We start from the raw sequence: 57671 nt of genomic DNA, 5'->3' as shown, positions 1-57671 counted from the left end.
TGTCGGGCGCGCCCGCCTCCGAGGCATGGTGGGATGTGCCCGTGGCCGAGACGGCGACCCGCACGTCGGCGGTCGAGGCCCGCGAGGAGTACGACCGGCACGTCGCAGCCCGGCGCCGCCATCTGTGAAGGAGTTTTTCGTCATGACGAAGACCGTCAACCACTGGATCGGTGGCAAAACCGTCGAAGGCGCGTCGGGCAACTGGGGCCCGGTCACCGATCCGGCGACCGGCGCCGTCACCACGCGGGTCGCCCTGGCCTCCGCCGAGGAGGTCGACGCCGCCGTCGCCGCCGCCAAGGCCGCGTACGCCACCTGGGGCACGTCCTCGCTGGCCCAGCGCACCGGCGTGCTGTTCGCCTATCGCGCGCTGCTCGACGCCCACCGCGACGAGATCGCCGCCCTGATCACCGCCGAGCACGGCAAGGTCCACTCCGACGCGCTCGGCGAGGTCGCGCGCGGCCTGGAGATCGTGGAGCTGGCGTGCGGGATCACCGTCCAGCTCAAGGGCGAGCTGTCCACCCAGGTCTCCAACCGGGTCGACGTCGCCGCCATCCGCCAGCCGCTCGGCGTGGTCGCCGGCATCACGCCGTTCAACTTCCCAGCGATGGTGCCGATGTGGATGTTCCCGCTGGCCATCGCCTGCGGCAACACCTTCGTCCTCAAGCCCAGCGAAAAGGACCCGTCCGCCGCCAACCTGCTCGCCGAGCTGGCCTCCCAGGCCGGCCTGCCCGACGGCGTCCTCAACGTCGTCCACGGCGACAAGGTCGCGGTCGACGCCCTGCTGGAGCACCCGGACGTCGCGGCCGTCTCCTTCGTCGGCTCGACGCCCATCGCCCGGTACATCCACACCACCGCCTCGGCGAACGGCAAGCGCGTCCAGGCCCTGGGCGGCGCCAAGAACCACATGCTGGTCCTCCCCGACGCCGACCTCGACGCGGCCGCCGACGCGGCGGTCTCGGCGGCGTACGGCTCGGCGGGCGAGCGCTGCATGGCCATCTCGGCGGTCGTCGCGGTCGGCGCCATCGGCGACGAACTGGTGGAGAAGATCCGCGAGCGCGCCGAGAAGATCACGATCGGTCCCGGCGACGACCCGGCCTCCGAGATGGGCCCGCTGATCACCGCCGCCCACCGCGACAAGGTCGCGTCCTACGTCACCGGCGCCGCCGCCCAGGGCGCGGAGGTCGTCCTCGACGGCACCGGCCACACCGTCGACGGGTACGAGAACGGCCACTGGATCGGCCTGTCGCTGCTCGACAAGGTGTCCACGGACTCCGACGCCTACCGCGACGAGATCTTCGGCCCGGTCCTGTGCGTCCTGCGGGCCGACACCTACGAGGAGGGCGTCCGCCTCATCAACGAGTCGCCGTACGGCAACGGCACCGCGATCTTCACCCGTGACGGCGGCGCCGCCCGCCGCTTCCAGCTGGAGGTCCAGGCGGGCATGGTCGGCGTGAACGTCCCGATCCCGGTGCCCGTCGGCTACCACTCCTTCGGCGGCTGGAAGGACTCGCTCTTCGGCGACCACCACATCTACGGCAACGACGGCGTGCACTTCTACACCCGCGGAAAGGTCGTCACCACCCGCTGGCCCGACCCCTCCGAGGCCCCCGCCGGCGTGGACCTCGGCTTCCCCCGCAACCACTGACATCCGCCCGCCACCCGCGCCGGGAAAACGGCTGGCCCCGACCGGGGCCGGCCGTCGATGCTTCGGGGCATGCACGCCGATGAACCGAAGTACCGCATCCGGGCCCTGCACACCGACGACACGGTGACCGTCTACCAGGCGTACGCACCCGGGATCGGCGGTCCCGCCGCCCGCACGGGCCGCTTCCCGGCCGCCTGGAAGCGGGACCGCATGACGTGGATCAAGCCGAGCTTCCTGTGGATGATGTACCGCTGCGGCTGGGCCGCCAAGCAGGACCAGGAGACCGTCCTGGCCGTCGAGATCACCCGCGAGGGCTTCGAATGGGCGCTGCGCCACGCGTGCCTGTCGCACTACGTGCGCGGCTTCCACCCCGACGAGGCCGCCTGGAAGCAGCGGTTGCGCCGGTCCCCGGCCCGCGTCCAGTGGGACCCCGAGCGCGACCTGCGCCTGGCGCCGCTGCCGCACCGCTCGCTCCAACTGGGCCTCGCGGGCGAGGCGTCCGCGCGGTACGCCGACGAGTGGACGGTCTCCATACGGGACGTGACACCGCTCGCGCGCGAGATCCACGCCCTGGTGCGGGCGGGCGACCTCGACGCGGCGGCCCGGCTGCTGCCCGAGGAGCGCCCGTACCCGGCCGGTACGGAGCTCCTCGGGCACCTCGTCCCGCCGGGTGCCGCTTAGAACCGGGCGTGCAGCAGCCGGTCCGGGGAGCCCGTGAGCGCGTTCCTGACCTTGCCGGCGGTGGCGTTGCCCACCAGCGCGTCCCGGACCTGCGCCGGGGACGCGGCCGGGTGCTCCGACAGGTACAGGGCGGCGACACCGGCCGCGTGGGGCGCCGCCATCGACGTACCGGAGAGGGTGCTGGTCGCCGTGTCACCGGTGCGCCACGCCGAGGTGACCTTCACGCCCGGCGCGAAGAGGTCCACGCAGGTGCCGTAGTTGGAGAACGAGGCGCGCCGGTCGGCGTCGTCCGTCGCCCCGACCGTGATGGCCTCCGGGACGCGGGCGGGTGAGGTGTTGCAGGCGTTCTCCGGCAGGCCCAGGATGTTGCCGTTGCCGGCCGCGACGGTGTACGAGACGCCCGAGGCGACCGAGCGCCTGACGGCGTCGTCGAGGGACGTGTCGACGCCGCCGCCCAGGCTCATGTTGGCGACCGCCGGCTTCACCGCGTTCGCCGTCACCCAGTCCACGCCCGCGATGACCCCGGCGGTGGTGCCCGAGCCGCCGCAGTCCAGGACCCGGACGGCGACGAGCCTCGCGGCCTTGGCCACGCCGTACGTCCGCCCGCCGACCGTACCGGCGACGTGCGTGCCGTGGCCCTGGCAGTCCTGCCCGTTCTGCCCGCCGCCGACGGTGTCGGTCCCGACGACCGCCCGCCCGCCGAACTCGGCGTGCGAGGTGCGGATACCGGTGTCGATGACGTACGCGTGCACGTTCGGCGCCGTGGTGTCGTAGGTGTACGTCGTCGACAGCGGCAGGTCGCGCTGGTCGATCCGGTCCAGGCCCCAGGTGGCGTTCGGCTGGGTGGTGGTGAGGCGGACGGTCCGGTTCTGCTCGACGTAGGCGACCCTGGGGTCGGCGGCGAGGGCGGTGGCCCTCGCCCTCGACAGGGTGGTGGAGAACCCGTCGAGCGCGCTGCGGTACTCGTGCCGGGGGGTGACGCCGAGGTCGGCGGCTCGGGTGGAGCCGTCCTTGAGGACGACGATCCAGCTGTTCGGCACCGCGGTCTCCGCCGGGGCGAGGCGGAGGTCGCCGACGGGCCCGGCGTGCGCGGTGGGGGAGACGGCGACGACGTGCAGAGCGGCCGCGAGGGCGACGGCGGGTATCAGCGCGCCGGCGCGGCGCAGGGACTGGGGGCACCGGGGCCTGCGGGAGGGGGCTCTCATCTCGGGGGCACCTGACCTTTCTTGATCCGGACGGCCCCACAGCGTCCCGACTGGTCATGTACAGCACAAGGGTGGTGGGAGAGCCTCCCCCGCTTCGCCGCCGAACCCCCACGTCAGCGTGGCGAATTCTCCATCCACCCGGCCCGCGAGCGGGCGCACACCGGCGGCGCCTACGTCAGCGCCCGCCCGATGCGGCGCCGCCCGATGCCGCGCCGGCCGGCCGGGGAGCAGGCGCTCGGCCACCAGGCCCGCTCCGCGGATACCGGGGGTGGTGGCCCACACCGGGGACCACGGTCCGGTCGACCGGCGGGTGGTGGAGGGCGTGCAGGGCGCCGCCGTAGACCACGAGGCGCCGGTCGACACCCGCGGCCCGCGCCGACCATCGCCGGTCCGTCCGCCGGGTACTCGACCGTGCGCGTGGTGACCGTCGTGGGACCGGACCGCGGTGCCCGGCGGGCCCGGCCGGGGCGGTGTTCACCACCGGCACACGGTGCCCGTCCCGTCTCCCCGCCCGGCCCTGCCGTATACCGCGGATGCTGTACGGCGCCGATGGGGCGTACACCTCAGGAAGGCCCCCGAGTTCCGCCGTGCGGCAGCCGGGTGGAAGCGGGCCGGCGCTTAGGGTCGGGACATGCAGATCCGAATCCCCCGCCGCCGGGCGGCCGCCACGGCCGCGGCCGTGGCGCTGCTCGCGGGCGCCGGTACGTGGACGGCCGTGGCCTCCGACGACGGGCCCGCCACGCACCGCGAGGACAGAGTGCTGGAGATGCCGGGAGCGAGGATCGACACCTCCTTCTTCACCGCCGGCGCGGACGACGTCCGCCGCCCCGCCGTGCTCCTCGGGCACGGCTTCGGCGGCAGCAAGGAGGATGTGCGCGCCCAGGCCGAGAAGCTGGCCCGTGACGGGTACGCGGTGCTGACCTGGTCCGCCCGCGGCTTCGGGGCCTCGACGGGACGCATCGGGCTCAACGACCCGGACTACGAGGTCAAGGACGTCTCCCGGCTCATCGACTGGCTCGCCGGGCGCCCCGAGGTCCGGCTGGACGGAAACGGCGACCCCAGGGTGGGCGTGTCGGGAGCCTCGTACGGCGGGGCGGTCGCCCTGTCGGCGGCCGGGTACGACCGGCGGGTGGACGCCGTCGCCCCGCAGATCACGTACTGGAACCTGGCGGACGCACTCTTCCCGGACGGCGTCTACAAGAAGCTGTGGGCCGGCATCTTCTTCACCACCGGTACGGTGGCGTCGTCTGACCAGCCCCCCGGCCGCGCGCCCGTCGAGAGCGAGCAGACCCCGGGCCGCGCCCCCGGCCGGGACGGGGCCCCGGGACCGGGCGCCGGGGCGCGGAGCCCGGGTGCCGGACCCCAGGGACCGGCCGGCCGGGCGCGGGGCGGCGCCCCGGCGGCGTCGTCCGCCGGTCCCACCGGTGCCTGCGGGCGGTTCCAGGACGTGCTGTGCGCCCTGTACCAGCGGGTGGGCGTCACCGGGAAGCCGGACGCCGCCGCCCGGGCGCTGCTGGCGGAGCGCAGCCCGTCCGCCGTGGGCGACCGCATCAAGGTGCCCACGCTCATCGTCCAGGGGCAGACCGACTCGCTCTTCCCGCTGCCGCACGCCGATGCCATCGCCAAGGCCGTCCGCGCCAACGGCGCTCCGGTCGCCGTCGACTGGATCGCCGGCGGGCACGACGGCGGTGACCGCGAGACCGAACGCGTCCAGGCACGCATCGGCGCCTGGTTCGACCGGTACCTCAAGGACGACACCGGCGCCGACACCGGCCCCGCCTTCCGCGTCAGCCGCACCGGCGGGGTCGACACCACGGACGGGCAGGCCCGGCTGCGCGGCGCCACCGGCGACGACTACCCCGGCCTCCGGGCCGGTGGCCGCGCCGTCCCCCTCGCGGGCGCCCCGCAGACCTTCCGCAATCCCCCCGGTGCCACCCCGCCCGCCATCTCCGCCGTCCCGGGCGCCGGCGGGGGCCTGTCCCAGCTGTCGGCCCTCGGCGTCGGACTGTCGCTCGACTTCCCCGGGCAGCACGCCCGCTTCGAGTCCCGGCCCCTCAGCGAGCCACTGCGCATCACCGGCACGCCCACCGTCCGGGTCACCGTCGCCTCCGACACCGGCGAGGCGGTCCTCTTCGCCAAGGTGTACGACGTCGGCCCCGACGGCCGCCGCCAGGTGCTGCCCGCCCAACTGGTCACCCCGGTCCGGGTCGAGGGCGCCGAGAACGGCAAGGCGGTCGAGCTGACGCTGCCGGCCATCGACCACGAGGTGGAGGCCGGGCACCGGCTGCGTCTCGTCCTCGCCGCGACCGACCTCGGCTACGCCTCCCCGGCCACCCCGGCGGCCTACACCGTCGGCGTGGCCGGCGCCCTGTCCGTACCGACGGCGCCCGCCGTGCGCACCGAGGCGGCCGGCCTGCCCTGGTGGGTCTGGGGCATGCCGGCCGCCGGCGTCCTGATCGCCGCCGCCCTGCTGCTCACCGCCCGGCGCCGCACCACCGCGCCCCCGCCCGACCCGGCACTCGCCGACGTGCCGCTCACCATCACCGGCCTGACCAAGCGGTACGCCAGGTCCGCCGACCGGTACGCGGTGCGCGACCTGTCCTTCCGGGTCGAGAAGGGCCAGGTCCTCGGGCTCCTCGGACCGAACGGCGCGGGCAAGACCACCACGCTGCGCATGCTCATGGGCCTGATCACCCCCGACGACGGTGAGATCCGCGTCTTCGGCCACGCGATCCGGCCGGGCGCGCCGGTGCTGTCCCGGGTCGGGGCCTTCGTCGAGGGCGCCGGCTTCCTGCCGCACCTGTCCGGCCGGGAGAACCTGGAGCTGTACTGGCGCGCCACCGGCCGCCCCGCCGACGACGCCCACCTCGACGAGTCCCTGGAGATCGCCGGTCTCGGCGACGCCCTGGCCCGCGCCGTCCGCACCTACTCGCAGGGCATGCGGCAACGGCTGGCCATCGCGCAGGCCATGCTCGGCCTTCCCGACCTCCTCATCCTCGACGAGCCGACCAACGGCCTCGACCCGCCGCAGATCCGCGAGATGCGGGACGTGATGATCCGGTACGCGGCCGGGGGCCGTACCGTCATCGTCTCCAGCCACCTCCTGTCGGAGGTGGAGCAGTCCTGTACGCACCTGGTCGTCATGGACCGCGGCCGGCTCGTGCAGGCCGGACCGGTCGCCGAGATCACCGGCGCGGGCGACACCCTGCTCGTCACGACGGCCGGTGACGTACCCGGACCGCTGATCGACAAGCTCGGCGCCCTGCCCGGCCTCGGCTCGGTGGTGCCCGTGGACGGCGGACTGCTGGTCCGACTGGACGGAGCGACCGCCTCCGGCCTGATCGCGGAACTCGTCCGGCTGGACGTCCCGTTGACCGGTGTGGGCCCGCACCGCCGCCTGGAGGACGCGTTCCTCACCCTGATCGGAGGAGGATCCGCATGAGCGCCCCGGTGGAAGCAGCGGTCCAGTCCGCGCCCGGCTACCGCGCCGGGCGCACCCTGCCGCTGCGTGTCGAAGCCGTTCGCCAGCTGAAGCGGCGCCGCACCCTCGTCATGGGGGCCATCCTGGCCGCCCTGCCCTTCGTGCTGATCGCGGCCTTCGCGATCGGCGGCACCCCGGACGGGCGCGGCAACGACCGGATCACCCTGATGGACACGGCGACCGCGTCCGGCGCCAACTTCGCCGCGACGTGCCTGTTCGTGTCGGCCGGCTTCCTGCTGGTGGTGCCGGTGGCGCTGTTCTGCGGCGACACCGTGGCGTCCGAGGCCAGTTGGTCGTCCCTCCGCTATCTGCTGGCCGCCCCCGTGCCGCGCGCCCGGCTGCTGTGGTCCAAGCTGGCCGTGGCGCTCGGATTCAGCGCGGCGGCGATGCTGCTGCTGCCGCTGGTGGCTCTCGCCGCGGGAACGGTGGCCTACGGCTGGGGGCCGCTACGGCTGCCCACGGGCGGTTCCCTCGGCCCGGCGGACAGCCTGCCGCGCCTCGCGCTGGTCGTCGTGTTCATCTTCGTCTCCCAGCTGGTCACGGCGGGACTCGCCTTCTGGCTCTCGACCAAGACCGACGCCCCGCTCGGCGCGGTCGGCGGCGCGGTCGGACTGACGATCATCGGAAACGTCCTGGACGCGGTGACGGCGCTCGGCTCCTGGCGGGAAGTCCTGCCCGCGCACTGGCAGTTCGCGTGGGCCGACGCGCTCCAGCCGCAACTGGAGTGGAGCGGGATGCTCAAGGGCTCGGCGGTGTCGGTGACGTACGCCCTGGTCCTGTTCGCGCTCGCCTTCCGCGGCTTCGCCCGCAAGGACATCGTGTCCTAGCCCGTGCCGTGAGGTTTCGCCCCGCCCGGCCTCACAGCCAGCCGCGACGAGCCGCTTCCGCTCCCGCCCGGAAGCGGCTCGTCGTGCCCAGGGCCCCGAGCAGCTCGCCCACCCGACGGCTGTACGTGCGCCCCGATATGCCCAGCCGCGCGGCGGCCGTCTCGTCGGTGAGTCCCGCCAGCAGGGCCTCCAGCACCGGGCGCAGGTGCGTGGGCAGCACCCCGGGCGGCGCCGGGCACGCCGGGATCTCGTCACCCGTCTCCCACCAGGCGTGGTGGGCCCGGACCAGGGCCTGCACCACGACCGGATCGCGGATCAGCAGCAGCCCGTTGTAGAGCAGTTCGAGGTCGAGGGGGATGACCGCGACCGTACGGTCCACCACGATCATCTTGAAGGGGATGGACTGTGTCAGCCTGGCCCGCCCCGGGGAGCGCGCCGCCCCCGAGGCGTCGGCGGCGGCGACCCTGGACAGCGCGTGGCGGGGCACGATCCGACGCACCGTCGCCACCCGCTCCGTCGCCGTGCGGACACACGTGCCGGCGAGCTCCAGGAAGGGCTCCGGGATCGGCAGGCCGAGGCAGGCGGCCGGGTCGTCGAAGGTCAGCAGCTCATGGCGGGCCGACTCGGTGAGCGCGGCGAGTGTCGCGCAGATCTGTCTCACCCCTCGCACCGGCTGCCCGGCCGGGCGCGGTGCCTGCTGTGGCGCGGCACGCACCGGTGTCGCCTCTCTTAAGGCCGCTCGGCCGAGCACGGAGCCCGGAACGTTGGTCACGGCTGACCACCCCCGCCATCCCCTTGGAACAGACGCCACTCCATGTACGCATGTGACTGCGTACGGTGACAAGGGCGTGTTCGGCGGTTGGCGAGTCCAAGCCAAGCCCTGCGCCGGGCCTCACCGGCCGCTCCCCGTTGCCGCATCGAGACACATCCGCAACACCCCTGTCGGTTCCCGGGCGGCCTCCGCGACGTCACATCCACAAGTGCCGACGTCGCGCGCGGACCCGGGCCGGGCGGACCTGAGACATGGGGGATCGAGTGGACACGTACCGATGGAGGACCGGCCGGGCGCGGCGGGCCGCGCTGGCGGCGGCGCTCGCCGGCGGGCTGCTGCTCGCGGGCTGCTCGGGAGAAGCCGGCACCGACCGCACCGCCGCCCGCGACAGCGGCAACCGGGCGCCCGCTCCCGGCGCGCCCGCTCCCGGCGGCGGGCGGGACGGCGCACCGCGCCCCGGCGCCGACGGCCGGGGCGACGAGGCGCGCGAGGCCCCGCCCGCCGGCCACCTGTCCACCTTCGCGCTGGACGTCGACACCGCCAGTTACGGCTACGCCCGCCGCACGCTCGCCGAGGGGAGGCTGCCCGCGGCGGACACCGTGCGCCCCGAGGAGTTCGTCAACAGCTTCCGCCAGCACTACCCGAAGCCCGACGGCGACGGCTTCACCGTGACCGTCGACGGCGCCCGTACGCGGGCCGACGACTGGTCGCTCGTACGCGTCGGTCTGGCCACCCGGCCCGCCGACCGGCGCGCCCCGCGCCCGCCGGCCGCTCTCACCTTCGTCGTCGACGTCTCCGGCTCCATGGCCGAGCCGGGCCGCCTCGACCTGGTGAAGGAATCCCTCGGCGTCCTCACCGACCAGCTCCGCGACGACGACTCGATCGCCCTGGTCACCTTCAGCGACGAGGCCGAGACCCGGCTGCCCATGACCCGCGTCGAGGGCAACCGCGACCGCGTCCACGACGTCGTCGACGCACTGGAGACCACCTCGTCCACCAACGTCGAGGCGGGCGTGACGGCCGGCTACGACGTCGCCGTCGAAGGACACCGCGAGGGTGCCACCAACCGGGTCGTCCTGCTGTCCGACGCCCTCGCCAACACCGGCGAGACCGAGGCACGGGCCATCCTGGACCGGATCGAGGACGAGCGCCGCGAGTACGGCATCACGCTCTTCGGAGTGGGCGTCGGCAGCGAGTACGGTGACGCGCTGATGGAACAGCTCGCCGACAAGGGCGACGGCCACACCACGTACGTCTCCACCTCCGAGCAGGCCCGCAAGGTCTTCGTCGACCAGCTGCCCGCCCACCTCGAACTGCGCGCCCGGGACGCCAAGGCGCAGGTGGCGTTCGACCCGCGGAAGGTCGCGGAGTTCCGGCTCGTCGGGTACGAGAACCGTGAGGTCGCCGACGACGACTTCCGTGACGACCGGGTGGACGGCGGCGAGGTCGGCCCCGGCCACCAGGTGACCGCGCTGTACGCCGTGAAGACCCGCCCCGGGGCCCTGAGCGGGAACGGCCACCTGGCCACCGCCACCGTCCGGTGGCTCGACCCCGCCTCCCGCGCCCCGCACGAGCGGTCCGGCTCGCTGGCCTCCGGCGCCCTCGCCGGCCGGCTGTGGGACGAGGCCACCGAGCCGGGGCTGCGGGTCGCCGCCGCGGCCGCCTACTTCGCCGACTCGCTGCGCGGCGGGGAGCTGCCGGGCGCGCCCACCCGCGACCAACTCGCCGAGCTGGCGGGCGGACTGGCCCGTACGACCGAATCCGAGGTGGTGGCGGAGCTCGCCGCGTCGATCCGCCGGGCCAACGACCTGAGGGACTGACCGCCCCTCCTGCCGCGCCAGCCGTCCACCGGGCCGTCCGCACGCCGTGCATGGGCCGTCCGCACGCCCTCCGCGAGCCGGGGGCACCGGCCGTCCACCGGCCGTCCACAGGCCCTGACGCCGGGGCCGCGCGGCTGCCATCATGACCGCATGCCGACGCTCCTGCTCGCCCTCGCGGTCCTTTCCACCGGCCTGTACGCGGGATTCATGCTGATCTTCCTGACCGGCATCATGCCCGCGCTGGCCCGGCTGACGGACGAGGAGTTCGTGACGGTCATGCGGCGCGTCAACGAGTACGTGCCCCGCGCGGTGTTCCTCACCGTCTTCGCCGGCACGGTGCTGTTCCCGGCCCTGGCCCTCGCCCTGCCGGCCGGGGACGGGTCCGGCGGCCGGCGGTGGCTGATACTCGCCGGCCTGGTGTGCGCGGCGCTGAACCACCTGGTCACCGTCGCCGGGAACGTCCCGCTCAACAACGCGCTCGCCGCCTCGCGGGGCGGGGGGCCCGGCCCCGCGCGGAAGGCGTTCGAGTCCCGCTGGAACGCCTTCCACCTGGTCCGCACGACACTGATCACGGCGTCCTTCGCCCTGCTGGTCACCGCCTCGCTCGCCTGACCGGGCGTGTGCCGGGCGTGCGCCGTTTGCAGTACGGGAAGTGGCGCGCGGCACCGCGGCGTGTCCGGATGGTCACGTGACCCTCTCTGCGTGGGGGTCGCCCACCGACCGACGAGAAACGGACGAACAAACGTGACCCGCACCCACCGCTGGGCCGCCACGGCCTTCACCTGCCTGGCCCTGACCGGCATAGCCGCCGGTCCCGCCCTCGCCTCGGCCCCCGCCGACGGCGCCACCACCACCCTCCCCACCGACGCGGCGTTCCTGCGCGCCTCCCACCAGGGCAACCTGACGGAGATCGCGGCGGGCAAGGACGCCCAGAAGAACGCCACCACCTCCTGCGTGAAGCACGTGGGCAAGGTGCTCGTCCGCGACCACACCAAGCTCGACGCGGACACCCGGGCCCTCGCCGACAAGCAGGGTGTCGACCTGCCCGCCGCACCCACCAAGGAACAGCAGGACACGCTCGCGGACATCATGTCCAAGGCGGGTACGAAGGCCTACGACAAGGCATGGCTCCACGCCCAGGCCGCCGCACACGAGACGACCCTGGCCCGGATCGACAACCAGATCGCCCACGGCAAGAACACCGAGGTGACCGCCGCCGCCAAGGCCGCCCGCCCGGTCGTCGCGATGCACCTGGACATGGTGCGTGGCGGGGAGTGCCACGCCGCCGCCGCGCCGAAGGCCATCCACGCCGGCAACGGCGGCCAGGTCGCCGCGACGTCCATGGCCGCCGGCGTTCCGGTGGCCCTCGCCGTGCCCGCCGTGGCGCTCGGCGGTGTCCTGGTGGCCGGGGGTGCCTTCTGGGCCGCCTCCCGCATGCGCCGCAACGACAGCCGCTGACCCCGATGGACGCGTCACCGCGTCATGGGCCCGGCCCGGACCGCGTACTGGTCCGGACCGGGCTCGCCGCGGTCGCCACGGCCGTCGTGGCGTACCTCTTCCCGTTCTTCCCGGCTCCGGGGCGGGCGCCCGACGAGGGCATCCTTCCGGGGCCGGCCGCCGCGACCCCGGCCGCCGTCGGCGGCGCGGCCAGGGCGCCGGCGCACTCCCCGCCCGTGGCCCTGGCCATCCCCGGGCACCTGCGCACCGCGCCGGTCGACCCGGTCACCGCCGGCGCGGACGGCGCCATGGCCGTACCGAAGTCGCCCGACCGCCTGGGCTGGTGGGCCCTCGGCGCACCGCCCGGCGCCGCGCACGGCACCGTCCTGCTGGCCGGCCACCTCGACTCGGCCGACGAGGGCGCGGGCCCCCTCGAAGCCCTCCACGACGTACCCATGGGCACGCGCGCGCGGGTCACCGCGGCCGACGGCACGCACCACTCCTACCGCATCGTGGCCCGCCGCACGTACCCCAAGAGCGCCCTGCCCACCGGCCTGTTCACCTCCGGCGGCACCCCGCGCCTGGCCCTCGTCACCTGTGCCGGTCACTTCGACCCCGACGCGCACGCCTACGCGGACAACCTGGTCCTGTACGGGGTGCCGGTCACCTGACGGCCGCCCGCCCGTACCGGCCGGACGCCCGGCCACGGCCCCGACCGCCGGCGCCCGCACCGCCCCGGTCTCCCCGGCCGGACCTCGGGCTGCGCGAACCGACGACGCTCGCCCGCCCGGGCGGTGTGATCGATCTCATCGCCCCCTCGCCGGCGACCCCCGCCTGACGGCGGCCCTCCGCGAGTGGCCGCCACCGCCCGGCGGGACGGCTCCCGACACGGCCTCGGTACAGGCTTCAGCTGGTGAGCGTCAGGAGAAGACCGATCACTCCGAGCACGATGCCGAGACAGATGAGATGTGTCAGGACCCGTTTGTCGTTCAATGTACCCATCCGTTCCCCAGCGCGGTGGGATCGTCCCGGATGAGCTCCCCGGCAAACCGTCGACGGTCGCATACGAGAGCCCACCGGGCACCGGTCCAGCCATTCCCCTGACTGTCCCTCGCCATGCGGCCAGACTGTCCTCATGGCGGATCGGGTCACCGAGCATCTCATCGACCGTTTTGTCAGCGCCCTGCGACCGGTGGTGCCGCTGGTGTCGGTATGGGCACACGGGTCACTGGCCGGAGGGGACTACCGGCCGGGCCGCAGCGATCTCGACCTGATCGCTCTCCTCGGCCGACCGTGCACGGCAGCCGAGGAACAGCAACTCGGCGAGGTGCACGAGGCCCTGGGCCGGGACACCCCCCTCGCGTCGAGGCTGCATTGCGGCTACCCCGCTGTCACGGAGCTGGCCGACACCGCGCGCTCACACCTCACGTGGGCCCACGAGGAGCTGACGCACCGCCCCATCACACCGGTGACCAGGCGTGAACTGCACGAGTTCGGACGCGTCCTGCACGGTCGGCCCCCGGCCGAGACCCTGCCACCGGTGACCGACGGGCAGCTCGCCGACTTCGTCGTCAAGGACCTTCGGGACTTCTGGAGGCCGGCCCTGGACCACCCGGAACGCTGGACGCGCGACGTCTGGGTCGACCTCGGCCTGCTGACCCTGGCCAGAGCGACGACGACCCTGCGGGACGGCGGACTGATCACCAAGGCCGAGGCCCTCGACGTCCTCGCCGAACTGGGTGCCCCCGAAGAGGTCGTGGACGACATCAGGCAGCGCCGCTACGGCTCTCCCGGCCCCGCCGACCAGCAGTGGCTCGACCGACGGGCCGAACTGACGCTCGCCTTCCTCGGGCCCGCGATCGACCAGGTCGTCGCCGCTTCCCGCTGACGCGGCACCTTCAGTGGGCCGGGAACGGTGTCGCGTCGACCCGTTTGCGGCACGGCCATCGGCGAGACCCGGCGGATGCCGGACGGCGCGGAGCCCGCCCGGGCTGGTCGCGGCGGCTGGTACCGCGCCCCTCCAGCGAAAAGCCCTCCCCGACGGGAGGGTAGCGACTTGCGCCCCCGGCAGGACTCGAACCTGCGGCCAAGCGCTTAGAAGGCGCCTGCTCTATCCACTGAGCTACGGGGGCCGGTGGTGGCCTAGTGGCCTGGAGCCCCTGCTGGGTGGTTCCGTGACCTTGCCGGGGACAAGGATAGGGCTCCGATCGCCTTGACCCGGTCGCTTCGCCTGCGTGGCACGATGTGGAGGTTCGGTGAAGCAGACCGATAATCGCAGGCAGGTGCGATTCCCGCAGCGCTTTTCGCGTGTTGCGCCCCGGGTGTTGTCTACTCGTTATGCCTGTGTCCCACTCATCCCGTCTGTCCCATGTGTCTGATCGGCGCGCAGAGAGCGCCATACGCTTCAAAAAGGTCATGAAATTGGGCATTCTTCGCATGTGGTGACCTTGGACGTACGGCCTCAGCTCATCGACGCACTCTCCGCCCTGCGCGACCGTGTCGCCGCCGTGCGTCTTCCACTGCCCCTGCCGGGTGCGCCACGGGCTCGGCAGACACGTGCCGAACTGCTCGCGCAGCTGGACGACTATCTGGTGCCTCGCCTCAAACAACCCGAAGCCCCGCTGCTCGCCGTCATCGGCGGGTCCACCGGGGCGGGGAAGTCCACGCTCGTCAACTCCCTGGTCGGGCGGCGGGTCAGCGAGGCCGGCGTGCTCAGGCCCACCACGCGCACGCCCGTCCTCGTCTGCCACCCGGACGACCACCACTGGTTCGCCGGCGTACGGGTGCTGCCGCAACTCACCCGCGTCCGCACGCCGCAGGACGGGGAGGCAGACGGGGAGGAGGGCGGCGCCGACCGGGCCCTGAGGGTCGAGACCGCCGACACCGTCCCGCGCGGCCTGGCGCTGCTGGACGCCCCCGACATCGACTCCCTCGTCGTGTGGAGCCGCGAACTCGCCGCCGAACTGATCTGCGCCGCCGACGTCTGGGTGATGGTGACCACCGCCTCCCGGTACGCCGACGCCGTGCCCTGGCACCTGCTGCGCACCGCGAAGGAGTACGACGCCACGCTCGTCACCGTCCTCGACCGGGTGCCGCACCAGGTGATCAACGAGGTGTCCCGGCAGTACGAGGCGCTCCTCGCCCGCGCCGGGCTGGGGGACGTGCCGCGGTTCACCATCCCCGAGCTGCCCGAATCGGCGGGCGGCGGCAGCGGACTGCTGCCCGACACCGCCGTCGCCCCGCTGCGCGCCTGGCTCGCGCACCGCGCCCAGGACCCCGCCGCCCGGCAGCAGACCGTGGGGCGCACCGCCGGCGGGGTGATCGACTCGCTGAAGGCGCGGATGCCGGAGCTGGCCGGGGCCGTCGCCGCGCAGTACGCCGCCGCCGTCCGCCTCACCGGCGCGGTGCAGACGGCGTACGAGCAGGAGGGCGAACGGGTGCGCCGCGAGCTGCGGCGCGGCGCCGTCCTCGCCGGGGACGCCCGCACCCGGTGGCGCGGTTACCCCCGCGACTGCTCGGCCACCGAACTGCTCGACGCCCTCGCCGAGTCCCTCACCGCCCTGCTCCAGTGCGCCGTCGCCGCCGCCGACGAGCACGTACGGGAGTCCTGGCGCCGTGAACCGGCCGCCCGTGTGCTGGAGGACGGCGCCGGGGCCCAGGCCGGGCCCGACCGCGAGACCGGTGAGCGCATCGGGATGGCCGTACGGCGCTGGCGGCGCGTCCTGGAGGAGGTGGCCGAGGACGAGGTACGGCGCATGGACCGGGCCGCCGCCCCGGACGCCGAGACGGTGGCGGCGCTGCTGGCCGCCGCGCTGCTCGGCGGGCGCAGGGCCCGGGGCGCGGGCGAGCGGCTCGCCGAACTGCTCGGGGCCCAGGGCGCGCTGCGGCTGCGCGACCGGGGCGGCGAACTGGTCACCGCGTACATCGACCGCGTACTGCACGAGGAGCGGGCCCGGCGGCTCCAGCCGCTGAGGGCCCTCGACGTGACCCCCGAACCACAGGCCGAGCTCATCGCCGCGCTGTCCCGACTGCAGAAGGAGAGGTGACGGCGGTGAGCGCCGTTGACGAACGCTGGGACGACGGGCTGATCGCCCGCCGTGCTCAGGAACAGGCCGACCAGGGCGCGCCCCTGCCGGACGAGCCGCACCTGCCGATCGGTGAGGCGTACGCCGGGACGCTCCGGACCCGCCTGGACGCCCTGCGGGAGCTGGTGGGCCTGTCCAGGACCCGCCTGGACGGCGACACCCTCGCCGAGGCGGGGCGGGTGCTGGAGGAGGCCGCCGCACGGCAGCGGCTGTCGTCGCGGCACACCGTCGTCGCCATCGCGGGGCCCACCGGCAGCGGCAAGTCCGCGCTGATCAACGCGCTGGCGGGCGTACCGGTCTCGGAGACCGGGCTGCGCAGGCCCACCACGGCCAACCCCATCGCCTGCACCTGGTCCGAGGGCGCCGCCGGGCTGCTGGACCGGCTCGCCATCCCGGGGCGGCTGCGGCGCCGGCCGCTCGCGGGCGGGGCCGGCGACGAGGCCCTCCAGGGCCTGGTCCTGGTCGACCTGCCCGACCACGACTCGGCGGTCGTCGCGCACCGCAGGCAGGTCGACCGGGTGCTGGCCCTGGTGGACGCGGTCATCTGGGTCGTCGACCCGGAGAAGTACGCGGACGCCGCGCTGCACGAGCGGTATCTGCGACCGCTCGCCGGCCACGCCGAGGTGACGTTCGTGGTCCTCAACCAGGTCGACCGGCTGCCCGGCGACGCCGCCCACCAGGTGCTGGACGACCTGCGCAGGCTGCTCGACGAGGACGGCATGGCGCTGGGCGAGCACGGCGAACCGGGGGCGACCGTGCTCGCGGTGTCCGCGCTCACCGGGGAGGGCGTGGCGGAACTGCGCGAAATGCTCGGGGCGTTCGTACAGGGCCGCGGCGCCGCCGAACGGCGCCTGTCCGCCGACGTGGACGCGGCGGCGGCACGGCTGCACCCGGTGTACGTCGCGGACGGGCACCCCGGGCTGGGCGAGCGGTCCCGCGAGGACTTCGGCGCCCGGCTCGCGGTCGCCGTCGGCGCGCGGGCCGCCGGGGAGGCGGCGGAACGCGAATGGCGGCGCAACGCGGGACGGGCCTGCGGGACGCCCTGGCTGCGGCTGTGGCGCTGGTACGAGCGGCTGCGCACCCAGGGCGGCGCGCCGGGCGCGGAGGAGGGCGCGGAGCCGGCGGCCGGCGTGGCGGAGGAGGACGAGCTGACCGCCCGCCAGCGCGTCGAGCAGGCGGTCCGGGTGGTCGCGGAGGAGGCGTCGCGCGGACTGCCCGGACCGTGGGCGCAGGCGGTGCGCGAGGCGGCGGTGCGCGGCGCCCGCGGGCTGCCGGAGGCACTGGACGACCTGGCGGTGTCCGTGGCCGCCCCGCCGGCGGGCGCGCGTCCGCCCCGGCCCGCGTGGTGGCCGGCGGCGGTTCTGGCCCAGGCGGCCATGACGCTGCTCCAGTTCTACGGCGCGCTGTGGCTGGTCGGCCAGATCGTGGGCTTCCTGGAACCGGGGCTGGTCCCGCCGGTGCTGATCATGCTGGCGGGCATCGTGGGCGGGCCGCTGGTGGAGTGGGCGTGCGCGGCCGCGGCCCGGGGGCCGGCCCGGAGATACGGGCAGGAGACGGAGCGCCGGCTCCGGGAGGCCGCGGCCGGCTGCGGGCGGGCCATGGTCCTCGATCCGGTCGCCGCGGAGCTGATGCGGTACCGGGAGGTGCGTGAGCGGTACGCCCATGTGGCGCGCGGGCCCGGCGAGGGCGGCGGCGTGGGCGCGGGGGGCGTGGGCGGCGCGGTCGCGGGGACGGGCGCCGGGCTCGCCGGGCATGCGGGCCGGGGCGGCGGTGAAGCCCGGTGGTGACCGGGGTACGGCCGGTCGGACGTCCTCCTTGCGGGTGGTGGAGTTGTCCACCACCGGGGGGTCGTCCACAGGGCCGAGCGGGTTTCCGGCAGCCGGTTCAGCATGGGCTTCGTCAGCAGGACGACCGGGAGGGGTGGGTGTCATGAACGACACGACGGTGACCGTGGTGGGCAATGTGGCGACGAGCGTCGACTACCGCGACACGGCTTCGGGGGGCCTGGCGAGGTTCCGGTTCGCGGCCACCGCGCGCCGCTGGGACCGCGAGAGGGCGGCCTGGGTCGACGGGCACACCAGTTTCTACACGGTGAGCGCGTGGCGGGCGCTCGGCGCCAACCTGGCGGCGTCGGTGTCGGTGGGGGACCCGCTGGTCGTCCACGGCCGGCTGAGGGTGCGGGAGGAGGACCGGGACGGTCAGCGCAGGACGTTCGTGGACATCGACGCGTCGGCGGTGGGTCACGATCTGTCGCGCGGGACCTCCGCCTTCCGGAGGGTGCTGAAGGCGGAGCCGCGCGCGGCGGATCGGCCGGACGCCGCCGGTGAGGCGGCCGCCGACGGAGGAGGAGGCGGCGACGGTGCGAAGCGCCCGGCGGAGCTGGTGTCGTGACGTTGTGTCAGGGCGACGGCACCGTGTGGTGCGGTGATGTGGAGATTCGGCGAGCGCGTGTCGTACGACACGCGCTCGCGATAACGATTCCGAGTCGGAATGGTTGTCTGACGGTATGACAGGGGACTGTGCTGGGTCGCCTCCTTAGGATTCCCGGGTACTCACGGGGCACTTGAGTCGGCAGGCGAGGCACTCCCCCCACGCGCCACACGCGCCGAGGTCTCGCCCGGAGGGGAAGTCTGTGTTTGCTGGGTTTGCTGTACGGATGCGGAGGAGGGGTCCCGCCCGCGTCCTCGCCGCGGTCGTGACCTCCGGGCTGGTCGTCGGGGGGGTCATAACCGGGACGTCCGCCGCCTCGGCCGACGAGGCGCCTCAGCACCAGGGCGGTGCCTCCGCCACCCTCAACGGGCTGACCACCTTCGACCAGGCGGTGCTCCGCGTCGACGGCGAGAAGCAGGAGATCCCGGCCGGGCTGTTCGAGATGACCGTCGACGGCGGCGGAACCCTCAAGACCTACTGCGTGGACCTCCACAACCCCACCCAGGAGAAGGCCCGGTACCTGGAGACGTCCTGGGACCAGACCTCGCTCGGCGGCAACGAGGACGCGGGCCGGATCCGGTGGATCCTCCAGCACTCCTACCCCCGGGTCGACGACCTGGTGGGGCTGGCGAAGAACGCCGGCACGGGCCCGCTGACCGCCGGCACCGCCGCCGCGGGCACCCAGGTCGCCATCTGGCGCTACTCCGACGACGCCCAGGTCCAGGCGCTCGACCCGGCGGCCGAGAAACTCGCGGACTGGCTGGAGAAGCAGGCCGAGAACAGTGCCGAGCCCGGCGCGTCGCTCAGCCTGCGGCCCGGCGCCGTGTCCGGTCCGGCCGGGACCCGGATCGGCCCGGTGACCGTGCGCACCGAGGCCGACCGCGTCACGGTGACCCCGCCCGCCGACGCGGCGGCCAGCGGCATCCGGATCACCGACGCCAAGGGCGCGCCGGTCGTCTCGGCGGCCGACGGCAGCCGGCTGTACTTCGACGTGCCGGCCGGGGCCGCCGACGGCTCCGCCGCCCTGACCGTGCAGGCCACCACGTCCGTGCCGGTCGGCCGGGTCTTCGCCGGGGTCACCAAGAGCCAGACGCAGATCCTGGCCGGCTCCAGCCAGTCGACGGTCTCCGCCACCGCCACGGCCACCTGGGCCGCCTCGGGCGCCATCCCGGCGCTCTCGGCCCGGAAGAACTGCGCCGAGGGCGGCGTGGACGTCACCGCCGTGAACAAGGGCGACGCCCCGTTCACCTTCGAGCTGATGGGCCGCACGCACACCGTCGCGGCCGGCGGGTCCGGGACGTTCACCGTCCCGGTGGCCGAGGACCAGGCGTACGAGTTCACCATCACCGGCCCCGGCGGCCTGCACCGGACGTTCCGGGGCATCCTCGACTGCCGGACGACCGGTGGCGCGACCGCCGCCATGACCGGCCCGCAGGGGGCCGGGCCCAGCGCCCTGTCCGCCGGCGGCACCTCCTCCGGCCCCGTCTCGGCACAGGACGGACCGGACCTCGCCGAGACCGGGGCCTCCGGCGCCACCCCCATGATCGCGGGCATCGCGCTGGCGATGCTGGTCGTCGGCGGGGCCGCCGTGTTCCTCCTCCGCGGGAAGACGGCCCCCGGCGCCGAGGACTGACCCGCCGCCTCCCGCCATCTCCGCCGGGGGTGGCGGGAGGCGGCGGAGCACCGACGGCCGCGACACCGTTGGTGACCGGGCGGCTACGGCGCCCCCCGGCGGTGGGTCCACGGAGCCGGCCCCGGGCCTTACTGGTTTCCTTCGCGGGGTGGACGTCAGGCAAGATGGGGTGTATCTGCCCACTCACGGACTGCCGGACGGTTTCTCTTGGCTGAGTACATCTACACGATGCGCAAGACGCGCAAGGCGCACGGCGACAAGGTCATCCTCGATGACGTGACGCTGAGCTTCCTGCCCGGTGCGAAGATCGGTGTGGTCGGCCCGAACGGCGCCGGTAAGTCGACCGTGCTGAAGATCATGGCCGGTCTGGAGCAGCCGTCCAACGGCGACGCCTTCCTGTCGCCCGGCTACACCGTCGGCATCCTGCTCCAGGAGCCGCCGCTGGACGAGTCCAAGACGGTCCTGGAGAACGTCCAGGACGGTGTGGGTGCGATCAAGGGCAAGCTCGACCGGTTCAACGCCATCGCCGAGGAGATGGCCACGAACTACACCGACGCGCTGATGGAGGAGATGGGCAAGCTCCAGGAGGAGCTGGACCACGCCAACGCGTGGGACCTCGACGCCCAGCTGGAGCAGGCCATGGACGCCCTGGGCTGCCCGCCCGGCGACTGGGCCGTGACCAACCTCTCCGGTGGTGAGAAGCGCCGCGTCGCGCTCTGCAAGCTGCTGCTGGAGGCCCCCGACCTGCTGCTGCTCGACGAGCCCACCAACCACCTGGACGCCGAGTCGGTGCAGTGGCTGGAGCAGCACCTCGCCAAGTACGCCGGCACCGTCGTCGCCATCACCCACGACCGGTACTTCCTCGACAACGTCGCCGAGTGGATCCTGGAGCTCGACCGCGGCCGCGCCCACCCCTACGAGGGCAACTACTCCACCTACCTGGAGAACAAGGCCTCGCGCCTGAAGGTCGAGGGCCAGAAGGACGCCAAGCGCCAGAAGCGGCTCAAGGAAGAGCTGGAGTGGGTCCGCTCCAACGCCAAGGGACGCCAGGCCAAGTCCAAGGCCCGGCTCGCCCGGTACGAGGAGATGGCCGCCGAGGCCGACAAGATGCGGAAGCTGGACTTCGAGGAGATCCAGATCCCGCCGGGCCCGCGTCTGGGCAGCGTCGTCGTCGAGGTCGAGAACCTCAACAAGGCCTTCGGCGACAAGGTCCTCATCGACGACCTGAGCTTCAGCCTCCCGCGGAACGGCATCGTCGGCGTCATCGGCCCCAACGGCGCCGGCAAGACCACGCTGTTCAAGATGATCCAGGGCCTGGAGGAGCCGGACTCCGGCTCGATCCGCGTCGGCGACACGGTCAAGATCTCCTACGTCGACCAGAGCCGCGCCAACATCGACCCCAAGAAGACGCTGTGGGCCGTCGTCTCCGACGAACTGGACTACATCAACGTCGGCCAGGTCGAGATGCCGTCCCGCGCCTACGTGTCCGCGTTCGGCTTCAAGGGCCCGGACCAGCAGAAGCCGGCCGGTGTCCTGTCCGGCGGTGAGCGCAACCGCCTGAACCTGGCGCTGACCCTCAAGCAGGGCGGCAACCTGCTGCTCCTCGACGAGCCGACCAACGACCTCGACGTCGAGACCCTGTCGTCGCTGGAGAACGCGCTGCTGGAGTTCCCGGGCGCGGCCGTGGTCGTCTCCCACGACCGCTGGTTCCTCGACCGGGTGGCCACGCACATCCTGGCCTACGAGGGCGACTCCAAGTGGTTCTGGTTCGAGGGCAACTTCGAGTCGTACGAGAAGAACAAGATCGAGCGCCTCGGCGCGGACGCGGCCCGCCCGCACCGCGCCACGTACAAGAAGCTGACCCGGGGCTGAGGCGGCGACCGTGGCCCGTCACTTCTACAGCTGTCCCCTGCGCTGGTCGGACATGGACGCCTTCGGGCACGTCAACAACGTGGTCTTCCTCCGCTACCTGGAGGAGGCGCGGATCGACTTCATGTTCCGGCTCGCGCCGGGGGACGGTTCCCCCTCGTTCTCCGGCGGGTCCGTCGTGGCCCGGCACGAGATCGACTACCTGCGGCCGCTGGTCCACCGGCACGAGCCGGTGACCATCGAGTCGTGGGTCACCAAGATCGGCGCGGCGTCGCTGACGATCGCGTACGAGATCAAGGACCCGGACCAGGTGTACGTGCGGGCCTCGACGGTCGTCGTGCCGTTCGACCTGGAGGCCCAGCGCCCCCGCCGTATCACGGCGGAGGAGCGGTCCTTCCTGGAGGAGTACGTGGACGACGGCATGCGCTCCCCGGGTGAGGCCACCGCGGCATGACTCCGCCGCTGCACTTCGCCGACGCCAGGGAGGCGGCCGATCTGGCCGCCTTCCTCGCCCGGCTGATCCACTACGACCGGGCCGCCGCCGTCCGCCTCCAGGCCGGCGGCGGCGCCCTGGCCGTGTTCGGACGGCCGCCGTCCTTCGAGGTCCTCGCCGTCCGGACGGCGGCGCTCCTGGACGACACACCGCTGGACGTCACCGTCTCCGCGGGGCAACTCCTCGACGGCATCGAGGAGTCGGCGGGCAAGGCCATGGTGCCCGCCCCCGTCACCGGCCCCCCGTGGGCGGGCGTCCTGCCCCCGCGCGCCGGCTGGCACGAGGTCCCCGGGCTGCCGGACGCCGCCGGGCTGCGCGCGGCGGTCGCCGCCGCGGTGGCCGAGTTCCGGGAGCGGGACGGTGCTTTGCCCGCCGAGCGGCGCACCCGCGCCGAACGCGACCGGATCGGCCGGGACATCTGGTCCCGGACCCTCGGCGCGACCGGCCTTCCGCTGCGCGCCGTGCACGCCGCCCAGTCGCTGGGCTTCCTGCCCCCGCACGACGTGCCCGTCGCCCTGCTCGCCACCGGGTCGTGGCTCCGGCTGCGCAGCCCCTACGGGTCGGTCGCCGTCCGCAGGACCGGCCTCGGCACCGGACTGACCGTCACCGCGGTCTGACCGCCGCGGCGGATCCCGCACCGGGTCACGGGGCGCCGTCCGAGGTGGCGCACGCGCGGGCCACCATCGACTCCCGGCCCCCGCGCGGCGTCCTCCGTGCCGCGGCACCTCCGACGCCGTACGGCCGTCGCGGATGGCCGCCGAGCGCCGGACCTCGCCCGCCCGCATGCCGGGCCCGGCCGAACGACCGTCCGCGGGGCGGGACCTGACCGGTCCTGACCGTTTTTCCGGCGTCCGGAACCGTTCCGCGTGCGGTTCCGGACGGTTCAGTCGCCGCGCGGCACCCACTGGTGCGTGAACCTGGCCGCCAGCAGCCCGCCCCCCACGGTCGCCGCCGCGCACACCGCCAGCGCCACCGCCAGCCCCCCGCCGAGCAGCCCGAGCGGCGAACTCCCCGACGGCGACAGGAAACCGAGGTTCACCCCGGCGAGCAGCCCCGCGAACAACGCGGCCGGCCCCAGCGCACAGGCCATCGGGACGCCCATGCCCCACCACGCGACCCACAGGTGGAACCGCACGCCCGAGGTGTACCCGGCCAGCAACCGCAGTTCGTCGGCCCGGTCGAGGAAGGCGTGCAGCAGCCCGGCCGCCCCGGTGAGCGCCAGCAGCAGGAACCCGACGGCCGCCACGAGCAGCACCCAGTCGGCCTGCCGCGCGCGGGCCCGGCCGCCGATGACGTTGTCGTCCCCCGGCACACCGACGTGGGGGAGCGGCAGGGTCGCGCGGGCGGCCCGCTCGGCCCGCTCACGCCCCTCCGGCCCGCTCGTCAGGACGACGAGGGGCCCCCGCTCCGCCGCCGGCCCGGGGCGGGAGCCGGCCGCCCGGAGGTGGACGGGACCGAAGCCCATCCAGCGCAGCGCCTCGGTGCGGGGCGTGCGCTCCCGGTAGACCTCGTGCGCCGGTACGGCACGTTCACGCGGGCAGGACCGCATGGTCCCCAGGGCGGCCAGGTCGCCGCAGTCGCCGACGAGCACGGGCGGCCCGCCGGTACCGGACGGGTCACCGCCCGGCACCACGCGCAACACCCGGTCGCCCGGGGCCAGGGCGGCCACGAACCGGGCGTGCGCCCGTTCGTCGGCGGGCGCGCTGCGGACCTCCAGCAGACGGTCGTCCAGCCGCCGGCCCAGTACGGTGGCGTTCCTGGCCGCGTCCGTCAGGTCGGTCACCATCACCAGGGCCTGGGCGGCCAGCCCCAGCATCACGACGAGCGCCGCGCCCGCCCGGGCGATCACCCCGGGATGGGCGGCCGCCCAGCGCCCGCCGACCAGCCGCGCCGCGTCGCCCGTGCCGCGCGCGGTCAGCCGCACGGAGACCCGCGCCGCCGCCCGCCCCAGGAGCGGCGGCAGCCCGACGAGCATCAGGGTCGTGCCCAGGACGAACAGCCGGGTGCCCGTCGCCCGGCCGGCCGCCGCCCCGGAGACCACGGCCAGGCCGCCGGTCAGGCACAGGACGCCCGGCCAGGCCGCCGGCAGGCGCCGCACCGCCCGGGGCCGCCCGGACCCGGCGGGGCGCACCCGCAGGTGCAGCGCGGCGAACAGCAGGCCGAGGGCCGCCCACGCGAAGACCAGCGCGAGCGGGAACTGCCACCGCAGCGGCGCCAGATCGGCGGCCGGCACCGCGTAACCCGTCAGCGGCAGCCTTACGCCGGTCAGCGTGACCGCCATCAGTGGTACGCCCGCGAGCAGAACCCCGGCACCCAGCGGGCGTACGCACTCGCCGGCCGCGATCCGCGCGCGCACGGAACGGCCGGCGCCGATCGCGTGGAGCACCGCCAGCCGCCGGTCCCGCTGCCGGGCCCCGAGCCGGGAGGCGACGATCAGCAGGACGGCGACGGGCAGCCCGAGTTGGGGGGCCATCAGCCAGTACAGGTCGCTCTCCGGCCGGTCGAACGACTGGCTGACGAAGTAGGGGTCGGCGGCCGCCCGCCGGACGCCGAAGCCGCTGATCCCCAGGGTCGTCTCGTACCCCTGGATCCGCAGGCCGGACGGCGGGCGGGCGTACACGAAGAGCTCACCGGAGTCGGCCAGCCCCTCCCGTGCCACCGTGCCGGCGAGCCTGCCGTACCGGGTGGCGGCCGGCGGCATGCGGTCGAGCAGCGCCGGTGACACGAACGCCTCGCCCGGCCCGGGCCAGCGGGGCAGGCCGGGCGGCGGCGGTGCCGACGGCACGGCGGGCTCGACGTACACCACCGAGAAGTCCCACTCCCGCCAGCTGTCGTCGCTCTGGCTCCACCAGGCGGCCGGCCGCGCGCCCGGCGCGGCGGCCACCGGCGTACGGGCCGCGATCCGGGCCTCCCGCCCCTCGTACACGGTGTGGACCGCCTGCGCGCTCCACACCAGCAGGGCCGCCGCCATCCCGGTGAGTACCAGGCACAGTGCCTGCACGATCAGCCGCGGATCGTGCCGGCGGGCCGCGCCGGACGAGGCGCGCCGGCCGGTGGCGAGGAGCTGCGCGGTCGCGCCGCGCCGCCGGACGCGGCTCACTCGCCGGAGGCTCACGTGCCGGCCGCCGTGGTGTTGGTGGTGTCGTGCAGGGCGCCGTCCCTCAGGGTGAGTCGCCGGTCGGCGTAGAAGGCGACCACCGGATTGTGCGTGACGACGACCAGCGTGCAGCCGTACCGGACGGGCAGCCCGAACAGCAGCGCGCAGACGTCGTCCGTGGCGCGCTCGTCGAGCGCCCCGGTCGGCTCGTCGGCGAGGATCAGCGGCGGCCGGGTCGACAGCGCGCGGGCCACCGCGACCCGCTGGCGCTCCCCGCCGGACAGGACACCCGCCGGTGAGTCCGCCACCGCGCCGACACCCAGCTCGCCCAGCAGCCGCTGGGCCGTCCCGTACGCCTCCCGGCGGCCCCTCCCGGCGATCAGCAGCGGCAGTGCGGTGTTCTCGACGGCGCTCAGCTCGGGCAGCAGCTCCCCGAACTGGTAGATGAAGCCCAGGGTGTTCAGCCGCCACGCCGCCGCCCTGGCCGGCCGCAGCCCGGCGGTGTCGGTCCCGCACACCCGGACGGTCCCGGCCCGCGGGCGGTGCAGCCCGGCGAGGCAGGAGAGCAGGGTGGACTTGCCGCTGCCGCTGGGGCCCGTGACGGCGACGGACTCCCCGGCGCGGGCGGTCATCGCGGCGTCGCGCAGCAGGGTGCGGCCGCCGAGCTCGCAGGTCAGCCCGGAGACCATCACGGTCGGTGCGGCCATGACGGTCAGGGGTGCCGCTGCCAGCTGGAGCACGCGTCCGTCATCAGCGGACGGTTCTCGCACGTCTGCATGGTGTAGATCGAGTACGTCCCCGTCGTGGAGGTCCGGCAGTAGCCGTTCGGCTCCTCCATGCGCACGACGGTGTTGGGCGTGGTGCGCTTGAAGTTGACGTACACGTTGAAGCCGTCGTACTCGCGGTCGCAGACCCCGGCGTACTTGTGGTCCCCGCCGATGTAGCCGAAGTCCTCGCCCTCGTAGACGTAGAACGCGTCGCCGAAAGCGGTACCGGCACCGAGCAGGGCCGTGACCGTCGCGATCGCCACGGCACCCAGCCGCATGGTCCTCCGTCGCACGTCGCACCTCCACAAGACGAGGGGCACCCGCCGGCTGCGGATGCCCGTTCGAAGTGTTGCGGCTGTGAACTTAGGTGGTCGGAGGGGCCCAGGGGGCGGGGTGGGGAAGAGTTGGCCGGAACCTTTTCTGTCACTTGCCGGTCACGGAGCGTACGCGCGGCTCAGTCGGGGGTGTTGACCATCGACGCGGCGGCGTACGTCAGGTAGTTCCACAGGGTCCGCTCGTGATCCTCGGACAGGCCGAGCTCGTCGACCGCCGCCCGCATGTGCTTCAGCCAGGCGTCGTGCGCCGCGCGGTCCACGGTGAACGGGGCGTGCCGCATCCGCAGGCGCGGGTGACCGCGGTTGTCGCTGTAGGTGCGGGGGCCGCCCCAGTACTGCATCAGGAACAGCACCAGCCGCTCCTCGGCCGGACCGAGGTCCTCCTCCGGGTACATCGGCCGCAGCAGGGGGTCGCCGGCCACCCCCTCGTAGAAACGGTGGACGAGGCGCCGGAAGGTGGGCTCGCCGCCGACCTGCTCGTAGAAGGTCTGCTCCTGAAGCGTGCCGCGCGGAATCTCATTCACGACTCCATCGTCTCAGACGCACCGGCCGAGGACCCGGGCCCTAGGACCCGGTCCTCGGCCGGTGCGTCCGGGACCGGGCTACGGCCGGCCCCGCTGGATCGTGATCGTCGTCCAGGCGCCCACGTGCACCCGGTCGCCGTCCTTGAGCGGGACGGGCACATAGGGCTGGATCGGGTCCTCGGCGCCGTTGAGCGTGGTGCCGTTGGTGGAGTTCTGGTCGACGACCGCCCAGGAGCCGTCGGGCTGCTGCACCAGCACGGCGTGCTGGTGCGAGACGCCCGGGTCCTCCGGCGGTACGGACAGGTCGATGTCGGGGGACTCGCCCGTGGAGTGCCGGCGGCGGCCGATGCTGACCTGGTTCCCGGACAGCGCCAGCCGCTGCTCGGGGGAGTAGGCGGGCAGGTTGAGCCCCGCGGCCTCGGGGCCGCTGCGCTGCATCATCGCCATGAAGTACGCGCGGTCGGGCGCCACGACCGCCGTCCAGCCCGCGGGCGCCGCCTGGTACTGCGGGGGCGGGGGGCCCTCCGCGTGCGGTGCCTGCGGTGCCTGTCGCTGAGGCTGCTGCGGGGGCTGGGGCTGCGGTGCGTGCTGCTGCGGTGCCGGCGGCCGGGGTGCGTGCTGCTGCGGCGCCGGGGGGCGCTGCTGCGCGGGCGGCGGCAGCATCCAGTCGTCCCCGCCGCCGGCCGGCTGCGGCTCCTGCGGCTGCGAGGGGGACTGGGGCTGCGGCGCGGGCGGCGGACCCGGCTGCTGGAACGCCTGGGGCGGCCGGGGCGGGCCGGGAGGCTGCTGGAACGCCTGGGGCACCGGCGGCGGACCCTGCGGCGCGCCGTGCGGCGGTCGCTGGGGCGTCGAGGGCTCGGGCGGCAGCGGCTCGGCCGGGCGGTTCATCCGCGACGGGCGCGAGCCCTGGTAGTCGAACGGGTCCGGCGGGCGCGGCGCCTGCGGCGTGGAGGGTGCCTGCGGCTGCGACCGGAAGCCGGGCGGCAGGTTCATCCCGGGCGGCGGACCGCCGGGACCGCCGGGACGGCCCTGGCCACCCGGGCCCGGGGGCGGTGCGACGGGGGTGTACGAAGTCGCGGTGTTCGTGAGGAAGTTCCACCGGCACTCCTCGCAGAACGGCGCCATGGCCTCACGCGGGGTGCGGCACTGCGGGCACAGCTCCGCCTGGGCGGTGGCGTCGGGGTCGCCGCCGGCGAAGCCCCCGGGGCCACCGGGAGCGCCGCCCGGACCGCCCGGACCGGGATAGCCGTACGCGGGCGGTGGCGGGGGAGGCGGCGGCGGAACGGCACCCGCAGGCGCGCCCGCCCCGGCCATGCGGTGTCCGCAGACCTCGCACCAGTCGTCGGAACCCGACTGGTGTCCGTTCGGGCAGGTCGGCATGTCGGCGCTTCCCCCTCTCCTCGTCCGGCCGCGCGGGCCGAGCAGATCGTGACCTATTTCCTCACGCGAACGGTCTTGGTGGAGCGCGTCTCGAGCGTCATCTCGTCCGCTTCCGCGACCTTCGCCTTCAGTCGCACAGTACCCGTCGCCGCATCGACCACGTCCACCACCTTCGAAAGGAGTTTCGCGGTGTCCGCGTTGCCGGAGGCGGCCGCCAGCTGCACGGCGCGGCCGAGTTTCGCCGTCGCGCCGTCGAAATCACCCGACTTGCGGGCATCGAGCCCCTGCTGGATGACCTGTGCCAGTTCAGCCTGACCCGTGTAGTGCGCGACCTGGTGGTTGATGGAGGTGGAGGCCGCCATGTCGTCCGTCCACACCGCCCGTACCAGACCCTGCGACAGGGGCCGCGGCGTACCGCCCGCCGGGTCGGGGACGACCAGCGAGACCCGTGCCGCGAGCATCTCCTGCCCGATCCCGGCCTCCGGCACCCGCACGCACACGTGGTAGTCGCGGGCCTCGTCGCCCCACGACCCGGTCGGATAGTCGCCCGCCCGCGGTCCCACCTTGGTGCGCCGGTCCGTCAGCTCCTCCACGGCCGGCGCCACCTGCTTCACGAAGACGATCTCCACGCCCACCGGTGTCCACAGGCGCAGCGCGACGCCGGCGACCTCCTTGCCCATCGCGTTCTCCATCATCCGCGCGAAGTCCGCGGCCAGGCCCGCCGGATCGGCGACGATGTCGGCCGTACCGAGCAGCGCCGAGGCGATCCCGGTGACCTCCTTGACCTCCCAGTCCGTGCCGACACCGCGGGCGTCGCAGGTGAAGCGGCCGGCGCAGGCGTCGAGGGCGGCCCGCAGGTCGCCCGGCGACTCGTGCTCGTTGCGGCCGTCGGTGAGCAGGACGCCGTGCCGGATCGGTACGTCGGCGGACGCCAGGAGCCGGTCGGCGAGCGTCAGCCACGTACCGATCGCGGTGCCACCCCCGGCGCTCAGCCCGCGCAGCGCCTCCTTCGCCCGGGCGCGGGTGCGCGGGTCGGCGACGGCCAGCCGCCCGCCGCCCGGATACACCTCGTCCGCGACGTGGGTGCCCGCGACCACCGCGAAGGCCACGCCGTCGCGCAGGGTGTCGATCGCGGCGGCCGTGGCGTCGCGAGCGTTGCGCATCTTCGTCGGCGGGTACTCCATGGAGCCGGAGCAGTCCACCATGATCACGACGGCGGCGGACGGCGTGCGCCCCGGTATGGCGGCGGTGGCCGACGCCCCGGCCGGCGGCACCCCTCCGCCGGTGCCGCCGCCCGTCGAGGTGACCGTGACGATCGCGTTGACCTCGCGCCCGCCCTCCGGCAGGAACTCGTTCTGGTACACGTCCACCGAGAACTGCGGCACGGTCGACTTCGAGAAGTTCGCCATCTGATCGGCTCCTCAGGACGTGGACTGGCTCCCGCACAACGGACACAAGGGAACGGGGGGCTGGTCGTCGGGCGAAACGGTCAGGCCGATCCTGCCCCTCCGGGCGTCATGGCGAACGGCACGACGGCCACTGTTACGTTGTCGTGCCCGCCCCCGTCGAGCGCGTGCCCCACGAGGACCTGGGCGCCGTGCAGCGGGCGGTCGGCCGCGTCCGGCGGCACGATCCGCGCCATGTCCCCCGCCCCCTCCGCGTAGTTCCACAGGCCGTCCGTGCACACCACGACGACGCCCGGACGGTCCGGCTTGAACGCGGCGGTGTGCGGGTCCAGTTCGTACGCGTCCGCCCCCAGCCAGCCGGTGATGGCGTGGGCGCGCTCGTCCGCGTACGCCTCCGCCTCGTTCATCAGGCCGGCCGCGACCATCTGCGCGGCCCACGAGTCGTCCTCGGTGAGCCGGGCGGGCGGCCCGCTGCGGTCGTCCGGCACCCAGTAGACGCGGCTGTCGCCGACCCAGCCGACCACCAGCAGGCCGTTCGCGACGACCGCTCCGACGAGCGTGCACGCCGGGGCGTTCTGGTGGCGGTGCGGGTCGTGCTCCATGGCGTCGCCGTCCCGGCCGCCGTCGCCGCCCGCGAGGGCGTTGACGGCCTCGGAGGCCGCGACGATGGCGTCGTGCATCGCCGTCTGCGGATGCGTACCGCGCGGGAGGGAGGCCAGCAGCGACTCGTTGGCGGCGGCCGCCGCGGCCGCCGACGCCTCGTCGGGGCGGGTCGCCGACGACACCCCGTCGCAGACGATCGCGACGACGGCCGGCGAACCGTCCGGCAGGGCCGTCGAGGAGACGGCGAACGCGTCCTCGTTGCGGTGATGGCGCAGCCCCCGGTCGCTGACGGCGGCGACCGCGCCGAGCTCCTCCTCCATGTGGTCCCGGTCCCGCGGCTGCGCGTGCCCGCAGTTCTCGCAGTACCCGTCCGGGTCCACGTGCCCGGCCCGGCAGGCCACGCACAGCCGGGTCCCGGTCGGCGGGGTCGCCGTGTGCTCCACCGCCCGCGGATCGGGCGCCCCGCCGGCCCCGGCGGACGGCTCACCCGCGGGCGTCCCGGCGGGCGCGGGGCCCTGTCCGGCGGCGGCCTCCGGGGCGGCTCCCGGGGCGGGCGGGGGCACCGGGGCGCCGGGGCCCCACGGCTCGGCGGCCGTCCCGGGCGCGGGCGGCGCCGCGGGGGCCGGCAGTTCGAAGTCGCCGGCGTCGCCCGCGGCGCGGGCGTCGAACCGCACAGCCGGGCCACCCGGCGGATCACCGCCCGGCCGCTCCCGGCCGGGCACGGCCGGGCCCGGGGGCCACGCGGCGCCGGCCGCGGGGGAGCCCATGATCACGGTCGGACTGTCCTCCGGCGGCGGCGGTACGGCCGACAGGTCGTACCCGCACGCACCACAGAACAGGTCGCCCGGCTCCAGCGGCTCCTCGCAGCCGGGGCAGGCGGACAGCTGGTGCCTCTGCGACATCAATCACACCCATGTCCGGGGGCGGAAGCGGTTCGCCCGCTCCACCATGTCGATCCTCTCCTCGCCGCGCTGAGCGAGCCGGGCGAGCACCCGGTAGGAGCGTTCCAGTCCGAGACGCAGGGACCGCTCGTCCGGTTCGCTGCCCAGCAGCGGGGTCCGTGCGGTGCCCGCTCCGGGACTACCGGAGAGTACCCAGTCCAGCGCCTTGCCCAGCACCTCTGTGGACAACTGCTCGCGCCGCACCGCGTCCAGTCCGAACTGCTGGAGCGCGGACACCTGTGCGGCCGCCGCTGTCAGGTCGCCGGCCAGCGGCTCCCGCTCGCCGCGCCGCCGCAGCCGGGCCCGTACGGCCGCCACGCGCGCGGCCGTGTAGTGGATCGACGCCTCGGGCACCGACTCCAGCGCGCACACGGCCCCGGCGCGGTCGCCGGCGGCCAGCCGCACCCGCGCCAGGCCGAACGCTGCGCTCACGTAGCCCGGATCCGTCGTCCACACCAGCCGGTAGTACTCGGCCGCGTTGTCCAGCTGGCCCAGCACCTCGGCGCACACGCCCAGCGCCAGCTTCGGCGCCGGCTCACCGGGGAACGCGTCGTACACCGCGTCGAACGACAGCGCGGCGTGCTCGTGGTCGCCGGTCGCCAGGGACACGACGCCGCGGTACCAGACGACCCGCCAGTCGCCGGGGTGCCGCTCCTCCAGCGTCTCCAGCGCCCGCACCGCCGAGCCGGCCTCCCCCATGTCGAGGCGGGCGCGCAGTTCCCGCAGCCGCAGTTCGAGGGAGCTGGCCGGGGCGGTGCGCAGGGCCGAGATCAGCTCGGCGGGCGCGGACGCCATCAGGCCGGCCAGGAACCCGGCGTTCGGGTCGGCGGTGTCGACATGCGGCACGGGCAGCGCCAGCGCGATGGCGCGGGCGTCGAGCGGCGCGAGCAGCGGCGTGGACGAAGGCGCCGGTGCGGCACCCGCCGGTGCGGCACCCGGGGCGGCGCCCGTCGCGGTGCCCGCCGGAGCCGTCCGCGGGGCGGGAACGGCCACCGGCCCGCGGCCGCGCCCACCACCGAGGAGCCCGAGCCCCTTCGGCACCTTCCGCGCGCCCAGCACCGACACGTCGCCGTCACCGGTGGCGAACAGCTCCGTGTCCGTCACGCGCACCTCCGGGCCGAACAGCGTCGACAGGGCGGGGCGGGGACGGCCCGTCCGGAGGGCCACCACCTCCCGCAGCACGCCCGTGAGCTGGTCGGACATCTCCTGCGCCGAGGCGAACCGGCGCGCCGGGTCCGGGTCGGTCGCCCGCACCAGGAGCCGGTAGAACGACTCGTAGCTCCGGAACACCTCGATGTTGTCCGGGTCCGGCAGCGAGTCCACGAACACGTTCGTGTAGCCCTGGAAGTCGAACGTCAGCACCGCCAGCGTCCGCGCGACCGTGTACAGGTCCGACGCGACCGACGGGCCGGCCTCCGCCACCTCCGGCGCCTGGTAGCCGACCGTGCCGTAGATGGCGGACTCGTCGTCGTCCGTCCTCCGCACCGCGCCCATGTCGATCAGCTTCAGCTGGTCCTCGGTCTGGATCGCGTTGTCGACCTTGAAGTCGCAGTACAGCAGGTTCCGGCTGTGCAGGTGCCCGAGCGCCTCCAGCGCCTCGATGCCGTACGCGCACGCCTGCTCCACCGGCAGCGGGTCGCGCCGCCCGCCCGGTCCCCGCCGCTCGTTGGCGATGTCCTTCAGGGACTTGCCGCCGACGTACTCCATGACGATGTACCCGTCCAGCGAACCCGTCCGCTGGTCCAGGTGCTCCACGAAGTTGTAGATGCGGACGATGTTGGAGTGCTCGATCTCCGCGAGGAACCGCCGCTCCGATATCGCCGCCGCCATCGCGTCCTGGTCGCCGGTGTCCAGCAGGCCCTTCAGGACCACCCACCGGTCGGACACCGCCCGGTCCACGGCGAGGTACACCCAGCCCAGCCCGCCGTGCGCCAGGCACCCGGCCACCTCGTACTGGCCGTGCACCACGTCACCCGCGCGCAGCTTCGGCACGAACGAGTAGGGGTGACCGCACCTGGTGCAGAAGCCCTCCGTACGCCCCGGCCGGTCACCGCGCGCCCGCCCGACCGGCGCCCCGCAGTCGGACCGCGAGCAGAATCGCTTCCGCTCGGGCACCTGCGGGTCCGCCATCACCACCGACCGGGGGTCGGGGCGCGGCACCGCGGGGATCGACACCAGCCCGGCACCCAGCCTGCCCCGCTCCGACCGGCCGGTGGGGGACCCGGAGCTGCGCACCGACACCGACCGGGACGACCCCGTCCCGCCCGGCACCGAACGCGACAGCCGCCCCGACACCGAGCGCCGCGACGAACGGGACGACGACCGGGATCCGCCGGTGGAGCCCGTCCCGCCGCCCGCGATCCCCGTGGGCGGCGAGGACACCATCCCCGAGGGCGAGACGACGGGCGCCAGGCCGCACGTGTCGCAGTACAGCTCACCGTCGCCCATGTCCTCGTACGAGCCCTCGCAGCCGGGCCGTTGACACGTCCTCACTGGCTCCCCCCACGGTCCACGGGCCCCGCCCCGGACAGCACTTCCGCCGCCAGCCGCTGGTAGCGCAGCACCGCCTGCTCGGCGACCCGCAGGTCGCACGGGGCGCTCCACAGCATCCGGCGCGCCACGTCGTACCGCTCGACCAGCAGCGGATCCTCCGCCATGCCGTGCCGGGCGACCTTCGCCCTGTACGCGTCGAGCCGGCCGCGCAGCTCCGCCCGCACCGCGAGCGGCGCGGTGACCGCCGTCAACTGCTCGCGCGCCCGCATCAGCTCGTCCTCCGCCTCCCGCTCCAGCGCCTCCAGCAGCGGCGACAGCCGGTGCCACCGGGCGTGCCGCCGGTACTCGGCGGCCGTCGCCAGCCGTTCCTGGAGCGCGGTCGGCGGGCCGCTCACCACCGGCACCTCCGACGCGGCGATCTTCGCCAGCACCTCGCCCCGCGCCGCCCGCGCCTCCGCCAGCGTCCGGTCGGCGCGCGACAGGACGTCCCTCAGCCGCAGCAGGCGCGCCTCCGAGTCCTGCCGTACCTGGAGCACCGCCTCGATCTCGCGGCGCACGTCCTCCAGCGCGCGGGCGGCCCGGTCGTACCGGTCCGTGTCCGGCCGCCCGCCCCCGGGCGCCGAACTGCCCATCGCCGGGCGCCAGAACGCCAGCGGGTCGGACACCACCCGCGCCCGCAGCGACGCCAGCTCCTCCGTGATGGCCTCCAGGTCGTCCCCGGCCGGGTGCTCACCGGGTCGTACGCCCACCGAGTGCGCCAGCGAACGGGTGCGGTGCAGCTCGGCCGCCAGCAGGTCTATCCGCGCCGGGAGCGCCGACCACACCGCGTCCGCAGTCACCACCATGTCGAGCGAGCTCGCGTACAGCTCGTTCATCCGGTCCACCAGCCGCTCCAGCGTGAACCGCTCGGCCAGCTTGGCCGGCGAGCCCGACACCGTCACACTGTCGCCGCGCAGCAGCTCGGTCAGCTCGGCCAGCTCCTCGCGGCCGGGCCACCGGCGCCGGGAGCGCACCTCTCGCGCCTCGCGCAACGCCGCCGTGTACGCGTCGAAGTACGTCCACAGCAGGGTGATCGTCCGCTCCGTGGCGGCCCAGCGGTCCTTGGTCGTACCGGTCAGCTCGGCCCCTTCGAGGAGCCTGCGGCCCGCGTGGTCCTGGAGGGCGAGCAGCGAGTCCTCGACCGCCTTGTGCTCCGCCCCGAGCCGCGCCAGCGCACGGTCCACCTCGTCCCGGTCCATCACCGGCCCAGGGGGTCCCGTGACGCCCATCGATCACCTCTCCACTCGTACGGGCACGGACAGCGCATCAGTTGGTGCGGTACTTCGGCGCGGGCGGCCCGGTTATGCCGGGCAGGTCGGAGCGCAGCCACCGGTCGTACGCCTTCATCCAGGGCCCCTTGCGGTAGTCGACGAGCACCTGGTTGACCCGCCGCACCAGGTCGTCGTTGCCGAGTTTCGCGGCCACGCCGTAGTACTCGGTCGTGAACGGCCTGCCCTTCAGTGTGACGGCCGGGTCCTGCGCCGCCTGACCGGCGGCCAGCGCGTTGTCGGTCACCACCGCGTCGACCTCGCCCAGCTGGAGCCGCACGAGGCAGTCCAGCTGGTTGGGCACGGTGTGGACGTCCTCGTCCTCGGGGGAGTCCTCGTGCGCGTCCCGGAAGAGGGCGCCGAACGACTGCCTCTCCAGCGCCTCGTACGCCGTCGAGCCCTCCGCCGAGCAGACCCGCCTGCCCCTGAGCGAGGAGTCGTACCCCGTGATCGGGGAGTCCTCCGGCGCGAGGACCTGCTGCCCGGCCTGGAAGTAGGCGGTGGAGAAGGCTACCTGCCCGACGCGCTTGCAGTTGATGGTCATCGTCCGCACCACCAGGTCGACCGTCCCGTTCTCCAGGGCGGCGATCCGCTGATTGGTGGGGATGGCGCGGAAGACGACGGCGTCCCGGCTGCCGAGGAGGTCCTCGGCGATCGCTCGGGCCAGGTCGATGTCGAACCCCTCCAGCCTGCCGGTCGCCGGGTCGCGGTACCCCCACCGGTAGCTGTTCTGGTCCACGCCGACGATCAGCCTCCCGCGCGCCTTGACGGCGTCGACGGCCGGCCCGTCCGCGGTGGACGGTGGAAGAGAGGCCTCCGGGTCACGGCACGTGTCTGCCCTGACGGGCAGGACGCTGCCCGCGCCGGACACCCGGTCGGTCGCCAGGTCGCCCCGGGACAGCGGTATCAGGGTCAGCGTGGCGGTCAGCCCGCAGGCGGCGGCCATCGCCGCGACTCCGCCCCAGCCCCGCAGCCGGCCGCCCCGCCGCCCGCCCGTCCGGGTGCCTGTTCGGGTGCCGGGGGCCGTGCCGTCGACGGCGTGCGTCCCGTCGGTGCCCTTCATCGTGCCTCCCCTCGCCCTCACCGGTACTCCGACAGCCTGCGGTTGACGCCCACGACGGCCCCGGCGGCGGCCATCACGGCCAGGGCGGCGGCCCCGGCCGGCAGGCCGGTCAGCGCGCCCCGGCCGTCCTCGGCGGCCCTGGTGAACTCGCCCTGCTCATGGTCCAGGGCCTTCTCCAGCGCCGCGTCCACCTCGTCGAAGGACTCCCCGGTGGAGTCATTCGCGCCGATCACCCTGGCGAGCGCGCCCGCGTAGTCGCCGCCGTCGTCCGTCTCACGCGCGGCCTTGTGCCGCTGCCGCCACTCCACCACGCGCCGCGCGGCGTCCGCGACCGGGTCGCCGCCCGCACGGTCGTCGGCGAGCCCGCCCGCCCGGGTGAGCGCGCCGGTCAGCCGGCCCATCCCCGTGGCGTAGTCCGTCTCATACTTGTCGCTCCTGCCGTCTGCGGTCAGCACCGCGCCACGGGCGACCAGGGTCAGGTTCTCGTTGGCGCGGGCCTTCAGGGAGTTGATCCGCGCCTCGTTCAGCACCTCGAGCGAATCCTGGCCGTGCGCCCTCGCCTCGGTCAGTTCCGCCCGCGCCACCCCGTGCCCGGCCACCAGCCACAGCAGCAGCACCGCGGACGCGGCCGTGGCGGCCAGCAGGCCCTGGTTGAACACCCGGTTGGTGCGCAGGTACGTGCGGCGCTGCGCCCACAGCAGGGCGGCCAGCGCCACGATCCCGGCACCGAGCGAGAGGAACGGCCACGTCCGGGCGTCCCGGTCGTCCTGACCGAGCCGCGCGGTCTCCGCCTCGTACAGCCTCTCGGCGGCGGGCAGCATCCGGGTGCTCATCTGCTGGTTGGCGTACCGCAGGTACGCCCCGCCCAGGGGCAGGCCCTGCCGGTTGGCCGCGCGGGCGCGCTCCACCAGGCCCGTGTAGCGCGGCAGGTACTCGTTGAGGGTGGCGATGTCGCGGGCGGACGCGGAGGAACCTTCCGTGTTGGCCGCCGCCTTGAGGAGCAGCCGCGACGCGGTGGTGATGTCCTTCTCGTACCGCTCGCGCACGCCGGCGGGCTCCTGCGCGCCGGCCAGGAAGCCGCCCGCCGCCGCCGTGTCGGCGTCCGCCAGCGAACGGTAGATGTCGGCCGCGTCCGCGCTCAGCGGCTGGCTGCGGCTCACCACGTCGTCGGCCGCCGCCGCCCGGTCGGAGACCTCGAACGCGGTGACCGCCCCGAACGCCACGACCAGCGCCGCCAGTACGGCACCGAGGATCCGCAGCCGGCCCGGCTCGGTCGTCGCCGCGGCGCGCAGCCGCGCCGCACCCTCGGCCCACGCGCCCCGCCCGGCGGGCGGCCCCGCCGGCGAGGCCGGCGGAGCCGGCGGCAGCACGGCGGGTGCGGGCGCGCCGGGTGCGGGCGGCGCGGCGCCCGGCACGGCCGGCGCATCCGGTGCGTATGTCACGGGACCTCCCCCTCGGTCGCTCACCGCAGTATGGCTGGAGGGGCCGACGTTCACACCGGGCTTGACCCGATCTTGTGGTTGTCGTGCCCGCCGCCCCGCCGCATCCCCCCTCGCTCTCCCCCTTCTGTATACGCCGGCCGACACCCGTCGGTTCCCCCGCGGTTCCGCGTCAGGGACGCGCCCAGTGCGCCCGCAGCCGGTCCCGTGCCGAGGCCGGCGCCCCCAGGTGGTCCAGGCCCAGCAGCGCCGCACCCAGCACCGGCGGCTCGGTCACCACATGGACGCCGGCCTTCGGGGCCTTGACGGCCAGCAGTTCGGTGACCCGCCCGTTCAGCAGCGGGTGCCGGGCCGCCAGGACGCTGCCGCCCAGCAGCACCGGGACCTCCGCGTCCAGCAGCCCGAGCCGGTCCAGGGCGACCGTCGCCATGGCCACCACCTCCTCGGCCTGCCGCTCCACCAGCGACCGCGCGACCGGGTCGCCCCCCGCGCCCACCGCGAACAGCACCGGTGTCAGCTCATGCCGCCGCTCGGCCGGGATCCGGCCCAGGTGCAGCGCCTCGACCAGCGCGTACACCGAAGGCAGCCCGAAGTGCTCCGGCAGGGCCCGGGCCAGCGCCGTCGGCTCGCCGCGTCCGTCCTCCGCCCGCGCCGCGCACCACATCGCCTCCTCGGCCAGCCCCGAACCCCCGCCCCAGTCACCGGAGATCCGGCCGATCGAGGGGAACCGCGCGGTCCGCCCGTCCGGCAGCATGCCCACGCAGTTGACGCCCGCGCCGCACACGACGGCGACACCGCGCGGCTCGTCGACGCCCGCCCGCAGGATCGCGAACGTGTCGTTGCGCACCTCGGCGGTCCGCCCCCACGCGCGCGCGTGCAGGGCGGCCGCCAACTCCGCCTCCTCCGAGGGGAAGTCGGCGTTGGCCAGACACGCCGACACGTGCCGCACGCGGCCTACGGGCACCCGCGCGGACCCGTGGGCCTCGCGCACGGCGTCCGCCAGCACGTCGAGCGCCGCTTCGACGCCCACCCGCGGGGGCTGGAACCCCGGCCCGCGTGACGTGCCCAGGACGGAGCCGTCCTCGCCGACGAGCGCCACGTCCGACTTGCTGTTGCCCGCGTCGATCGCGAGGACGGCGGCCGTCACGCCCACGTGAGGTGCTCCCGGTTGTGGGCGATCAGCCGGTCGGTCAGCCCGTCGGCGATCGTGTACTGGCCGATCAGCGGGTGCGCCAGCAGGGCCCTGAACACCCGGTCGCGCCCGCCGCGCAGCGCCGCCTCCAGCGCCAGGTCCTCGTACGCCGTGACGCCCGCGACGAGCCCCGCGTACAGCGGATCGAGCTCCGGTACGGGCAGCGGCACGGCCCCGGAGGGGTCCACCGCCGCCTGCGCCTCGATCACCGCGTCGTCCGGCAGGAACGGCAGCGTGCCCCGGTTGTACGTGTTGACCACCTGCGTCGCCGGCCCGGAGCCGCCGAGCAGCGCCGCCGCCAGGTCCACGGCCGCCTCCGAGTAGAACGCCCCGCCCCGCCGGGCGAGCAGCTCCGGCTTCTCGTCCAGCGCCGGGTCGCCGTACATCTCCAGCAGCTCCCGCTCCATCGCGGCCACTTCGGCCGCCCGCGATGGCTTGCCGCCCAGCTCGCGGACGACCTCGTCGTGCGCGTAGAAGTACCGCAGGTAGTACGACGGGACGACGCCCAGCCGGTCGAGCAGGGCGCGCGGCAGCCGCAGGTCGCCGGCGATGGCGTCCCCGTGCTCGGCGAGCAGCTTCGGCAGGACGTCCTCCCCTTCCGGACCGCCGAGCCGCACGCCGCGCTCCCACGTCAGGTGGTTGAGCCCCACGTGGTCCAGGTGCACCGCGTCCGGGGAGACGTCCAGCAGCCGTGCGAACCTCCGCTGGAAGCCGATGGCCACGTTGCACAGCCCCACGGCCCGGTGCCCGGCCCGGAGCAGGGCCCGGGTCACGATCCCGACCGGGTTGGTGAAGTCGATGATCCAGGCACGGGGATTGGCCCGCCGCACTCGCTCGGCGATGTCCAGCACCACCGGCACGGTGCGCAGCGCCTTGGCGAGCCCGCCCGCGCCGGTCGTCTCCTGCCCGACGCAGCCGCACTCCAGCGGCCAGGTCTCGTCGCGCTGCCGGGCCGCCTGCCCGCCGACCCGCAGTTGCAGCAGGACGGCGTCGGCGCCGTCGACGGCGGCGTCCAGGTCGGACGTGGTCGTGATCAGCCCTGGGTGGCCCTGCCTGGCGAAGATCCGCCGGGCCAGCCCGCCGACCAGCTCCAGCCGGTCGGCGGCCGGGTCGACCAGGGCGAGTTCGGCGACGGGTAGGGTGTCGCGCAGCCGCGCGAACCCGTCGATCAGCTCGGGGGTGTAGGTGGAGCCGCCCCCGACTACAGCCAGCTTCATACGCTCTAGCCCTTCACTCCGGTCAGTGTGACGCCCTCGACGAACGCCTTCTGGGCGAAGAAGAAGACGATGATCACGGGGGCCATGACGAGGACGGTCGCGGCCATGGTCAGGTTCCAGTCGGTGTGGTGCGCGCCCTTGAAGGACTCCAGGCCGTAACTGAGGGTCCAGGCGGCCGGGTTCTCGGAGGCGTAGATCTGCGGCCCGAAGTAGTCGTTCCAGGCGTAGAAGAACTGGAACAGCGCCACCGCGGCGATACCCGGCCGGGCCATCGGCAGAACCACCCGGAGGAGTGTCCTCAGTTCGCCGCATCCGTCGACCCTCGCGGCGTCCAGGTACTCGTCCGGGATGGTGAGGAGGAACTGGCGCAGCAGGAAGACGGAGAACGCGTCCCCGAACGCCATGGGAATGATCAGTGGCCACAGCGAGCCGGACAGGTCCATCTGCTTCGCCCAGAACAGGTACATCGGGATGATGACCACCTGCGGTGGCAGCATCATCATCGAGATGACCAGCATCAGCGCGAGCCGCCGCCCGCGGAAGCGGAACTTCGCGAGCGCGTAGGCGACGGGCAGCGACGACAGGACCGTCAGCAGGGTGCCGAGCCCGGCGTACAGCAGGGTGTTTTTCCACCAGGTGAGGAAGCCGGGCGTGTTCCACACGCGCGTGTAGTTGCCCCACTCCCAGGTGTCGGGGGTGAGGTCGCGGGTGAGTGCCTGCTCGTCGCTCATCAGCGACGTGAGGAACAGGAAGACGAACGGCAGCACGAAGAACAGCGCGGCGGCGACGCCCAGCGCGTGCACGGCGACCCAGTGCAGCGCCGCCCTGCGCCGGGCGCCGCGCGCGGCCGGCGTGACCTTCGGCGGTGTGTCGGGCACGTATGTCATGGCGGTCAGTCACCCACCCGCAGGAGGCCGCCGCGGCGGCGCATCAGCAGTGCCGTGCAGGCCATGGCGAGAGCGAAGAGGACCAGGGCGACGACACAGGCCGATCCGTAGTCGAAGCGCTGGAAGCCGAGGTTGTACACGAGCTGCGGCAGGGTCAGCGTCGACTTCTCCGGGTACCCCGGCTCGAACTGCTGGCCGCTGTTGCCGATGATGCCGGAGGCGACCTTCCCGGCGACCAGCGGCTGCGTGTAGTACTGCATGGTCTGGATGACCCCGGTGACCACGGCGAACAGCACGATGGGGGAGATGTTCGGGAGGGTGACGTACCGGAACCGCTGCCAGGCCGACGCCCCGTCCAGCTCGGCCGCCTCGTACTGCTCCTTCGGCACGTCGAGCAGGGCGGCCATGAAGATGACCATCAGGTCGCCGACGCCCCACACCGCCAGCATGGTCAGCGCGGGCTTGGACCAGGCCGGGTCGCCGAACCAGCCGGGGGCCGGCAGGCCGAGGTCGGCGAGGAGCGAGTTGACCGGGCCGGTACCGGGGTTGAGGAGGAAGACGAAACCGAGGGTGGCGGCGACCGGCGGGGCCAGGTAGGGCAGGTAGAACAGGGTCCGGAAGACCCCGGCCCCGGTTTTGATCCGTGTGATCAGCAGGCCGGTGCCGAGCCCGAGGACGACCCGGCAGGTGACCATGACGACCACCAGCCACAGGGTGTTCCTCATCGACGGCCAGAAGGCCGGGTAGTCGGTGAGGACGTACGTCCAGTTCTCCAGGCCGTTGAAGACGGGCGCCGCGAACCCGTCGTAGTCCATGAACGAGAAGTACACGGTCGACGCGAGCGGGTACGCGAAGAAGACGCCGAAGCCGACCAGCCAGGGGGACAGGAACGCGGCGGTGCGCAGGGCGGAGCGGGTGCGCCTGGCGCGGAGTGCGCGGACCGTCACTTCGCCTTCTCGATGTCCGTGTCGATCTGCTCGGCCGTCCTCCGCAGCCCGGCCTTCAGGTCGGGGACCTTGCCCGCCTCGTGGAGGTAGCCGAATTCCTGGAGGGTGACCTGGTACGCGCCGCCGTTGACGGAGGCGGGGGTGGTGCTGGACTTCGGGTGCCGGGCGATGTCCAGGAACGTCCTGAAGCGGGGGTCGAGCTTCAGTTTCGGCGAGGCGAGCGCGTCGTGCGTGGAGGGGACGTTGCGCAGCGCGTTGGCGAAGTCCACGACCGCGTCGGTGTCGGTGGTCAGGTACTTCACCAGTTCCCAGGCGGCGTTCCGCTTCCGGCTGGTGGAGGCGATGCCGACGATGGTGCCGGAGAGGTAGCCCTTGCCGTAGTCGGCCGCCTGGTCGTCGGGGACGGGCAGCGGCGCGACGCCGACCTCGAAGGGCACCTTGGCGTCGGTGGCCATGCCCAGCCGCCATTCGCCGTCGAGCTGCATGGCGACCTGGCCGGTGTGGAAGGGGTGCTTGGCGCCCCACTCGTCGCCGAAGGTGCTGCGGTACTTCTCCAGCTTCGCGAAGCCGCCCAGCTTCCGGATCAGGTTCTTCTGCCAGGTGAACATCGCCGCGAAGGCGGGGTCCTTCGCGATGTTCGACCTGCCGTCCCGGTCGAAGTACACCGGGCTCCACTGGGCGACCAGGTGTCCGGGGGTGGACTCGTAGCCGTGGAAGTTCGGCATGAAGCCGAGCTGTTCGTACGAGTCGCCCTTCGGTTTCGTCAGCTTCTCGGCGGCCCGGTCGAATTCGCTCCAGGTCCTCGGCGGCGCCGTGATGCCCGCCTCCTTGAAGGCGTCCTTGTTGTAGTACAGCCCGTACGCGTCGCCCAGCAGCGGCAGCGTGCAGCGCTTGTCCTGGAACCGGGTGTAGTCCAGGCGGGGCTTCGCGAACGTCTTCTCCAGGTCGATCCCCGCCTTCTCGACGAACGGCGCCAGGTCGGCGAGGGCCCCCGAGGAGCAGAACTTGCCCACGTTGTCGGTGGTGAACGAGGACACCACGTCGGGGGCGCCGGACCCGCCGGCCCGCAGCGCCTGCTGGATCTTGTCGTCGGTGATGTTGGGGACGGCCTTCACCGTGATGTTGGAGTGGGCGGCCTCGAACCGTTCGATGGTGGCCTCGACCGCCTTCACCTCGGCCGGCGCCGACCAGCCGTGCCAGAACGTGAGCGTGACCGGGGCGTTCGGGTCGTCACTCGCGCCGGACGCGGCCGAACCGGTGCAGGCGGAGGTGAGCAGGGCTATGACGGCGGCCGAGGCGAGCGCGCCGGCGGCTGTGCGGTTCATGACGGTGTCTCCCTGGTTCGTACGCGTCGCGGTGCTCGGGGGATGGTGCTCCGGGGGCGGTGCTCGGGGGACCGGCCGTGGCCGGGACGGGGCGGGTGCGGGGGGCCGGGCCCGGGGCGTCCGGCCGGGGGCGCGGCACGGGGGCCGGGCGGGCGGTGTCCGGCGCGCGGTGCTCAGCGGGAGGTGTCGAAGACCTCGTCCCGGGTGGCGGCCAGCGCGCTCTCCAGCGCGCCGCGCAGGACGGGATGCCGCTGTACGCCGCCGAGGACGAGCCGCGGCCGGGACGCGGCCAGCTCGCCGAGCTCGGCCGCCACCCGCTCGCGCAGCGCCTCGCCGCCGGCGGTGATCACCTCGCCCGACAGCACCACCAGCTCCGGGTCGAGGACCGCGACCAGCGACGCCAGACCGGTGGCGAGACCGGTCGCGAAGGCGTCGAGGAGCCGCGCGTACGGGCCGGAGCCGGCCTCGGCCGCGCGCCGGACCAGTGCGGCGGCGACCTCGGCGTGCTCCCCGCGGGGTACGTCCTCGATGCCGTACTCGCGCGCCAGCCGGGCCAGCACCTGGGCGCCGGCCAGCTCCTGGAAGCCGCCGCTGTTCGCCCGGGTGACCTGCCGCACCAGCGGCGCGCCCGGCACGGGCAGGAAGCCCACCTCGCCGGCGCCGCCGGTGAACCCGCGGTGCAGCCGCCCGCCGAGCACCAGCGCGGCGCCCAGGCCCTCCTTGTTCCACAGCAGCACGAAGTCCCCGTGCCCCCGGGCCGCCCCGAGCCGCTGCTCGGCCACCGCCACCAGGTTCACGTCGTTCTCGTACTCGACCGGCGCGGGCAGGGCGGCGGCCAGCTCGTCCAGCAGCGTGGGGGAGTGCCAGCCCGGCAGGTGGGAGGCGTACCGCAGCCGTCCCGTCGACGGGTCGAACGCACCGGGCGTGCCGATCACCAGCCGGTGCACCTCGCCCCGGGTGATCCCGGCCGCCTTCACCGCCCCGTCCAGCGCCTCGGTGACCTGCCGTACGACGTCCCCGGCCGCCTTCTTGGGGGTCGCGAGCTCGAACTCCCCGGCCACCGCCCCGGTGATGTCGGCGACGGCCGCGCGGATGCGCCGGGGGTTCACGTCGAGCCCGGCGGCGTACGCGGCGCGCGCGTTGACGGCGTACAACTGCGCGTTCGGCCCCGGACGGCCCTCCGTCACGCCGGTCGCCACGACCAGCCCGGCGGCCTCGAGACGGGCGAGCAGTTGCGAGGCGGTCGGCTTGGACAGCCCGGTCAGCTTCCCGATCCGGGTCCGGGACAGCGGCCCGTGCTCCAGCAGCAGGTCGAGCGCGGCGCGGTCGTTCATGGCCCGCAGGACGCGGGGCGTGCCGGGGGTGTTGCCGGGGGTCGCGCTCATCGAGGTGCACCTGCCCACACTGTTAGGAAACTTTACTGTTGTGGTGGGCAGACGGTATGGCGGACGTCAGGGACCCGTCAAGACCTCGTTTCCGGCCGACGGAGAAGGGCGCCCCCGCCGTCACGGCGGGGGCGCCCTTCGCAGGTCACCGGTCCCGGGTCACCCGGTGCCCGGTCACCGGTCCTGCTTGGCCAGGTTCGGCGGCGGGGTCAGCGGGGTCGCCGCGACCGACTGGGGGGAGGTGGTGGAGGCGAAGGCGGACGGGGGCGCCATGGACGCCGTCGGGTCCGCGGGGGCGTCATCGGCGGCGACCGCCGGAAGACCGCCCACGATGCGGATGCCGACCTCGTCGAAGGCCCGCTTGATGCGCCAGCGCAGCTCGCGCTCCACCCCCAGGGACTTGCCCGGCATCGTCTTGGCGGCCAGCCGGACCGTCATGGAGTCGATCAGCACCTCGTTGAGGCCCAGCACCTCGACCGGCCCCCACAGGCGCTCGTTCCACGGCTCCTCCTTGGCGAGGCTCTCGCCCACCTCGGTGATCACCGTGCGGACCCGCTCCAGGTCCTCGGTCGGGCGGACCGTCACATCGACCGTCGCCGTGGACCAGCCCTGGCTCAGGTTGCCTATCCGCTTGATCTCGCCGTTGCGGACGTACCAGATCTCCCCGTTGTCGCCGCGCAGCTTCGTCACCCGCAGGCCCACCTCTATCACCTCGCCGGAGGCGACCCCCGCGTCGATCGAGTCGCCGACCCCGTACTGGTCCTCAAGGATCATGAAGACGCCGGAGAGGAAGTCGGTGACCAGGTTCCGGGCGCCGAAACCGATGGCGACACCGGCGACACCGGCCGAGGCCAGCAGCGGGGCCAGGTTCACGTTGAACGCGCCGAGGATCATCAGGCCGGCGGTGCCCAGGATCAGGAAGGAGGCCACCGAGCGCAGCACCGAGCCGATGGCCTCGGAGCGCTGCCGGCGCCGCTCCGCGTTCACCAGGAGACCGCCCAGCGCGGAACCCTCGACCGCCTGGGCGCTGCGGTTCATGCGTTCGATCAACTTGGTCAGGGCCCGGCGGACGAGGTGCCGCAGCACCACGGCCACCACCAGGATCAGCAGGATGCGCAGACCGGTGCTCAGCCAGGTGGACCAGTTCTGCTCCACCCAGCCGGCGGCCTCGCCGGCCTGCTTGGCGGCGCCGTCGAGCGACACCGGCGCGGGTGTGGGGTCGGCAGCCGGAACGGCGGACCAGGGCACGGCGGGAACCTCCAGAATGGACAAGCGGACCAATTACATTAACGGGGCATCGGGGGTGGTTCGTTGCCATGTTCGAGGGAGAGGTGCGTCTCACCTGGGGATGATCAGGGTGTGGTCGAAAACACTTCGGGCCCGTTACCGGTACGTGGTGGCGCTTCGACCTGGCATGAGGAGAGACTGAGAGCAGATCGTCCCGGCGCGAGCCACGCGCCGCCGGCGTACAAGGAGGCATCCGTGCCGCACGTCCTGGTCCTCAACGCGTCGTACGAGCCCCTCGGCGTCGTACCGCTCCGCCGCGCGCTCGTCCTCGTCCTCGAGAACAAGGCCATCTGCCTCGAGGAGTCCGGCGCCTTCATGCACAGCGCGACCCGAGCCATGGCAGCCCCCAGCGTGGTCCGCCTGAAACGGTTCGTACGGGTCCCCTATCGGGGGCCCGTTCCTCTGACCCGCAAAGCCCTCTTCGCCCGCGACGGCGGGCGTTGCATGTACTGCGGTGGCGTCGCAACCAGCGTCGACCACGTCGTGCCGCGCAGCCGCGGCGGACAGCACGCCTGGGACAACGTCGTGGCGGCCTGCCGCCGCTGCAACCACGTCAAGGCCGACCGGCACCTGCGGGAGCTGGGCTGGCGGCTTCATCAGCAACCCGCCCCGCCGACCGGCCTGGCCTGGCGCATCATCGGCACCGGCCACCGGGACCCGCGCTGGCTACCCTACCTCCAGCCGTACGGCGCGGACGACGCCATGGCCCGGATCGACCGCGTCTCCTGAGGCTCGGTCCGGCTCCCGGGCGTCGGGCTCACTCGCCGGGGGGCGGGGCGGCGGGAGGCGGGGCGGCCGTGGGGGGCGGGGGCGGGGTCACCGCGTAGGCCTCGACCGTGAAGAGCGAGTAGCCGTACCCGGTCGCCCGCGCGTCGCCCTGGACGCGGACGAAGCGGGTGCCGGGGGCGTCCATGCGGATCGCCTCGCGGCCCCCCTTCCCGTCCCGCACGGTCGCCGCCGTGCGCCAGACGCGGCCGTCGGCCGACACCTGGATGCGGTACTTCGCCGCGTGGGCCTCCTGCCAGTGCAGGACCACCTGACCCAGCCGGACGGGCCGCTCCAGCTCCAGCTGCCACCAGGCGCCGTCCTCCGCCGGGGACGACCAGCGCGACTCCGGGTCGCCGTCGATCGCCGCCGAGGCGGGGAAGTCGGCGGTCTCGTCGCCCGACGAGGACGCCGTCGCCGTACGGGCCAGGTCCGGGCCGCCGGTCGCCGGGTACGCCCGGACCGTCAGCGTGCGCTCCTGGCCGGCGAAGGAGAGCGGCACCCGGTAGTCGCCCGACGGGGTGCCCGCCGGAACGGTGATGTCGACCGGGACGGTGGCGGCCGTGCCGCGCGGGACGGTGGTCCGCTTCGGGACGGTGACCTTCAGCCCCTTCGGCGCCTTCGCCGTGAGCGTGCCGCGCACCTCGCCCGGCCGCTGCGCGGCGAGTACCGCGTTCACCCTGCGCGGGGCGCCCCCGATCACCGCGTCCGTCTCGGCGTGCGGCAGGTCCAGGCGGGCCCGCGGCTCGTCGGCGAACCACGGCACCAGGGCCCGGACGCTGGGTGACCGCCCCGTCCAGGTGATCCGTACGGCGTCGGCGGTCAGGCCGCGCGCGGCGGTCTGCGTCCAGCCGGTGCCCGACAGGGCGCCCAGCGGACGCCACCCCTGACCGGGCACATGAGCCTCGACGGAGCCGTTCGCGGGGTGCGAGCCGCCGGGCACCGTCATCGCGGTGACCGTGTCCAGGGGACGGGCCCGGTCCAGGCGCACGGTGTACGAGCCGTTCTCGCGGCCGACGGTGCCCGTGTCGCGCGAGGCGCCCGTCCACCGCGCGCCCTCCTTGACGGCCCGCGTCAGGAACGGGTCCAGTACGCCCTCGCCCACCGTGACCGGGCTGGACGCCAGCTCCTCGCGCAGCGGCTCCAGCTCCAGCGACGCCCGCCAGGCGCCCGCCCCGTCGCCCCGCGCCTGCGCCTGGAGCATGTCGACGGCCGCCTCACCGGCGCGCCCGTACCGCGCCAGCTGCTCCAGCCAGGGCCGCACCTCGTCGTCCAGCAGGCCGTCGGCCGTGCCGGTCAGCCGCTCGGGCGCCTGCCGCATCACGCCGAACGCGGCCCGCAGCGCGCCCGCCGCCCGGTCCCGGGCCGCCGCGTCGGCGGTGGTGCTCGCCCGGGTCCGCCAGAAGTCGGCGAGCAGCGGCCGCAGGTACGCCGACTCGGTGCGGGTGAGGATCGAGGAGGCGTCGTTGCCGGCCAGGGCGTGCAGCGCCTCCCTGGCCGCCGGGTCGCCGCCCGCCAGGTCGTCCAGCGCGGCGTGCCAGGACTCCCCGGGCCGGTAGCCCTTCGGGTTCCAGGCGTAGTCGGCGGCCGTGAAGACGGGGATGCGGGACGCGGTCGCCTGTTCCATCGCGTTGGCCAGCAGCGCGGCGGAACCGACGGCGACGGCCGGTTCGCGGCCCAGGTAGGGGCCCAGGAAGACACGGTCCTGGGCGTAGTCGTTGACCGGGTAGTTGTCCAGGGTGACCAGCGGGTGGTCGAACGCGTCCCGGGCGCCCGCCAGTTCGCGGCCGGTGATCGTACGGGGAACGACCCCGACCCCGGTCCAGGCCACCTGCACCCGGTCGTCCAGCTCGGCGGCGAGCGCCGTGCGGTACTCGGTGACGCCGTCCTGGTAGTACTCGGTCGGCATCAGCGCCAGGGGCTGCGCGTCCGGGTACCGGCCGGCCAGGTGCCGGGCGAGTTCCGTCGCCACGCGCGCGTGGGCCCGCGCCGCCGAGGCGGGGCCGGAACCGAAGGTGTCGGCGTCCCGGGAGCAGTGCCACTCGTCGTACGAGGCGTCCTGGAACTGCACCTGGAAGGCGCGCACCCCCAGCGCGTACATCGCGTCGACCTTGCGCTTGAGCGCCGCCAGGTCGTCCTGTGAGGCCAGGCACATCGACTGGGCGGGCGCCACGGCCCAGGCCAGCGTCACGTGGTTGCGCCGCGCCCGGTCGGCCAGCTCCCGGAACTCGGCCCGCTGGGCGGCCGGGTAGGGCTCGCGCCACTGGGCCTGCCGGTAGGGGTCGTCGCCGGGGGCGTAGAGGTACCGGTTCTGCTTGGTGCGGCCCATGAAGTCGAGCTGGGCCAGCCGCTGCCGGTGGCTCCAGGGGCGGCCGTAGAAACCCTCCGTCATGCCGCGCACCGCCGTGCCCGGCCAGTCCCGCACCAGGACGCCGGGCAGCGTCCGGTCGGCGGCTATGAGCTGGCGCAGGGTCTGCACGGCGTGGAAGAGGCCGTCCGTGCCGACGCCGTCCACGGCGACCGTGTCCCGCCCCTGGTGCCGGCCGGTGGCGATGCGGTAGCCGCCCGCCGGGAGGTCGCCCCGCTCGGGTGCCCGCAGGGCCCGCAGCGCGTCCCGCGCGCCGGTGCCGCCCAGCAGCACGACAGGTCCGCGTCCGCCCGGCCCGGTGTGGACGGTGCGCACACCCGCGTCGCGCAGGACGCCCTCCAGCGCCGTCACGGCGTACGGATCGGTGTCCCCCTCCGTGAGGAGCGTCACCTCGTCACCGAGGGGCACCGCGGCACCGGCCGGCCGGAGGGACTGGGGACGTGGCCACACCGGGGGCAGGGCGGTGGCGTCCCGCCCAGGAGTGGCCGTGGTGGGGGAGCCGGGGCCGCCGGGCGCGGCCAGCGCACCGGGGGTGCCGCCCAGGAGTCCGCCGATCACGGCGACGGCCACGGCCGTGGCGGTCCGCTTCCCGCGGCCGAAGCGCCCGAACTGCACGCGCGTCTCCCCTCGTCTTTCGTTGTTCTGCGAGTAGCTTTGCCGGTGGCCGGAGCGATGGCTGAACCGGTCGGTTTCGAGCCCACCACCGACTCGCCGAAGGTGTCAATGTGCGTGGCCGTTGTGTCGTATTTGCCTACCGGGTCACGGGGGGCGCTCCAACTCCCCCCGCCGGAACGCCATGTGACCGACGCCACGTTGTGCGGATGTGCGGCCGCCCGCTGGGTAGGGCTGCTGTGTCCCACCGTCACCTTCACAGGGAGGCCACCGTGGCCGCTTCCGCCCAGCTCCTGCTCTCCGCCCTCTCCAAACAGGTCCCGGGCCCCGCGGCCGTCGCCGATCCGCCGGTGACGGGCCAGGGTCCCGGCTTCTGCCCCCTGACCGGCCTGCCCGCCGCCGGCGCCCCCCTGACCAGCGAGCCGCCGCTCGCCGGCGCCACCCCCCTGACCAGCGAACCCGCGCTGACCGACTTCACCCCCCTGACCAGCGAGCCGACCGCGCACCGCACGGCCGGCGGACCGGAGTCCCCAGGAGCCTGAATGACCCTTGCCCGGCTCGCCGCGCTGCACGGTGTCGCCACCGCGTACTCCCCGTCCGCGGGCGTCACCGTCCCGGTCCCCGACACCACGGTGGTGGAGGTCCTCGCCGCCCTGGACGTCGACGCCGCCACGCCCGAGGCGCTGCGCGCGTCCCTGGCCGCCACCGAGGCGGCCAGGGACGCCCGGCTGCTCCCGCCGACGCTGGTCCTGTGGCGGGACGACCCGGACGACGGGACGCAGTCCCCGGGCCGCCCGCCCGGGCTGCCCCGCCCGCTCACGGCGCTCCCGACCGGCACCGACGTGAGGATCACCACCGAGCACGGTGACGAGATCTCCGGCACACCCCGCTGGGAGCGGCTGCCGCTGGGCGTGCACCGGCTCGACGCCCGGGCGCGCGACGGGCGCACCGCGCACACCACCCTCGTCGTCGCCCTCGCGCGCGTGCCGCAGCCTCCCGGGCGCGGGTACGGCGTGCTCGTCCAGCTGTACTCGCTGCTGTCCGCCCGTTCCTGGGGCATGGGCGACCTGGGCGACCTGCGCGAGCTGGCCGGCTGGGCGGGCCGGGACCTGGGAGCCGGGTTCGTCCAGGTCAACCCGCTGCACGCGGCCGTGCCGGGGACGCCCACCGACCCGTCGCCGTACCGCCCCTCCTCGAGGCGCTTCCCCGACCCGGTGCACCTGCGCATCGAGGACGTCCCCGAGTACGCGTACCTGCGCGGCGAGGACCGCGCCGAGCTCGACGCGCTCACCGGGCGCGCGGCCGAGCTGCGCGAAGGGGTGCTGCGCAAGGGCGAGCTGATCGACCGGGACGCGGTGTGGGTGCTCAAGCGGCAGGCCCTGGAGGTGCTGCGGCGCGTACCGCTCGGCCCCGGCCGGCAGGCCGCCCTGCGGGAGTTCCGCGCCGAACAGGGCCAGGCCCTGCTGGACCACGCCACCTGGTGCGCGTTCACCGAGCGGTACGGCGCCGACCGGCGGCAGTGGCCCGAGGGCCTGCGCGATCCCCGTTCGCACGCCACCGCGCGGGAGCGGGACGAGCTGGCGGACCGCGTCGACTTCCACTGCCGGCTCGCCTGGCTCACCGACGAGCAGCTCGGCGCCGCGGCGCGGGCCGCCCGGGAGGCGGGCATGCCGGTCGGGATCGTCCACGACCTGGCGGTCGGTGTGCACCCGGACGGCGCCGACGCGTGGGCGCAGGCGGACGCGTTCGCCACCGGGATGTCGGTGGGCGCCCCGCCGGACGCGTTCAACGCCCACGGACAGGACTGGGGCCTGCCGCCCTGGCGCCCCGACGCGCTGGCCGCCTCCGGGTACGCCCCCTACCGGGACCTGCTGCGCGGCCTGCTGCGGCACGCGGGCGCGCTGCGCATCGACCACGTCATGGGGCTGTTCCGGCTCTGGTGGGTGCCCCAGGGGCGGCGGCCCACGGAAGGGACGTACGTCCGGTACGACGCCGAGGCCATGCTCGCCGTCCTCGCCCTGGAGGCCCACCGCGCCGGCGCCGTCGTGATCGGCGAGGACCTCGGCACGGTCGAGGCCGGCGTACGCGAGGCCCTCCAGCGGCGCGGCGTCCTCGGGACGTCGGTGCTGTGGTTCGAGCGGGACTGGGAGGGCGACCGGCGCCCGTTGGCCCCCGGGACCTGGCGGGCCGACTGCGTGGCCACCGCCACGACGCACGACCTGCCCTCCACCGCCGCGCGGCTCACCGGCGAGCATGTCGAGCTGCGCCACCGGCTGGGGCTGCTCGCCCGCCCCCTGGAGGAGGAGCGGGCCGAGGACGCCGAGGAGGTCGCCGAGTGGCTGGCGTACCTGCGCGAGCTCGGCCTGCTGGAGGAGGGCCCGCGCGACGAGGAGGCCGAGATCCGTGCCGTCCACCGGTTCCTGCGCCGCACCCCCGCCCGGATGACCGGGGTCTGGCTGCCGGACGCGGTGGGCGACCGCCGCCCGCAGAACCTGCCCGGCACCTGGGACCAGTACCCGAACTGGCGGCTGCCGGTGGCGGACGCCGAGGGCCGCCCCGTCACCCTGGAGGATCTGGCCGTCTCCCCCCGCCTGCACGCCCTGATGGAGGTGCTGCGGTCGTCCACACCACCCCCGGGCGCGCGAGGTCTCTAGGCGTTCGCTACGTTTGCACCGTGGACAAGAAGAACGCCCTGCGCGCCGGCGCCGTCGCGGCCGGTACGACGCTGATGATGCTGCTCATGTCGTCCCCCGCGCTCGCGCTCACCCGCGACGACGGTGACGACCCGGGTTCCGGCCTGAGCGTGGCGGAGACCCTCGGTCTGTACGTCGCCGCGCCGCTCGTGCTCTTCGCCGTGATCGCCGGCCTGGTCATGGTGCTGGACAAGTCCAAGAAGGTCTGATCTTTCGAGGCCCTTCAGCCTCCGGGGCCTGAGCGCCGCCCGACCGGCGCGACGCCCCCGCCGGCCCGCCCGGGTGGTACCCCGTACCGCCCGGGCCTTCGGCGTTTCCGCCCGCGCCCTCCCCGCCCCTCGCCGCCCCGGAGGGGTCACGCGCCGGTCGCTGTGAGGAGCTTGCGCAGCAGGCCGCCGAGCTGCTCGGCCTCCCGTGCGTCCAGGGCGGATTCGAGTGCTTCCCGCTGGACCGCGAGCCCGGCCACCACGGCCTCGTCCACCAGCGCGCGGCCGCGTTCGCTGAGCGTCACCCGCAGGCCGCGCCGGTCGTGCGGATCGGGGCTCCGGCTGAGGAGCCCGGCCCGCTCCAGCTTGTCCAGCCGCCCCGTCATGCCGCCCGTCGTCAGCATGAGCGTCGCGGACAGCTCCCGGGGCGAGAGGGTGTACGGCTCACCCGAGCGCCGCAGGGTCGCCAGGACGTCGAACTCGCCCCGCGACACGCCGAGGGGCGCGTAGGCCTTCTCCATGCGGACGGACATGGCGCTGCTCAGCCGGTAGATCCGCCCGAAGACCGCCATCGGCACGGTGTCCAGATCGGGGCGTACGGCGGCCCACTGGGCGGTGATCGCGTCGACGGGGTCCTGGGGCGTGGGTGTCGCGGAGGTCATGGCGGCAGTCTGCGGGCGCTTTCCCTCGTACGCAAGAAAGTTGCTTGCAAGTAAGTAGCTTAGGGCTAAGCTACTTACTGTCGAGCTATCGCAGGGGGAGTTTCCGATGTCCCGCAAGGCCACCGTCATAGGCCTCACCGCTCTCGCGCCGATCTCCTGGGGATCGACCTACGCGGTCACCACCGAGTTCCTGCCGCCCGACCGGCCGCTGTTCACCGGTCTGGTGCGCGCCCTGCCCGCCGGGCTGGCGCTGCTGGCCCTCACCCGGACGCTGCCGCGCGGCGCCTGGTGGTGGAGGTCGGCGGTGCTGGGGGCGCTCAACATCGGGGCCTTCTTCCCCCTGCTGTTCCTGGCCGCCTATCGCCTTCCGGGCGGCGTCGCCGCCGTCGTCGGCTCGGTGGGGCCGCTGTTCGTCGTCGGCCTCGCCGCGCTGCTGCTGAGCGAGAGGCCGACCGCGCGGGCGCTGCTCGCCGCCGTCGCAGCGGCCTTCGGTGTCAGCCTGGTCGTCCTGAAGGCGGGTGCGGCGTTCGACCCGGTGGGGGTGGGTGCCGGGCTCGCCGCCGCGGCCTCCATGGCGGCGGGCACGGTGCTCACGAAGCGCTGGGGCCGGCCCGAGGGGGTGGGGCCGCTGGCCATGGTGGGCTGGCAGCTGAGCGTGGGCGGCCTGCTGATCGCGCCGGTCGCCCTGCTGGTGGAGGGTGCGCCGCCGGCCCTCGACGGCCGGGGGATCGCCGGTTACGCCTACCTCGCGCTCGCCAACACCGCCGTGTCGTACTGGCTCTGGCTGCGCGGCGTCGAGCGGCTGCCGGCCACCTCCGTCACGCTCCTCGGCTCCTTGTCGCCGCTCACCGCGGCCGTCATCGGCTGGGTGGCGCTCGGGCAGGCGCTGGGGCCGGTCCAGCTGGCCGGGATGGCCATCGCCCTGGGGGCCACGCTCGCCGGGCAGGGGGCGCGAAGAACGTTCAATTCACCTGAAGATATCGCTCAAAAGGTTTCGATGGACCTAAGCGGTCGGACGGTGCGACGGTAAGCCCCGATTCCGAGACCCCGCGGCGACGGGGGGAGAGGCGGGGGCGACCGTGACCGTGCTGGACCGGGACCCGATCGACGAGGCGAGGACCGCGAGAGCTCCTCCGCCGTCGCCTTCCACGCCTGGAACAGGGCCGTCGAGCTGATCGGCGCGGCCCGCGCCGGAGTCGTGTACCACCTCCAGCCGGTGTGCGTGGCGCTGCTGTCCTGGGCGCTGCTCGGCGAGGCGATGGGACCCCTGCGGTTCCTGTGCATGGCGCTGATCCTGGGCGGGGTGGTCCTCGGAACGGCCCGGGCCGGGCGAGCGGGCGGCCGTGGGTAGGTTGCGGGACATGACCGAGTGGGACATCAGGAAGCTCCGTATCCTCCGCACCCTGCGCGACCGGGGGACGGTGACCGCGACCGCGGAAGCGCTGCTGATGACCCCCTCGGCGGTGTCCCAGCAGCTCACCAACCTCGCCAAGCAGCTCGGCGTCACCCTGCTGGAGGCGCAGGGGCGGCGGGTGCGGCTCACGGACGCGGCACACCTGGTGCTGCGCCACGCCGAGGCGGTGTTCGCGCAACTGGAGCGGGCTGACGCCGAGTTGACGGGCTACCTGCGGGGCGAGGCCGGGGAGGTGCGGGTGGGGGCGTTCTCCACCGCCGTCCCCGCGCTCGTCGTCCCGGCGGTGCTGCGGCTGCGCGCCGCGCACCCGGGCCTGGAGGTGCGGGTCCGCGAGGCCGAGGCCGCCGAGGCGTACGAACTGCTGTCGGCCGGACAGGTGGACCTGGCGCTGTCACTGGCGGTGCACGCCCCGACGGCCCGGGACGCCCGGTTCAGCCGGGTACCGCTGCTCGCGGACCCGCTGGACGTGGCCCTTCCGGCCGGGCACGCGCTGGCGGGGGCGCCCGGACTGCGGCTGTCCGACCTGTCGGGCGAACGGTGGATCTTCGGGGGGAGCGGGCCCTGGTCGGAGATCACCCGGGCGGCCTGCGAGGCGGCCGGGTTCGTGCCGGAGCAGGCGCACTCGGCCGCCGGATGGACGGCCATCCTGGCGATGGTGGAGGCCGGCATGGGGATCGCGCTGGTGCCGCGCATGGCGGCCGCGGAGCGGGCGTCGGGGGTGGTGATGCGGGTCCTGGAGGCGGATCAGCCGCGCCGTCACGTCGTCGCGGCGGTGCGCCGGGGCGCGGAGTCCGCCCCGGCGGTCGCCCGGCTGCTGGGCGCGCTGCGCGAGGTGGCGGCGAGCCGGTAGGGGCCGCCCCGGCGGGCCGGACGGCGGCTCAGCGCGGGCGGGCGAGGCCGAGGAGCAGGTCGTCGGCGGCCGCCTTGATCTCATCGACCGTCCGCCCGCCGTCCCGCGTCAGATGGTGCGTCAGGCTCGGCATGAACGGGGCGAGCAGCATGTGGGCCAGCAGGGAGGCGTCGCCCTCCGGGCGGATGCGGGTGACCAGCACCGTCACGTGCGTGTGCATGGTCGCGTACGCCCCGCTGCTGTAACGGGCGCTGGGCGCGGCCGTCTCGGCGGCGAGCATCATGTCCAGCTGGTCGGTGACGCGGTCGGCGAGCGCGTGCAGGAAGGCGCGGAGCCGCTCCAGGGGCGGGGCGTCCGGGCCCAGGGGCGGCGGGCCGGTCATGAACGCCTCCTGGAACTGCTTCTCCCGCTCGTCGAGCAGCGCGAACAGCAGTTGGGCGACGTCCCCGAAGCGGCGGTAGACCGTGCCCACGCCGATACCGGTCTCGTGGGCCACCGCGTTCATCGTCAGCGCGTCCGGGCCCTTCTCGGCCACGATCCGTGCCGCCGCCTCCATGATCCGGCGGCGGTTGTCCGCGGCGTCCGCGCGTTCGGCGCGGCCGGTTCGTCCGGAGCGCCCGGTGCGTCCGGAGCCTTCCGCGCCGGGTCCGCCCGCGAGCGGGAGGCGCGCGCGACGCGGCCTCGGGTCGTCCATAATCCCAGCATAACCCCCGTAACGGATGGTTATCCGATTATGTCCGTGTCCCCCGGGTTCACCGCCCGTCGGTGTACGCGGCCGGGGGCAACCCCCCACGGCACGGCGCACCCCTCCGCCGCGGGCGCCCCGGACAGCGAAATCTGGACGCCGCCCGCTACCAGGGCCGGCGGCCGGCCGACATCACCCGGCGCCTCCTTTCAGCCGGGCTGAACAACCAGTGAAGAAACTTCCGATGGACCTCACCGGTCGGTCGGCGGGACAGTCGGGACATGACTTTCGACGCCGGCCACGCCGCCCAGGAGCAGGATCCGCACGCCAACGACGCCGCACCGTACGGCGGCGGAGACCCGTACGCCGACTACCGCGCCGGTGACTTCCCCTTCACCGATCTGGTCGACCTCGCGGACCGCCGCCTCGGTGCCGGAGTCGTCGCCGCCAACGACGAGTTCTTCGCCGAGCGCGAGAACCTGCTGGTCCGCGAACGGGCCGTGTTCGACCCCGAGCACTTCGGGCACAAGGGCAAGATCATGGACGGCTGGGAGACCCGTCGCCGGCGCGGCACCGACGCCGAGCACCCCTTCCCGGCGCCCGGGGACCACGACTGGGCGATCATCCGCCTCGGCGCACCCGGAGTGATCCGCGGCATCGTGGTCGACACCGCCCACTTCCGCGGCAACTACCCGCAGCGCGTGTCCGTCCAGGCCGCCTCCGTCCCCGGCGCGCCAGGTCCGGAGCGGCTGCTCGCCGACGACGTGACCTGGGAGGAGCTCGTCCCGCCCACCCCCGTACGCGGCCACGCCGCCAACGGCTTCGCGATCGGCGTCGAGCGCCGCTTCACCCACCTGCGCCTGTGCCAGCACCCCGACGGCGGCATCGCCCGCCTCCGCGTCCACGGCGAGGTCGTGCCGGACCCCGAATGGCTGGAACTGCTCGGCACGGTCGACCTCGTCTCCGTACTCAACGGCGGTACGTACGAGGACGCGTCGGACCGGTTCTACTCCTCGCCCACCCAGATCATCCTGCCGGGCACGTCCGCCAAGATGGACGACGGCTGGGAGAACCGCCGCCGCCGGGTCCGCGGCACCAATGACTGGGTGCGCTTCCGGCTCGCCGCGCGGGGCGCAGTCCGGGCCGTCGAGATCGACACCGCCTACCTCAAGGGCAACTCCGCCGGGTGGATCTCCCTCCAGGGCCGCGACGGCGACTCCGGCGAGTGGTTCGAGATCATCCCGCGCACCGGGCTCCAGCCCGACACCCTCCACCGGTTCGCGCTGCCCGGCCCGGCCGTCGCCACCCACGTCCGGCTGGACGCCTTCCCCGACGGCGGCGTCGCCCGGATGCGCCTGCACGGTTCGCTCACCGACGAGGGCGCGGCCGACCTGCGCGCCCGCTGGGCCGGACTGACCGGCTGACCGGCCGGCCGGTTTCCCC

General features: G+C 74.4%; 47 protein-coding genes, 1 tRNA gene and 1 pseudogene (1 of these 49 only partly in view). 25 read left to right on the top strand and 24 right to left on the bottom strand.

All coding sequences use genetic code 11. The features are described from left to right. From iolD to AC07DW_RS03430, 3 genes are all read left to right on the top strand, one after another. Window positions 1–128, top strand: the 3' end of a protein-coding gene (gene iolD, locus AC07DW_RS03440) for a 3D-(3,5/4)-trihydroxycyclohexane-1,2-dione acylhydrolase (decyclizing) (protein WP_478855926.1). 1747 nt of this gene lie to the left of the window's left edge; the window shows 128 of its 1875 coding nt (coding positions 1748–1875); its start codon lies beyond the left edge, outside the window; its stop codon occupies window positions 126–128. 14 nt (window positions 129–142) lie between these two features. Beyond that, complete coding sequence (gene mmsA, locus AC07DW_RS03435; protein WP_478855925.1) at window positions 143–1645, top strand: CoA-acylating methylmalonate-semialdehyde dehydrogenase; 1503 nt, start codon at window positions 143–145, stop codon at window positions 1643–1645. A 69-nt stretch (window positions 1646–1714) separates the two neighbouring features. Continuing rightward, entirely contained in the window at window positions 1715–2326 is a 612-nt protein-coding gene (locus tag AC07DW_RS03430) for a DUF4291 domain-containing protein (RefSeq protein WP_478855924.1), read from the top strand. On the opposite strand, the gene AC07DW_RS03425 is transcribed toward AC07DW_RS03430, so the two are convergent. Beyond that, entirely contained in the window at window positions 2323–3531 is a 1209-nt protein-coding gene (locus AC07DW_RS03425) for a S8 family peptidase (RefSeq protein ID WP_478855923.1), read from the bottom strand. The two genes, AC07DW_RS03430 and AC07DW_RS03425, sit on opposite strands and share 4 nt — an antisense overlap. A gap of 631 nt (window positions 3532–4162) precedes the next feature. Between AC07DW_RS03425 and AC07DW_RS03420 the strand changes: the two genes are divergently transcribed. After that, window positions 4163–6973, top strand: a complete 2811-nt coding sequence (locus AC07DW_RS03420; protein WP_478855922.1) for an alpha/beta fold hydrolase — start codon at window positions 4163–4165, stop codon at window positions 6971–6973. Continuing rightward, window positions 6970–7839: an ABC transporter permease gene (locus tag AC07DW_RS03415; RefSeq protein ID WP_478855921.1), complete on the top strand. Its 870-nt coding sequence runs from the start codon at window positions 6970–6972 to the stop codon at window positions 7837–7839. Before AC07DW_RS03420 ends, AC07DW_RS03415 begins: the two co-directional genes overlap by 4 nt. 31 nt (window positions 7840–7870) lie before the next feature. On the opposite strand, the gene AC07DW_RS03410 is transcribed toward AC07DW_RS03415, so the two are convergent. Beyond that, a complete protein-coding gene (locus AC07DW_RS03410; protein ID WP_478855920.1) occupies window positions 7871–8500 on the bottom strand; it encodes a DNA-binding response regulator in 630 nt (209 codons plus the stop codon). Window positions 8501–8862: 362 nt separating this feature from the next. On the opposite strand from AC07DW_RS03410, the gene AC07DW_RS03405 reads away from it, so the two are divergent. The 5 genes from AC07DW_RS03405 to AC07DW_RS03385 all read left to right on the top strand — a co-directional run bounded on the left by AC07DW_RS03405 (window position 8863) and on the right by AC07DW_RS03385 (window position 13756). Beyond that, the gene (locus tag AC07DW_RS03405) at window positions 8863–10431 is read left to right on the top strand and encodes a vWA domain-containing protein (protein ID WP_478855919.1); all 1569 of its coding nucleotides are present in this window, start codon (window positions 8863–8865) and stop codon (window positions 10429–10431) included. A 150-nt stretch (window positions 10432–10581) separates the two neighbouring features. Further along, complete coding sequence (locus tag AC07DW_RS03400) at window positions 10582–11043, top strand: anthrone oxygenase family protein (RefSeq protein ID WP_478855918.1); 462 nt, start codon at window positions 10582–10584, stop codon at window positions 11041–11043. A gap of 132 nt (window positions 11044–11175) precedes the next feature. After that, window positions 11176–11889: a DUF4142 domain-containing protein gene (locus tag AC07DW_RS03395; RefSeq protein ID WP_478855917.1), complete on the top strand. Its 714-nt coding sequence runs from the start codon at window positions 11176–11178 to the stop codon at window positions 11887–11889. Window positions 11890–11894: 5 nt separating this feature from the next. Then, window positions 11895–12539, top strand: coding sequence for a class F sortase (locus AC07DW_RS03390; protein ID WP_478855916.1), 645 nt, complete (start codon window positions 11895–11897; stop codon window positions 12537–12539). Window positions 12540–13003: 464 nt separating this feature from the next. After that, on the top strand, window positions 13004–13756 hold the full coding sequence (locus tag AC07DW_RS03385) for a nucleotidyltransferase domain-containing protein (protein ID WP_478855915.1): 753 nt from the start codon (window positions 13004–13006) through the stop codon (window positions 13754–13756). Window positions 13757–13927: 171 nt separating this feature from the next. Here AC07DW_RS03385 and AC07DW_RS03380 read toward each other — a convergent pair. After that, window positions 13928–14000 (bottom strand) — tRNA-Arg (locus tag AC07DW_RS03380). A gap of 315 nt (window positions 14001–14315) precedes the next feature. Here AC07DW_RS03380 and AC07DW_RS03375 point away from each other — a divergent pair. The 7 genes from AC07DW_RS03375 (at window position 14316) to AC07DW_RS03345 (ending at window position 22995) form a co-directional block, all read left to right on the top strand. Next, window positions 14316–15914 (top strand): dynamin family protein, encoded by a 1599-nt coding sequence (locus tag AC07DW_RS03375; protein ID WP_478856050.1) that lies wholly within the window; start codon window positions 14316–14318, stop codon window positions 15912–15914. Beyond that, entirely contained in the window at window positions 15911–17740 is a 1830-nt protein-coding gene (locus tag AC07DW_RS03370; RefSeq protein WP_478855914.1) for a GTPase, read from the top strand. The genes AC07DW_RS03375 and AC07DW_RS03370 overlap by 4 nt, the downstream gene beginning before the upstream one ends. 142 nt (window positions 17741–17882) lie before the next feature. After that, window positions 17883–18344 (top strand): single-stranded DNA-binding protein, encoded by a 462-nt coding sequence (locus tag AC07DW_RS03365; protein ID WP_478855913.1) that lies wholly within the window; start codon window positions 17883–17885, stop codon window positions 18342–18344. A gap of 265 nt (window positions 18345–18609) precedes the next feature. Then, window positions 18610–20016, top strand: a complete 1407-nt coding sequence (locus AC07DW_RS03360; RefSeq protein ID WP_478855912.1) for a Cys-Gln thioester bond-forming surface protein — start codon at window positions 18610–18612, stop codon at window positions 20014–20016. A gap of 207 nt (window positions 20017–20223) precedes the next feature. Then, a complete protein-coding gene (ettA, locus tag AC07DW_RS03355) occupies window positions 20224–21888 on the top strand; it encodes an energy-dependent translational throttle protein EttA (RefSeq protein ID WP_478855911.1) in 1665 nt (554 codons plus the stop codon). 10 nt (window positions 21889–21898) lie between these two features. Beyond that, window positions 21899–22339: an acyl-CoA thioesterase gene (locus tag AC07DW_RS03350; RefSeq protein WP_478855910.1), complete on the top strand. Its 441-nt coding sequence runs from the start codon at window positions 21899–21901 to the stop codon at window positions 22337–22339. Next, window positions 22336–22995, top strand: a complete 660-nt coding sequence (locus tag AC07DW_RS03345) for a DUF8010 domain-containing protein (protein WP_478855909.1) — start codon at window positions 22336–22338, stop codon at window positions 22993–22995. The genes AC07DW_RS03350 and AC07DW_RS03345 overlap by 4 nt, the downstream gene beginning before the upstream one ends. A 266-nt stretch (window positions 22996–23261) precedes the next feature. Here AC07DW_RS03345 and AC07DW_RS03340 read toward each other — a convergent pair whose 3' ends face one another. The 18 genes from AC07DW_RS03340 to AC07DW_RS03255 form a co-directional block, all read right to left on the bottom strand. After that, window positions 23262–25478, bottom strand: coding sequence for a hypothetical protein (locus AC07DW_RS03340; RefSeq protein WP_478855908.1), 2217 nt, complete (start codon window positions 25476–25478; stop codon window positions 23262–23264). A gap of 11 nt (window positions 25479–25489) precedes the next feature. Further along, on the bottom strand, window positions 25490–26215 hold the full coding sequence (locus tag AC07DW_RS03335; RefSeq protein WP_478855907.1) for an ABC transporter ATP-binding protein: 726 nt from the start codon (window positions 26213–26215) through the stop codon (window positions 25490–25492). Then, the gene (locus tag AC07DW_RS03330) at window positions 26188–26535 is read right to left on the bottom strand and encodes a hypothetical protein (protein ID WP_478855906.1); all 348 of its coding nucleotides are present in this window, start codon (window positions 26533–26535) and stop codon (window positions 26188–26190) included. The genes AC07DW_RS03335 and AC07DW_RS03330 overlap by 28 nt, the downstream gene beginning before the upstream one ends. 161 nt (window positions 26536–26696) lie before the next feature. Next, window positions 26697–27101 (bottom strand): globin, encoded by a 405-nt coding sequence (locus AC07DW_RS03325; protein WP_478855905.1) that lies wholly within the window; start codon window positions 27099–27101, stop codon window positions 26697–26699. A 78-nt stretch (window positions 27102–27179) separates the two neighbouring features. Next, window positions 27180–28481: an FHA domain-containing protein gene (locus AC07DW_RS03320; RefSeq protein ID WP_478855904.1), complete on the bottom strand. Its 1302-nt coding sequence runs from the start codon at window positions 28479–28481 to the stop codon at window positions 27180–27182. Between the two features lie 53 nt (window positions 28482–28534). Then, window positions 28535–29890, bottom strand: coding sequence for a vWA domain-containing protein (locus AC07DW_RS03315; protein WP_478855903.1), 1356 nt, complete (start codon window positions 29888–29890; stop codon window positions 28535–28537). A gap of 80 nt (window positions 29891–29970) precedes the next feature. Continuing rightward, window positions 29971–31392 (bottom strand): protein phosphatase 2C domain-containing protein, encoded by a 1422-nt coding sequence (locus tag AC07DW_RS03310; RefSeq protein WP_478855902.1) that lies wholly within the window; start codon window positions 31390–31392, stop codon window positions 29971–29973. A 3-nt stretch (window positions 31393–31395) separates the two neighbouring features. Beyond that, a complete protein-coding gene (locus AC07DW_RS03305; protein ID WP_478856049.1) occupies window positions 31396–33879 on the bottom strand; it encodes a serine/threonine-protein kinase in 2484 nt (827 codons plus the stop codon). A gap of 41 nt (window positions 33880–33920) precedes the next feature. Beyond that, the gene (locus AC07DW_RS03300) at window positions 33921–35192 is read right to left on the bottom strand and encodes a hypothetical protein (protein WP_478855901.1); all 1272 of its coding nucleotides are present in this window, start codon (window positions 35190–35192) and stop codon (window positions 33921–33923) included. Window positions 35193–35229: 37 nt separating this feature from the next. Continuing rightward, window positions 35230–36294: a glutamate ABC transporter substrate-binding protein gene (locus tag AC07DW_RS03295; RefSeq protein ID WP_478855900.1), complete on the bottom strand. Its 1065-nt coding sequence runs from the start codon at window positions 36292–36294 to the stop codon at window positions 35230–35232. A 17-nt stretch (window positions 36295–36311) separates the two neighbouring features. Next, entirely contained in the window at window positions 36312–37736 is a 1425-nt protein-coding gene (locus tag AC07DW_RS03290; protein ID WP_478855899.1) for a hypothetical protein, read from the bottom strand. Window positions 37737–37905: 169 nt separating this feature from the next. Beyond that, the gene (locus AC07DW_RS03285; RefSeq protein ID WP_478855898.1) at window positions 37906–38886 is read right to left on the bottom strand and encodes an N-acetylglucosamine kinase; all 981 of its coding nucleotides are present in this window, start codon (window positions 38884–38886) and stop codon (window positions 37906–37908) included. Continuing rightward, window positions 38877–40142 carry a 6-phospho-beta-glucosidase gene (locus tag AC07DW_RS03280; RefSeq protein WP_478855897.1) on the bottom strand — a complete coding sequence of 422 codons (1266 nt, stop codon included), beginning with the start codon at window positions 40140–40142 and terminating at the stop codon, window positions 38877–38879. The genes AC07DW_RS03285 and AC07DW_RS03280 overlap by 10 nt, the downstream gene beginning before the upstream one ends. 5 nt (window positions 40143–40147) lie before the next feature. Then, window positions 40148–41029, bottom strand: a complete 882-nt coding sequence (locus tag AC07DW_RS03275) for a carbohydrate ABC transporter permease (RefSeq protein WP_478855896.1) — start codon at window positions 41027–41029, stop codon at window positions 40148–40150. 5 nt (window positions 41030–41034) lie between these two features. Next, window positions 41035–41976 (bottom strand): carbohydrate ABC transporter permease, encoded by a 942-nt coding sequence (locus AC07DW_RS03270; RefSeq protein ID WP_478855895.1) that lies wholly within the window; start codon window positions 41974–41976, stop codon window positions 41035–41037. Then, complete coding sequence (locus AC07DW_RS03265) at window positions 41973–43301, bottom strand: ABC transporter substrate-binding protein (protein ID WP_478855894.1); 1329 nt, start codon at window positions 43299–43301, stop codon at window positions 41973–41975. The genes AC07DW_RS03270 and AC07DW_RS03265 overlap by 4 nt, the downstream gene beginning before the upstream one ends. Before the next feature lie 173 nt (window positions 43302–43474). Continuing rightward, window positions 43475–44686, bottom strand: a complete 1212-nt coding sequence (locus AC07DW_RS03260) for an ROK family transcriptional regulator (RefSeq protein ID WP_478855893.1) — start codon at window positions 44684–44686, stop codon at window positions 43475–43477. A 174-nt stretch (window positions 44687–44860) separates the two neighbouring features. Beyond that, window positions 44861–45934: a mechanosensitive ion channel family protein gene (locus AC07DW_RS03255; RefSeq protein ID WP_478856048.1), complete on the bottom strand. Its 1074-nt coding sequence runs from the start codon at window positions 45932–45934 to the stop codon at window positions 44861–44863. A 234-nt stretch (window positions 45935–46168) separates the two neighbouring features. On the opposite strand from AC07DW_RS03255, the gene AC07DW_RS03250 reads away from it, so the two are divergent. Next, window positions 46169–46702 carry an HNH endonuclease gene (locus AC07DW_RS03250; protein WP_472027928.1) on the top strand — a complete coding sequence of 178 codons (534 nt, stop codon included), beginning with the start codon at window positions 46169–46171 and terminating at the stop codon, window positions 46700–46702. A 28-nt stretch (window positions 46703–46730) separates the two neighbouring features. Here AC07DW_RS03250 and AC07DW_RS03245 read toward each other — a convergent pair whose 3' ends face one another. Further along, entirely contained in the window at window positions 46731–49721 is a 2991-nt protein-coding gene (locus tag AC07DW_RS03245) for a beta-N-acetylglucosaminidase domain-containing protein (RefSeq protein ID WP_478855892.1), read from the bottom strand. Between the two features lie 269 nt (window positions 49722–49990). Here AC07DW_RS03245 and AC07DW_RS03240 point away from each other — a divergent pair, with 269 nt between their 5' ends. From AC07DW_RS03240 to AC07DW_RS03230, 3 genes are read left to right on the top strand one after another with little or no spacing between them, the layout of a single operon-like run. Further along, window positions 49991–50260 (top strand): hypothetical protein, encoded by a 270-nt coding sequence (locus AC07DW_RS03240; protein WP_478855891.1) that lies wholly within the window; start codon window positions 49991–49993, stop codon window positions 50258–50260. After that, the gene (gene malQ / locus AC07DW_RS03235; RefSeq protein WP_478855890.1) at window positions 50261–52372 is read left to right on the top strand and encodes a 4-alpha-glucanotransferase; all 2112 of its coding nucleotides are present in this window, start codon (window positions 50261–50263) and stop codon (window positions 52370–52372) included. 20 nt (window positions 52373–52392) lie between these two features. Then, a complete protein-coding gene (locus tag AC07DW_RS03230; protein WP_478855889.1) occupies window positions 52393–52620 on the top strand; it encodes a hypothetical protein in 228 nt (75 codons plus the stop codon). Between the two features lie 146 nt (window positions 52621–52766). Here AC07DW_RS03230 and AC07DW_RS03225 read toward each other — a convergent pair whose 3' ends face one another. Further along, window positions 52767–53279: a MarR family winged helix-turn-helix transcriptional regulator gene (locus AC07DW_RS03225; RefSeq protein WP_478855888.1), complete on the bottom strand. Its 513-nt coding sequence runs from the start codon at window positions 53277–53279 to the stop codon at window positions 52767–52769. A 106-nt stretch (window positions 53280–53385) separates the two neighbouring features. Between AC07DW_RS03225 and AC07DW_RS03220 the strand changes: the two genes are divergently transcribed. The 3 genes and pseudogenes from AC07DW_RS03220 (at window position 53386) to AC07DW_RS03210 (ending at window position 55543) form a co-directional block, all read left to right on the top strand. Then, the gene (locus tag AC07DW_RS03220; protein ID WP_478855887.1) at window positions 53386–54309 is read left to right on the top strand and encodes an EamA family transporter; all 924 of its coding nucleotides are present in this window, start codon (window positions 53386–53388) and stop codon (window positions 54307–54309) included. Between the two features lie 99 nt (window positions 54310–54408). Then, window positions 54409–54630, top strand: a pseudogene (locus AC07DW_RS03215) (DMT family transporter); the annotation flags it as partial. Between the two features lie 10 nt (window positions 54631–54640). After that, window positions 54641–55543: a LysR substrate-binding domain-containing protein gene (locus AC07DW_RS03210; RefSeq protein WP_478855886.1), complete on the top strand. Its 903-nt coding sequence runs from the start codon at window positions 54641–54643 to the stop codon at window positions 55541–55543. Between the two features lie 28 nt (window positions 55544–55571). Here AC07DW_RS03210 and AC07DW_RS03205 read toward each other — a convergent pair whose 3' ends face one another. After that, the gene (locus AC07DW_RS03205; protein WP_478855885.1) at window positions 55572–56237 is read right to left on the bottom strand and encodes a TetR/AcrR family transcriptional regulator; all 666 of its coding nucleotides are present in this window, start codon (window positions 56235–56237) and stop codon (window positions 55572–55574) included. A 272-nt stretch (window positions 56238–56509) separates the two neighbouring features. Between AC07DW_RS03205 and alc the strand changes: the two genes are divergently transcribed. After that, complete coding sequence (gene alc / locus AC07DW_RS03200; RefSeq protein ID WP_478855884.1) at window positions 56510–57652, top strand: allantoicase; 1143 nt, start codon at window positions 56510–56512, stop codon at window positions 57650–57652. Window positions 57653–57671 lie beyond the last annotated feature (19 nt).

The organism is Streptomyces sp. NPDC045701, from assembly GCF_056432045.1.
Note: the sequence above shows the minus strand (reverse complement) of the source record. Positions and strands in the feature narration are given on the sequence as shown.

Excerpts from the sequence above, each read along its gene's own strand:
- AC07DW_RS03205 (WP_478855885.1), bottom strand. The coding sequence starts at position 56,237 with ATGGACGACCCGAGGCCGCGTCGCGCGCGCCTCCCGCTCGCGGGCGGA.
- AC07DW_RS03310 (WP_478855902.1), bottom strand. The coding sequence starts at position 31,392 with ATGTCGCAGAGGCACCAGCTGTCCGCCTGCCCCGGCTGCGAGGAGCCG.
- AC07DW_RS03420 (WP_478855922.1), top strand. The coding sequence starts at position 4,163 with ATGCAGATCCGAATCCCCCGCCGCCGGGCGGCCGCCACGGCCGCGGCC.
- AC07DW_RS03360 (WP_478855912.1), top strand. The coding sequence starts at position 18,610 with ATGCGGAGGAGGGGTCCCGCCCGCGTCCTCGCCGCGGTCGTGACCTCC.
- AC07DW_RS03210 (WP_478855886.1), top strand. The coding sequence starts at position 54,641 with ATGACCGAGTGGGACATCAGGAAGCTCCGTATCCTCCGCACCCTGCGC.
- AC07DW_RS03260 (WP_478855893.1), bottom strand. The coding sequence starts at position 44,686 with ATGAGCGCGACCCCCGGCAACACCCCCGGCACGCCCCGCGTCCTGCGG.
- AC07DW_RS03430 (WP_478855924.1), top strand. The coding sequence starts at position 1,715 with ATGCACGCCGATGAACCGAAGTACCGCATCCGGGCCCTGCACACCGAC.
- AC07DW_RS03415 (WP_478855921.1), top strand. The coding sequence starts at position 6,970 with ATGAGCGCCCCGGTGGAAGCAGCGGTCCAGTCCGCGCCCGGCTACCGC.
- AC07DW_RS03305 (WP_478856049.1), bottom strand. The coding sequence starts at position 33,879 with ATGGGCGACGGTGAGCTGTACTGCGACACGTGCGGCCTGGCGCCCGTC.
- mmsA (WP_478855925.1), top strand. The coding sequence starts at position 143 with ATGACGAAGACCGTCAACCACTGGATCGGTGGCAAAACCGTCGAAGGC.
- AC07DW_RS03300 (WP_478855901.1), bottom strand. The coding sequence starts at position 35,192 with ATGGGCGTCACGGGACCCCCTGGGCCGGTGATGGACCGGGACGAGGTG.
- AC07DW_RS03390 (WP_478855916.1), top strand. The coding sequence starts at position 11,895 with ATGGACGCGTCACCGCGTCATGGGCCCGGCCCGGACCGCGTACTGGTC.
- AC07DW_RS03265 (WP_478855894.1), bottom strand. The coding sequence starts at position 43,301 with ATGAACCGCACAGCCGCCGGCGCGCTCGCCTCGGCCGCCGTCATAGCC.
- malQ (WP_478855890.1), top strand. The coding sequence starts at position 50,261 with ATGACCCTTGCCCGGCTCGCCGCGCTGCACGGTGTCGCCACCGCGTAC.
- AC07DW_RS03425 (WP_478855923.1), bottom strand. The coding sequence starts at position 3,531 with ATGAGAGCCCCCTCCCGCAGGCCCCGGTGCCCCCAGTCCCTGCGCCGC.
- AC07DW_RS03345 (WP_478855909.1), top strand. The coding sequence starts at position 22,336 with ATGACTCCGCCGCTGCACTTCGCCGACGCCAGGGAGGCGGCCGATCTG.
- AC07DW_RS03295 (WP_478855900.1), bottom strand. The coding sequence starts at position 36,294 with ATGAAGGGCACCGACGGGACGCACGCCGTCGACGGCACGGCCCCCGGC.
- AC07DW_RS03315 (WP_478855903.1), bottom strand. The coding sequence starts at position 29,890 with ATGGCGAACTTCTCGAAGTCGACCGTGCCGCAGTTCTCGGTGGACGTG.
- AC07DW_RS03400 (WP_478855918.1), top strand. The coding sequence starts at position 10,582 with ATGCCGACGCTCCTGCTCGCCCTCGCGGTCCTTTCCACCGGCCTGTAC.
- AC07DW_RS03320 (WP_478855904.1), bottom strand. The coding sequence starts at position 28,481 with ATGCCGACCTGCCCGAACGGACACCAGTCGGGTTCCGACGACTGGTGC.
- AC07DW_RS03220 (WP_478855887.1), top strand. The coding sequence starts at position 53,386 with ATGTCCCGCAAGGCCACCGTCATAGGCCTCACCGCTCTCGCGCCGATC.
- AC07DW_RS03405 (WP_478855919.1), top strand. The coding sequence starts at position 8,863 with ATGGGGGATCGAGTGGACACGTACCGATGGAGGACCGGCCGGGCGCGG.
- AC07DW_RS03225 (WP_478855888.1), bottom strand. The coding sequence starts at position 53,279 with ATGACCTCCGCGACACCCACGCCCCAGGACCCCGTCGACGCGATCACC.
- AC07DW_RS03275 (WP_478855896.1), bottom strand. The coding sequence starts at position 41,029 with ATGACATACGTGCCCGACACACCGCCGAAGGTCACGCCGGCCGCGCGC.
- AC07DW_RS03365 (WP_478855913.1), top strand. The coding sequence starts at position 17,883 with ATGAACGACACGACGGTGACCGTGGTGGGCAATGTGGCGACGAGCGTC.
- AC07DW_RS03385 (WP_478855915.1), top strand. The coding sequence starts at position 13,004 with ATGGCGGATCGGGTCACCGAGCATCTCATCGACCGTTTTGTCAGCGCC.
- alc (WP_478855884.1), top strand. The coding sequence starts at position 56,510 with ATGACTTTCGACGCCGGCCACGCCGCCCAGGAGCAGGATCCGCACGCC.
- AC07DW_RS03280 (WP_478855897.1), bottom strand. The coding sequence starts at position 40,142 with ATGAAGCTGGCTGTAGTCGGGGGCGGCTCCACCTACACCCCCGAGCTG.